The following is a 57671-nucleotide window of genomic DNA, read 5'->3' on the forward strand; positions in this document are numbered from 1 at the left end:
CTCTCTCTCAAATGTAACGCTGTGGATGACGGAAGAGAGATAGACGTTTGAGATATTCAAGCCAATGATTATTTGGTAGAATAGAATTAAAATGTTTGGCTTGAGGCGGTGAAAGCAGTGTCTGTTCAATGGGGAATTGAACTTCTGAAAAGTATCGGTCTGTTTTTTTTGCACCCGATGTTCTGGTTTTTTATCATCATAAGTCTCGCATGCGGATATTTGCGGATCAAACGTGAACGCCATACGTTTCATACAAAAATCGCGGATATGTATGACGAGCTTATCTTTACATACATAAAAGGACTTATACCGGGTATTCTTCTCTCCATATTATTTTTTGGACTGGGAATTTCGATTCCATTCGGTCTTCTCGGCATAATCGCGGCCGTGACGGCTTTGGCTTCGCTGACGTTCCGTATGAATTGGCTGTCCTCAGCTTATATTGTCAGCGCCGGCATGTTCATTGCGTTTATCCTTCAGTATACCCACACAGTGCCGTTTGCGGATCGGTTTCCGCAGGCATTCGGTGTGAATTGGGCGTCGGCGGCCGTGTTTATGGGCCTTTTGATTATCACGGAGGGAGCGGCTGCCTGCCGTTCAGCGCATCTGAAAACATCTCCGGCGCTTGTCGTCAGCAGCAGAGGCCTGCCCATCGGCCGACAATTGGCGAATCGCGCATGGCTGCTTCCGCTTTTCTTATTGGTGCCGGGCAGCGGGCTTGAGTCCCACCTTTCTTGGTGGCCTGTCTTTACCGTGCCGGGCGGCTCTTTCCATTTGATCTGGATTCCTTATATCGCCGGCTTCGGACAGCGTGTGCAGGGGTCACTTCCGGAAGTCAGCATAAGGATAACGGCGAAACGTGTCATGATTCTCGGGGTTATCGTGACCGCATTCGGGGCAGCTGCCCTTTGGTGGACTCCGCTTGCCGGAGCTGCCGCTTGTATTGCGGTGCTCGGACGCCTGTTTTTATCATTGAGACAGCGGCTGAACGATAACGCGGCTCCGTTTTATTTCTCTAAGCGGGATCAGGGCTTAATGGTGCTCGGCATCATTCCGAATACACCCGCGGACGATCTTGAGCTGAAGATTGGTGAGATTATTACGAAAGTAAACGGCATCCCCGTGAAGCATGTATCGGATTTTTATGAAGCACTTCAAAAGAACCGCGCATTTGTAAAAATGGAGATCATCGGCCTGAATGGTGAAATCCGGTTTGATCAGCGCGCGTCCTATGAAGGCGAACATCATGAATTAGGTATTTTATTCGTGCAGGATGAACACGAGCACGAAGAAATGACAGCATTATAAAAGAGCCCGGTGCCGCTAACAACACGGCGGCCGGGCTTTTTTTACGGCCGGATTACGATGTCAGCCGGATACAATACTGAGGTAATGGTGCCGACGACGGTATCGGATGCCGTGTCGATGATGGAAATCAGATTGCTGAAAAAATTCGTGACGAAGATACGTGTTCCGTCAGCTGCCGGTTTGGCGCTGAACGGATACAGACCGACCGGAATAACCGCGGTGATCGTGTTTGCAGCTGTATCCAGCACAGATACGGTGCTGCTGCTCGAATTTAAAATATACACTTTCGCCCCGTCAGGCGTTACCGTGACACCGAGCGGATTCAGCTCCGAATTGACGGTATCAATGATCGTGTTTGTACCGGTATCAATGATGGCGAGATTGTTGCTGTTAAGGTTTGTCATATAAGCCTTGCTTCCGTCTGGCGAAAAGACGGCATCTGAAGGGGAGCTGTACGGCATAATAATGGTTGCCGCCACTGTATTGTCTGACGTGCGGATGATTGAAACGGTGTTTGTATTGGTATTCAGCACATAGACAAGCTGTCCGTTCGGCGATACGGCGATGCCTGTCGGCAGAAGGCCGACGGGGATGACTGAGGTGACGGTATTGGTTTGTGTGCTGATCACATATACATTGCTGCTTTGCTGGTTGGTGACGTATATAAAGTTTCCGTTTGGCGAAGCGGCGATTTTATAAGGAGACGCGCCTGCCGGGATTCTCCCGACCTCGCTATTTGTCTCGGTTGAGAGAACGGATACGCTGTTTTCTCCCGAATTACAGACGTACAGAAATCTGCCGTCAGGCGTTATCGTGATGCCCAGCGGTGCTGCTCCCACCGGAATGACACTTGAAACCGTGCCGGTCATTTTATTGATGACGCCGACATGGTTGCTTAAATAGTTGGTCACATACGCAAAAGCTGCCGGGTTCACAGTAAGATCCGCGGAAGCCGGCAGAAGCGAACCGATGATCAGCACCGTATTCTCTGCAGAAAAGGTATACGTGCCTGGCGCCGGGAGTGTTTTGTTTTTCAGCACAAGCGTGAACTGGGCAAGTCCGAGAAGATCAAGCGTCAATGGCAAAGTGACTTTTCTGCCGCCTTCTGATAGTTGTGAAGAAGTTAAGTTATTGTTGTTGAGGGTGTCATTCGTTGTCGCGGTAAACCCTTCAGGCAGACGGAATACGACTCCGCCTAACGAAAGCACGGAATTCGGCGAATAGGTAAGAACGAGATCTGACGCTGTTCCTTCTATGCTGTTTTGAACGGCCGTGATCGTAAGAGACGGTGCCAGCGGGCGAATTTGATCTGGATTCTCAGCCATTTACATTCCCCTTTTCTCTTTTAAATAAAAAGAATCTCATAGAGCAAAACCGCATTGCGATACTCTATGCATCGGGGGAGTGCGGTGACACTTTGAGAGAGAAAATGAAGAAGGAAAACTAGAAAAGGTTCCGGAAAGCAGATGCTTACGGAACCTTTTTCGTTATGCCGAATGGCTTTTTTTCGTCTGAACGGTTTCCCCGGACTTAATTCCAAGCGATACGAACAAGCCGATCACAGAAACTCCGATCAATATGATAAACAGAATATGAAACCCGGAGATTAAACCGATCAGTGCTGAAGAAATAATGCTTCCGAAATAACGGAAGGTGGAGAAAATCCCGGATGCGATGCCGGACATGCCCGGTTCTACCGTCGCAAGAGAAGATACCTGCATGCTCGTCAGCCCCGCACCTGACGCGATGCCTCCTACAATAAGCGATGCCATAAGAAACGGAACGGAATGGGAATAAACCAAAAGCAAAAATAAGAGATTGGCTACGGCCATCAGCCCGAAGGACAGAAAAATCATTCTTCGCGCGCCCCATTTCTGATGCAGCTGAGCTCCGCCCCAGTTGCTGGCGGACATGAAAACAGAAAAGACTGACAGCGCCATGCCGCTGTGCGACGTGTTCATGCTGAAGTGGCCGGTCATAAAGAGCGGCATAATCAATAAAACGGCGTACATCATTAAATTGCTTAACAGAACCGACAGATTGGCGCTCGTAAAGGTCGTGTTTTTAAATAGATCAAAATCAATAATCGGATGTTTCGTGCGAAGCTCCCGCCTGAAAAATAGCGGAACAAATACGAGAATGAGCAGCGCGTACACCCAATAGCCCAAAGAGCTTTCATTTTTCGTCAGAAGAATAATAGATACAATGCTTCCGGCAAGCAAAACGGACCCGATGATATCAAGCGGTGCGTCAGACGTTTCTTCTTTATATTTAGGAAACATCATTAATGCCGTCACGAGTGCGATCGCAAGAAACGGAATGTTGACCCAAAAGATCGAATGCCAGCTGAAGCTCTCAATTAATAGAGAGCCGATAAACGGACCGAGAGCCGCGCCCAGCCCGGCGCCGAGGCCGAAAAAGCCGAATACTTTCGGAAGCCGTTTTTCAGACACGACATGGCGGATGATGGCGATGCTGTTTGGCGTAAGCAAAGCGCCGCCGGCAGCCTGAAGCGCCCGGAAGAAAATCAATAAGAAAAGACTTGGCGAGAGGGCGCACCCCAATGATGCGATGAGAAAAAGGCCGACGCCCCATAAATACATTTTTTTGTTTCCGTACATATCACCGAGTTTGCCGGCAATGGGCTGTGTCACGGCCATCACGATTAAGTACACGGTCACTACCCATGTGATGCTGGCAATTGATTCGCTGAATGAGCGGGAAATGGATGAAAGGGCGACTGCGATCATCGTAGAATTGATGGGAACGAGTATGGCTCCCAGCAAAAGCGAAACGATCAGCGCCCATTCTTTCTTTGAACCCATCCTTCATCCTCCTTGGAGCCGGAAAGTGACCGGCCGGTAATGCCTTTCATGAAAATCTCAGTGCTGTGTTTCAGCATCGTTTCCTCAGAGAGAGTAATGACTCTTTTCCCCAGCTGCAGCCGGTGTATAAAATAACCGAAAATCATCGTCATAAAGACGTCTGCATTAGCTTCTTCGCTGCCGGGGCTTATCATATTTTTCTTTGTCAGCTCCTTAAAGTAAACGATTAAATGCTTTTTCACGGATTGCGGATATACGACAATATCCTGCAGGACGTCTTCGAATAGTTCCGGTTCGCGCAGGCAGATGCGGAATACTTCTTTTTTTTGTTCCAATTGCTGCAGAAGGGTCGTGGCGAAATGAAGAAGATCCTCATACAGATCGCCTTCCGCCTTGGTGATCATGCTTTCCGGAACCGGCGTCTGCTGTTCAATCATGGCTTTCATTAATCCTTGTTTGTTTTTAAAATTACGGAAAATCGTTGCTTCGCTTACTTTTGCTTTTTCTGCGATTTCCTTTGTTGTCGCTGCGCGGTATCCTTTTTGGATGATCAGATTCATCGCGGCGTCAATAATTCTCTTGTTCGTCGTTCTCAACATGTTTCACCTCGCGTAAATACTGGCAGGACAAGTATACACCCGCCCTGCCCGTCAATAAAGAGGGAAACCTAGCATGAAGCGCGTTTGACAATCGTAATCTTGCCGTTTGTCCCGTCTACCGTGACGATATCTCCGTCGTTGAGCCTGTCAGTCGCGGCACGTGTGCCGAGAACGGCCGGGAGCCCGTATTCTCTCGCGATGATCGCCGCATGTGACAGGATGCCGCCCGTGTCCGTAATGACGGCCTTTGCATCTTGGAACAGACTGGTCCACAGCGGTGTCGTCATTTTGCAGACAAGCACGTCTCCTGTTGAAAAACGGGAAAATTCACTTGCGTCACGAATGACTTTCACCGGTCCGCTTGCGATTCCGCTTGACGCTGCAAGTCCGTAAATTTGATGTTCAGTGTTTTTTTCATCTTCTGTGATGGAGCCGGTAATCTGTTCAGCCGTTTTCAGCTGTTCCGAAGTCGGAGTCCCGAGATAAGCGGGGGCTTCAAGCAATTGATATTGCTGGAAGAGCTGTTTTCGTTCAGCGGCTTTTTCCTGCATCGGAACCGGCGACGCCAGCGCTTTCTCGACTTCATCGCTGTATAAGTACCACATATCCTCCCGATCATCGATTACGCCTTGTTTTTGAAGCAGCTCGCCGATTTTCAGAAGGCAAAGGCGCGCTTTGGCGTCCAGCATCGCATCAATATAAAAATGGTGATCATCTTTGATGACGGATGAAGACAATGTCCACTGATAATAGCGGTCAAACGTCTCCCGGAAGCCGTCATCTTCAATTCTATCCATAAAGTCGGCGTAGAGCTGTTTTCGTTTTTCTATCGTTTTATGAAACTCACTGTCAAAATCGTATCCGTTCCGGACATAGTTCTGAATGTTGGCCAAAGCGAAATAAGGGTTTTCCGCCCAAGTTTGTTCAATGAGATCATGACTTTTCACGGATCTCCAGCCGTATTCCTGTAAAAATTCGCCGACTTGTTCGAGAAAGCGTTTTCCCTCATTTGATTGCAGAAGCGTCTGATGCAGCTCATCGGCATGAGAAACCGTAAAGACGCGCCGCAGTTCAGGGCTGTCTTTTACTTGTCCGGAAAGCAGCCAGAGCTGTCTGTCGGTCTCCAATGACTTATTCATGACGCCGGCCAGCATTTCATACAGAAGGGAGGTGTTTTCTTTCTCAACCTGTCCGTACATAGATTCCAGTATCATGTTTAACGCAACCTGCGGAAAGACAATATTGAAATGTTCTTCGTATCCTTTTAAATAGAAGTCTTGCAGGTTTCGGAACGCATCAAGAGCAGTCTCCGGTGTATGGTCTGTATGCGCCAGTTCGTCCAGCTTTTGATAAAAAGGCAGAAAGGTTTCCTGAATAATATCATACATGCGGTCAGCCAAGACGGGGAAAAGCGCTTCTAACTGTTCTGCGGGCAGCTTGTCGTCCGTCTTATGCTGTCTGGAAAAAACATGGCCCTGATGAAGTTTGACACGCTCAATCTCGATGCCCATCACAGGGAAGGCCTTCGTGCTCTCTTTGAGGCCGTATTCCAAAGCCGGCACAATGAGTGAAGCGAATAACGGGCTGACGGGACCTTCTATATTGGCCTCCATATTGAGCCAAAAATCTTTCTGATCCCGGGGCGTCATGATAAATTCCCGTTCTTCGTCTGCCGCTTTCTGATCCTGCGCGATCGTTGTAATCGGTCTGGTCTGAAGCAGATACAGCTTATTTTCGGCAAATCCGAATTCGAGATCCACGGGATAACCGTACAGTTCCTCCGTCTTTATTGTCAGCATGGCAAGCTCTTTGACGCTCTCGTCATCAAGGCAGAAGCGGCTTCTCATGTCAGCGGACGTCTCTTTTTCCGTCACGCCTTCGTCTTTAGAGACGATATACATTTCTTTTAAGCCGATTTCTTTCTCAATCTGAAATGTGTCTTTATTGACGATAAATGTGTCGGGTGTCACGCTGCCGGAGACGATTGCTTCTCCGAGGCCGTAGCTCGCGCTGATCATCAGTTCTCCGTCATCATGTGTGACGGGGTTGCGGCTGAAAATAACCCCTGAAACCTCGGAATTGATCAGACCTTGCACGACAACGCCCATTAACGGTTCTGCGGTGTCATTGTTCATTTTCTCTTTATAACCGCTGACCCGCGCCGAGAAGAAGGAAGCCCAGCACTCTTTCACTTTTCCGAGAAACTCTTCTTCTGTTTTGATATTTAAATAGGTTTCGTACTGGCCCGCGAAAGAAGCGCCTTCAAGATCTTCGGACGCGGAGGAGGAACGTACGGCGACAGAGGCGTATGATTCTCTCAATTCATAAAACGACGCTGTCAGTTCCTCCCGAAGCTCTTTTGAAAACGTGCCGTTCATAATGGCGCGCTCCAGCTGTTCCTGATCTGCTTGAAGCCCGTTGTCTTCCATAAAACGTGTCAGGGCATTCGTCTGAATGATGAAACCGCCGGGAACGGGCAGCCCGTTTTTCGTCAGTTTAATCAGGTTCATTCCTTTTGCTCCTGCAGAGCGGCTCGATTCTTCCGCTTTTTGAAATCGCACTGAATACATGCGGTATGACCCCCTTTTTTCTTCATCCAAGAAAATGATAGTAAACACTATCATTACATTGTAAAGAGGGAGGAAGAAACTGTCAAAGATACAAAGACCTAAACCTTCTCATCCTTTCGGCTGAAGAAAGGTAGTTCGATTCATCTGGTTAATGGTTCAATGGATTTATATTCACATTTTTTTTGACAGATGATTGAAGACTGCTGAAAAAGGGTATTGTGATAGCAGGGGAACGATTGTCCGATTCTTCATTTTTTACTATAATCAGATGAGATGAAGAATTCCCGAGGAGGGTTTTTGTGATTACAAAAGCCGTTTTTGCATTATGTTTCCCTTTTATGCTGGTCGTCCTTTTTACGCGCGTCACGTTTAACCACTATGTGGCGATCGCTCTCACAGCCGCACTGCTTTTCGCATCCTATTTAAAGGGTTACACCGAAACGTATTTTATCGTTGGATTGGATGTCGTATCGCTGGTGGCCGGAGGGCTGTACATGGCCAAAAAAGAAGCAGACAAAAAGAAAGACAATGCCTGACATGGTGAATATGAAATAGAATGCCTGCTTTTACGCCATAAAAGCAGGTTTTTTATACAAAAATTAACTTGGTAAAAATAAACCATCGAACTTTAGTTCGTATTTTTAGTGATTTTGCCCGTCATTGTGTTACTATATCAATAGGAAGATTTCGTAAAGAAACGGAGGCTTTTTTGTGAAAGATCGTTTTGAGTTAGTCTCGAAATATCAGCCCCAGGGAGATCAGCCGCAAGCGATTGAGAAGCTTGTCAAAGGCATACAGGAAGGCAGAAAACACCAGACTCTCCTGGGTGCGACAGGGACGGGCAAAACCTTTACCGTGTCCAATCTGATTAAAGAAGTGAATAAACCGACACTGGTCATTGCCCATAACAAAACCCTTGCCGGACAGCTGTACAGCGAGTTCAAGGAATTTTTTCCGAACAACGCTGTCGAGTATTTTGTCAGCTACTATGATTATTATCAGCCGGAGGCGTACGTGCCTCAAACGGATACTTTTATAGAGAAAGACGCAAGCATTAATGATGAAATTGATAAACTGAGACACTCCGCGACATCCTCTCTGTTTGAACGGAGAGATGTCATCATTATCGCGAGTGTGTCATGCATATACGGCCTCGGTTCGCCTGAAGAATACCGGGAAATGGTCGTGTCGCTCAGACCGGAAATGGAGATTGAGCGGAACGAGCTGCTGAGAAAGCTTGTGGATATCCAGTATGCCCGCAATGATATCGACTTTCAGCGCGGGACGTTCCGCGTGCGCGGAGACGTTGTGGAAATCTTTCCGGCTTCCCGTGACGAACATTGTATCAGAGTGGAATTTTTCGGAGACGAAATTGAGCGGATCAGGGAGGTCGACGCTTTGACCGGAGAAATTCTCGGCGACCGTGACCATGTCGCGATTTTCCCGGCTTCCCACTTCGTCACCCGGGCGGAAAAGATGGAAAAAGCGATTCTGAATATTGAACAGGAGCTTGAGGAGCGCTTGAAAGTGATGCACGAAAACGGCAAGCTCCTTGAAGCGCAGCGGCTTGAGCAGCGGACGAGGTATGATCTTGAAATGATGCGGGAAATGGGTTTTTGCTCAGGGATCGAGAACTATTCAAGACATTTGACGCTCCGTCCGCCGGGCTCTACGCCGTATACGCTGCTTGATTATTTTCCGGACGATTTTATGATTGTCGTTGATGAATCACATGTGACGATTCCGCAGGTGCGCGGCATGTTCAACGGTGACCAGGCGAGAAAACAGGTGCTTGTCGATCACGGGTTCCGCCTCCCGTCAGCGCTTGACAACCGTCCGCTCCGATTCGAGGAATTTGAAAAGCATATGCACAATATCGTGTACGTGTCGGCGACTCCGGGACCGTATGAAATTGAGCATACGCCGGAAATGATCGAGCAGATCATCAGACCGACGGGACTCCTCGATCCCCTCATTGACGTCCGTCCGATCGAAGGACAGATTGATGATTTGATCGGCGAGATTCAGGCGAGGATTGAACGGAATGAACGCGTTCTCGTGACGACTTTAACGAAAAAAATGTCAGAGGATCTGACCGATTATCTCAAGGAAATCGGCATCAAGGTCAATTATCTGCATTCCGAGATTAAGACGCTTGAACGGATTGAAATCATCCGTGACCTCCGCCTCGGAAAACATGATGTGTTAATCGGCATCAACCTGCTGAGGGAAGGGCTTGATATTCCGGAAGTATCACTTGTCGCCATTCTCGATGCGGATAAAGAAGGCTTCCTCCGTTCTGAACGTTCGCTGATTCAGACGATCGGACGGGCGGCACGAAACGCGGAAGGCCGCGTCATCATGTATGCCGATAAAATCACGAATTCGATGGAGATCGCAATTAATGAAACGAAGCGCCGACGGGAACAGCAGGAGCGCTTTAACGAAATTCACGGCATTACGCCGCAAACGATCAATAAGGAAATCCGCGATGTGATCCGCGCGACGCAAGCCGCTGAGGATAAAGAAGAATATAAAACAAAAGCCGCGCCTAAACTGGCGAAGATGACGAAGAAAGAACGCCAGAAAGTCGTTGAGCAAATGGAGCACGAAATGAAAGAAGCGGCCAGAGCGCTTGATTTCGAGCGGGCGGCAGAGCTTCGTGATTTACTGTTAGAGCTTAAAGCGGAAGGATGATGAACACATGGCAATTGACCGGATCGAGGTGAAAGGCGCAAGGGCGCACAATTTAAAAAACATTGATGTAACGATTCCCCGGGATCAGCTCGTCGTCGTGACGGGGCTGTCCGGATCGGGAAAATCATCCCTTGCCTTTGACACCATTTACGCGGAAGGACAGAGGCGGTATGTTGAATCGCTTTCTGCCTATGCGCGCCAATTTTTAGGGCAGATGGATAAGCCGGACGTTGATGCGATCGAAGGGCTTTCTCCGGCGATCAGCATTGATCAGAAAACGACGAGCCGCAATCCGCGGTCAACCGTCGGAACAGTAACGGAGATTTATGATTATCTCCGGCTCTTATACGCGAGAGTCGGGAAGCCGCACTGCCCGGAGCACGGCATTGAAATTACGTCGCAAACGATCGAACAGATGGTTGACCGGATTCTTGAATATCCGGAGCGGACGAAGCTTCAAGTGCTTGCGCCGATCATCTCAGGCAGAAAAGGCGCCCATGTCAAAGTGCTTGACCAAATCAGAAAGCAAGGTTACGTAAGGGTGCGGATTGACGGAGAAATGGCCGAGCTTTCCGACGATATTGAACTTGAAAAAAACAAAAAGCATTCCATTGAAGTGGTCATTGACCGGATTGTCGTCAAGGAAGGGGTTGCCGCCCGGCTTTCCGACTCACTGGAAACCGCGCTCCGCTTAGGGGAAGGCCGTGTCATGATAGATGTCATCGGTCAGGAAGAGCTGATGTTCAGCGAGCATCACGCCTGTCCGCTGTGCGGTTTTTCTATCGGGGAGCTTGAACCCCGGCTGTTTTCGTTTAACAGCCCGTTCGGTGCCTGCCCGACTTGTGACGGTCTCGGTTTGAAGCTGGAAGTGGACCCTGAGCTTGTCATTCCCAATCCTGAACTGTCATTAAAGGAACACGCCATCGCGCCGTGGACGCCGATCAGTTCACAATATTATCCGCAGCTGCTTCAGGCGGTCTGCCGCCATTACGGCATTGATATGGAGACTCCGGTCAAAGACCTGCCGAAGCATCAGCTTGATAAAGTGCTGTACGGCAGCGGCAATGAACGGATCTACTTTAAATACGAGAATGATTTCGGACAAGTGCGCGAAAATGAAATTGAATTTGAAGGTGTGCTGCGCAATATTGAGAGACGGTATAAAGAGACAAGCTCCGATTATATCCGTGAACAGATGGAGCAGTACATGTCACAGAAGCCGTGCCCGACGTGCAAAGGCTACCGGCTGAAGAAAGAAGCGCTTGCCGTTTTGGTCAACGGGCGCCACATCGGCACCATTACCGAGCTTTCCGTCGGCGATGCGCTGGAATTTTTCAAAAACCTGACGCTGTCTGAGAAAGATATGCAGATTGCCGATTTAATTTTAAGAGAGATTGTGGAGCGTCTCAGCTTTTTAGATAAAGTCGGTCTTGATTACCTGACGCTGAGCAGGGCGGCGGGAACGCTGTCAGGCGGAGAAGCCCAGCGTATCAGGCTTGCGACGCAGATCGGCTCCCGTTTGTCAGGCGTCCTGTACATTCTTGATGAGCCGTCCATCGGCCTTCACCAGCGTGACAATGACCGTCTGATCAGCGCGCTGAAAAACATGAGGGATCTCGGCAATACACTGATTGTCGTGGAGCATGATGAAGATACGATGATGGCTGCCGATTACTTGATAGATATCGGCCCGGGCGCCGGCATTCACGGCGGCCGCGTCATATCGGCGGGGACGCCTGAAGAAGTGATGAATGATGCGGATTCTCTGACCGGACGTTATTTGTCAGGGGCTCAATTCATCCCGATGCCTCCGGAGAGAAGAAAGCCTGACGGCCGGTTCATTGAAATCAAAGGTGCTTCAGAAAACAACCTGAAAAAAGCGAACGCCAAATTCCCGCTCGGCACTTTTACGGCGGTGACAGGTGTGTCCGGTTCCGGAAAAAGCACGCTTGTGAATGAAATTCTGCATAAGGCGCTTGCGCAAAAGCTTCATAAAGCCAAAGCGAAACCGGGAAGCCATAAAGAAATCAAAGGCCTTGACCATCTTGATAAGGTGATCGACATCGACCAGGCACCGATCGGCCGGACACCGAGATCAAATCCGGCAACTTACACGGGTGTGTTTGATGATATCCGCGATGTATTCGCGCAGACAAATGAAGCAAAGGTGCGCGGCTATAAAAAAGGCCGGTTCAGTTTTAATGTAAAAGGCGGGCGCTGTGAGGCCTGCCGCGGCGACGGCATCATCAAAATTGAGATGCACTTCCTTCCTGACGTGTACGTTCCGTGTGAAGTATGCCACGGCAAACGTTACAACCGGGAGACGCTGGAGGTCACATACAAAGGAAAAAGCATTTCCGACGTTCTGGATATGACGGTGGAAGATGCTCTGTCTTTCTTTGAAAATATCCCGAAAATCAAACGCAAGCTTCAAACGCTTGCTGATGTCGGACTCGGGTATGTGACGCTCGGCCAGCCGGCGACGACGCTGTCAGGCGGAGAAGCGCAGCGCGTCAAGCTCGCTTCCGAGCTGCATAAGCGTTCCACCGGCCGGACGCTGTATATTCTGGACGAACCGACGACAGGCCTCCACGTTGATGATATCGCAAGGCTTTTGGTTGTGCTTCAAAGACTCGTCGATAACGGTGATACCGTTTTGGTCATTGAACACAATCTCGATATCATTAAAACGGCGGACTACATCGTCGATCTGGGACCTGAAGGCGGAGCGGGCGGCGGCATGATCGTAGCCTCCGGGACGCCCGAAGAAGTTGTCGAAGTGAAAGAATCATATACGGGCCGCTATCTGAAACCGGTAATGGAACGCGATAAAAAACGGATGAAAACATTGCTGGCCGAAAAAGAAACGGCAGCCACGTAATAGATCAATAAAAACAGCCCAAAACTCATCGGTTTTGGGCTGTTGTTGTTACAGGCTTTTTTTCTGTTGGGGAAGCTGTCTGCTTAAATGCATTAAGTCCTGCAGAATATGGGTGCTGCTGCTGTCCAGCAGCACTTTTATATATTGGATATCATGGGAAATGGGAAGAGGGGCTGCTTTGATCTGTTCCAATTCAGCCAGCATTTCGCTGTTCATTCTTTTCTGTTCGCGAATTAAATTTCGAAGACTCTCTTCCGTTACTTGGGCGTTTTCGGGATCTTTCTCCATTTGTATGTCCTCCTTGCATACGGTCAGGCTTTGTTACATATTGTAATCGGTTCGGGGAAAAGATTCTATAGTGAAATCTCTGAAACCAAAAATTACGTATAACGAAGCATGTCCTTAGCATGAAAATGAAACTCGCTCATTCGTCATACGTATGTATAAGGAAGGGTTTTTTACATCACGGCACAGGGAGTGTTTTTATTGAACCGAAATCAAGCGATTATCGCATCAATCTGTTATTTCAGCGTGTTTCTCGCGCCGCTCATTCTTCCGATTGTGGCTTATTTTGTCGTCGATGAAAAAGAGACGAAGCGGCATGCCATGCGCGCTCTGATTTCCCATATCATTCCGTTTGCGGGCTTGCTGATTGTGACCGCGGGTGTTGTCGGCGGATTGATTACGGCCCAGGGGGAGAGTATGATGCCCGTTTTTGTTATGATAACAGGAGCAGCTGTTTATTTTCTGATCCTCATCGGAATGGTCATTTGGAATATCGTGCAGGGAATTAAGGTGTTACGCCAGGTGTAAGAAAAGTCGGGGGAGGAGTTTTGTATGAAACAGGAGAAAGAACGGATTTTAAAGCTTGTGGAAGACGGGATGCTGACGGCGCAGGAAGCACTGACGCTCATTGAAAAACTGGATCATGAATATAAAGAAAAAGAAGAGCAGATCACCGCATTATCTGCGGAGGTTCAGGAACCTGCGGAAGATTTCGAAAACGGGGCAAAAGAAAGCCAAAAGCCGTCGCTCGGGGCGAAGCTGTTCGACTGGATTGATTCTGCCGTCAAAAAAGTGAAGGAAGCGGATCTTGATCTGAATTTCGGCCACGCACACGAAGTGCAGCATATTTTTCAATTTAAAGACAGTGAATTCTCGGCCATTGATATGCAGATCGCAAACGGCAGCGTCAATATCGTGCCGTGGGCGGATGAAGATATCAGAGCGGAGTGCCAGGCGAAAGTGTACCGGGCGGACAGTCAGGAGGCGGCGCGCACCGCATTTCTTCAGCACATTGAGTGTGAAGTGAAGGGCAATAAGTTTTTTGTCCGCACGGAAAAGAAAACGATGAAAACCAATGTTACGCTTTATGTTCCCCAGAAAGAGTACGATAAGATAAGAGTGAAGCTGTTTAACGGACCGATCAGAGGGGAACATTTACATGTAAAAGAATTCTCGGCGAAAACGACAAACGGCGTTCTGTCATTCTCTCATTTGACGGCTGAGAAAGCGTCGGCGGAAACGGCTAACGGACAAATCAAGCTGGCCGGACATCAATGCGGCGCGATTGAAGCGGAAACGATCAACGGCTTGATTGATTTGCGCGGATCGAGTGAATCCATTGACGTTCAAAGCTTTAACGGCAATATCATGCTTACCGTGACAGCGCCCCACTGCCGCTCCATCTACACGAAAACGACGACCGGAAACGTGGAGATCGCCCTGCCTGATGATTCGGCGGTGAAAGCGGAGCTCAAAAGCAATCTCGGCTCTCTCAGCCATGAGCTGATTGATGCGGAAATTTTAAAGGAAAAGAATGATACCATTCAAAAAGAACTGATGCTGGCATCAAATCAAGGCCATGATCAGCATCTCTCGATTTTCTCAGAATCGTTAACAGGAGCCATTAAGCTCAAGCATACTCAGAGGTGATGGGATGAAAAGACTTTACCGTTCAGAAAAAAATCGTAAAATCGCCGGCGTCGTCGGCGGTTTGGCGGAGTACATCAATATGGATGCGTCGCTTTTGCGCATTATAACCGTTGTATTAGCGCTTGTCACGAGCGGAATCGTGCCGATTGTATATATTATCTGGTGTTTTGTTGTACCATTAGAAGGAGATTTGAAATAAATGATCAAATGGGCAGTCAGCATTTTAGTAAATGCTTTATTATTAATCGTTATCGCGGGATATTTTGATTCCGTCCATATCAGCAGTATCGGAGCGGCTGTCATCGCCAGTGTGATTCTTTCTGTGTTAAATGTGCTGATCAAACCGATCATCGTCATATTGACATTGCCTGTCACGGTTGTGACCCTCGGCCTCTTTCTGTTTGTCATCAACGCCATTACGTTAATGATGACCGCAGCCTTGATGGGAGACAGCTTTCAGATTGACGGGTTCGGCACCGCCATTTGGGCATCCGTCGTGCTGTCCGTTTTCCACTTGCTGATCCAAAAAGGCATATTGGAGCCGCTTAGAAAAGGATAAAAAACAAGCTGTCCCGAGAGGGCAGCTTTTTTATGTGCGGTTTACATAAGCGGCAGCCTCCTGACGCAACATAATGCATAGGGAGGTAATGAGATGAAACTTGTGATGACGCTCTTTTTTCTGATTGGTTTGCTTTGTGTGAGTCCTTCTGCGGATGCGGCGCGCAAAGAATCGGCAATCCCCGTGAATCAGCAGGAATTCGGACAGCCGCCTCATTACATACCGCTTCTGGAGAACCCTCCCCAAATCGAAGTAAAGGCGGAAATGAAAAGAAACCTGTTCATACAGGCTCATGTACGGAATGCTGACTATCAAGCGTTTTCGGCGTTTCTTTTTTATAAACAAAGCAATGAGCTGGGGTTTAAGATGGTGCCGATGGAGCCCGCGCCAGGCGCAATCCGGCTGTTTACGGCCCAGGTTTCAAAACGGGATATCTGGAATGGAGAATTGGAATATTACCTCGTTTTCACCAACGGCAGACAGCGGGCGGAATCGGAGAAAAAGCGGCTGAAGCTGGACGGCTATCAAGCCGATTTGAATCATATTCCCGAGCTGATGATTACGGAGCTTGCGGTTGATACGAAAAATGAAGACGGCGCTGATGCCTATGAATTTATCGAGGTGTATAACACGACGGACAGGCCCATTCATTTTAAAGACTATCATATCCGCTACCGCTATCCGAAGGAAGGGCCGGAATCAGATATGATATGGAGGCCGAAAGAAGATACCGTCATTCCGTCAGGCGGGACTTACGTGTTTTGGCTGAGACGCGCCGCATCAGAACTGACGATAGATGATTTCAACCGCTATTACGGGACACGTCTGAAGGAAGGAGAACATCTCGCCGTCATCGAAGGGACGGACGGAATGTCCAACGGCCGCCCGCGTACGGTCGTGCTGTCGGCAAATACCGGCAAGGATATCGCCTCAGCGCAATACCGGAAACACGCTTTCCGCCGGCTGACTTCTTTGCTGTACAAATATCCGCTGAACGGAACGGGAGAATTGCTGAAGATCTCCACGAGCGAGCATAAGCCGTCACCGGGCTCCGTTTTTCAGGCGCAGATTCCGCAGCAGAAAAGGGTGATCAAACCCGACAAGGAAAAACCGGTCATCGAAGACCTTACAGACAGAAAGCCCGTCCGGCCCGCTGAAAGCATTGAATTAAAGGCTGACATAAAAGACAAAAACCTTGTCAAAACAGCCGCGTTTTATTACCGGACCAATGAGAAAAAACCATTCAAACGAATTCTGGCCGAAAAAGACCGCAACGACAGCTTATACCATCACATTCTTTATTCCCCGGAACTGCTCGGCCAGGATCAGCTTGAGTATTATATCGCAGCCAGTGATGGAGAAAATGAAGCAAAAACGCCCGTCAAGATGATTGACATTGAACAGACGAGCAAATCACACGGACTCAGAATGAATGTTGAACCAGAAGATACGATATCCGGCACCTATCTGCTCAAAGCGACTTCCGACGTCAGCGCCGATAAGATCAAGCTGTGGATTGACGGCAAGCGGCAGGAGACCCGTCCGGCGCTGGAAAAAGAGGTCTATTTCGCCTTCGATGCCCGGAAAACGAATCTTTATTTTCAAAACACCGTCATGATGGAAAACGAGGTGCTGCACATTTTTGACGATCCGTCTCACCGCTACAGAACGCACTCGGTTCTGCTTCCGGAACGTCTGCTGCAAAAAGGGGGCAAAACACAGAAAGTATCCATCCGTTCGGGCTCAAAGGTTTCTCCGTACGACACGGGAGAGAATCGGGATGATTTTGTCGTGAAACATGCCCGTCTGGTGCTTTCGGACGGAACGGTGATCAAAGACGGGAAGACGGATCAGGCTGAACAGCTGTTTATCGGTGACGGCAGGCGGGCGAATCAGCAGAAGACCTTCTCATTCAGCCTGCCGGATCATTTGTTTACGTCACGGCTGCTGCCGTGGAACACGGCGAAGCTTTCGGAAGGCTATCACCATATTTTTGTCAGTGACGGTGAGGAGCAGCTGAGCCAATCTGTGCGGGTGGACAATTCGGGGCCGAAGATTGTCCCGGGTATTAAAGAAGGCGCGGCGCTGAAAGGTAATGTTGAGCTGAACGCGGACATCCGTGACAATTGGAGCAAAGTGGAAGAGGTGAAAGCGTTTTTGGACGGAGAAAGCATTACGCTCCCGCATCACACGTCATCAGCCGATCTCAAGCCCGGAAAGCACACCCTTACCATCATTGCGGCAGACCTTGCCGGAAATGAAACAACGTCCGTCCGCACCTTCCATATCAAACGGGAGGAGCCGAACCAGCCGGAGCTTGCCGGTCAAAAAATCGGCGCCCGCAAAGCAAAGCTGTCCGTCCGGGTAAAAGACCCGACGAAGGATGACATGAATGTATCATTTTATCGCGGCTTCCGTTATACCGCGCGGAATCCGGGCAGCGTGAAAGTGTATAAACACGCCTCATTAACGGAACCGCCGAAGGGCATAAAAGAAAATGAAATGCCGTTTACCCTGCCGGAAATGAACCGTATCTCGGCAAATGACGGAAAAACCGTTTCGGCGGAAAGTATGGAGCGTTTTCCTTATCACCGGTTCGAAGTCTCCGTTGACCCGTCTATCGACGAAACGGATCTGGCCGAGGCGGTCTGGAAAGGAAGCTCTCTGCCCGGCCGAAAGGTAACCATGTATATTTGGAATTACCGGACAAGCCGCTGGCAGGAGGCGGACAGCGTCCTTGCCAAAGATAAAAAGCCGTTTACATTAAAAGCCGCCGTTTCCGCAGCGGATGTGGTGAAGAACTCAAAAATGAATGTCATCGTGCAGGATCAAATACCGGCGAAAGGCAATTACACGTTTGTCTGGATGTCGGATACACAGTATTACGCACAAGGGCACCCGCACATTTTTGACAAAATGACGGAGTGGATCAAAGAAAATAAGGAAAAGCACAATATTAAATATGTCTTTCATACCGGTGATATTGTCGATGATTCAATGGTGATGAAACAGTGGAAAAACGCCGACCACTCCATGCGGACGCTTGACAAGGCGGGAATTCCGTACGGAGTGCTTGCCGGCAATCACGACGTCGGCCATAAAGACGGCACATACCGAACCTTCGGGGATTTCTTCGGGAGCCGCCGGTTTGAACAGAACATGCATTACGGCGGATCATACAAAAATAACCGCGGGCATTATGATCTGCTGTCGGCAAGCGGGAACGATTTTATTATGATTTATATGGGCTGGGGCATTACGGAACAAGAGATTGACTGGATCAATCAAGTGCTGAAGAGGTATCCGGACCGAACCGCCATCTTATGCTTTCATGAGTACTTGCTTGTGAGCGGAAATCGAAGCCCGATCGGGGAGACGATCTATCGAAAAGTCGTCAAGCCGAATCGCAATGTGGCGATGGTATTAAGCGGTCATTACCATAACGCCATGAAAAAAACCGATGCGCTTGACGATGACGGGGACGGAAAACCGGACCGCCTCGTCCACCAAATTCTGACCGACTACCAGGACGGTCCGGAAGGGGGGCAGGGCTTTATGCGCATTATGCAATTTGATCAGGCCGCCAATCAGGTTCACATGTTCTCCTACTCGCCGTACACGGATGACATCAATTACTATGACACCGATCTGTTCGCTGATAAAGACGAATTCTCAGCAGAAATGGATTTACAGCCGAAGAGGAAAAGGGTAGCGACCGATTATTTTGAATGCAACGTCTATACGAACGAACTGCTCGGTCATAAAAAACACGTAAAAAGCGGAAAAACCGCAAATTGGGTCTGGGACGGCCTGCAGCCTGATTCCGTTTATTACTGGTATACCGTCGTGAAGGACCCGTACAACGGCAAAACAATATCACCGCTGTGGATGTTCAAAACGGGAAATACGCCGTATCACCCGGCTCCGGATCAGTTTGATTTCAGGCATGCCTCAAACCCATAACGAAAACATACAGCTTGCTGATCGGTCAGAAGAAAATCTGACGGTCAGCAGGTTTTTTTCTGTTCGTAAATGGCGGCGCCCTGCTGTGATAAGTGTTTTTGACTTTTTTATGTCCCTTTTCTATACTAAAATCGATTGGTTTTCGTAATATGCAGGAGGAAACATAATGAACAGTAAAACCGGGACAAAAGAAAGAATTATTCAAACCTCTGCATATCTTTTTCAGATTCAGGGATACCATGCGACTGGTTTGAATCAAATTATAAAAGAGAGCGGAGCACCCAGAGGGTCCGTGTATCATCACTTTCCAAACGGAAAAGAAGAACTCGCCATTGCGGCGATCAAATATACGGGAAGATGCGTTGAAAAGCAGATACAGAATAGTATGTCTCAATCCGCGGACCCTGTAGAAGCGATTCAGCACTTTATTCATGTAACGGCTGAACAGTTTAATGACCCTCAGAATATTGAGGGCGTGCCGGTTGGATTGCTGGCAGGTGAGACCGCTCTGATCAATGAAACGTTAAGATGCACATGTGTTGAGGTGTTCAAGAAGTGGACGGATGTGTTTGCGGCAAAATTTCTTGAGCATGGGTTTGAACAAGAGGAAGCGGAGAAGCTTGGGATGACAATCAACTCGATGATTGAAGGCGCAATCATGTTTTCACTGGCTCATAAAAACAAAGAACCGCTGCTGCTGATTTCAAAGCAGGTTCCGTATATTGTCCAAAACAGAGGGTAGCATTTTATTACTCTTTTCTTTATAAAATAGATACCAGAACCCCAGCCTCTTCGTTTTGACAGAGTCATAGAGAACATTCACCGGCTTGATTTGAAAATGGCAGATCAAAAAAACATCTCCAACCCGTAACGGTTGGAGATGTTTCATTTCACCCTGTCCATATAATGCACGAATGTGTAGCGGTCGCCTCTGTAGGCGGATTTGACGTGCTCAAAGGCAGTGCCGTCCTGCAGATAAGTGGTCCGCTTGATATAGAGGACGGGCGCGCCGGGCTGAATACCGAGCAGCTCAGCTTCTTCCTCAGAAGCGGCTCCCGGTTCAAGCTCTTGTTTTGCCCGTGAGATCTGCATCTGATTGTACGCTTCAATATGCTCATACATGGATGATTGAAAATGGGAGGCATCCAATTTTCCCGCCTTGTCAAACGGGATATACGATGCCTCAATCGCCATCGGGATATCATTTGCCAGCCGGACGCGGATGATTTTATGAAGCGTTGCCGGATAGCCGCATCCCAGGATAGAAGATAATTCTTCCGTCGCCTGAATCAGCTGGTATTCGGCAAGTCTGCTCCCCGGCTTCATGCCCCGGCTTCTCATATCTTCGGTGAAGCTTGTCAGCCCTTGAAGCGGCTGTTCCATCTTCAGTTTGCTGACGAACGTTCCCCGGCCTTTCTGTCTGTATAAAAATCCTTCATTCACCAGATTGGAAAGCGCCTGACGCACCGTCATGCGGCTGATGCCGAATTGTTCGGCGTATTCCCGCTCCGACGGAAGCAGCGCATCCGCTTTCAGCTCGCCGTTTTTGATTTGTGTTTTTAATTGTTCCATAATCTGAAAGTAAATTGGAATCGGAGATTGTTTATCAATCTGCATAGGTCAAATCCTTTCAATCGCCGCCCGCAGCCTTTTCATCAATCAAGACCGTCACATCCGGATGCGCGTGCAGGGCGGAGGCGGGGAATGCTTCGCTGACGCGCCCGTCCAGAAGCTGCTTCACCGCTTGGGCCTTGCTTTTTCCGGATGCCATGATCAGAATCCGTTTGCCGGACAAAATCGTCCCGATCCCCATTGTCAGGGCTTTTTCAGGGACTTGATCAATTGACGGAAAGTACCGCGCATTCGCCTGTCTTGTCTCTTCATTCAGCTCAACGACATGGGTTCGGGATTCAAATGGCGTCCCGGGTTCATTAAAGCCGATATGGCCGTTGTGTCCGATGCCTAAAAGCTGTATATCCGCTCCGCCGAGTGTTTGAATCAATCGGTCATAGCGCCCGCATTCGGCATCAAGATCGTCTGCCCGTCCGTCAGGGAGAAAGTGGCGGTCCTTTCGGCTGTCGATATGTGCAAAAAAATGTGTATTCATATAATAATGATAGCTGTTTTTGTCCTCGGGAGAAAGCCCGGCGTATTCATCAAGGTTGATCGTCGTGACATTCCGGAATGACAAGCCTTCTGAGCGGTGCATCCGCACAAGTTCTTTGTATACGCCTTCAGGAGTGCCCCCCGTCGCAAGGCCGAGAACGGCATCCGGCTTTTGTTTCACTGTTTCAGCAATAATCGCTGCGGCTTTTTCACTTAATTCTTCATAATGTCTACATGTGATAACATTCATGTCCAATCAGCCTCCCTTGAGATATATGCGGTGTTTCCGCGGCAAATCGTGGCCAGCACGCCGCACTGTCCGTCCGTCAGAACAACGTCGGCGTCTTTTCCTTCGGCGATGCTTCCTTTACGGTCGAATATGCCGAGGCGGCGGGCCGCATTTGCCGATGTCATATTTGCTATATCCAGCCATGAGCAGTTTGTAAACCTGCGCATGAGCGCCGCGCCTTCATTCATTTTTAAAATGGAACCGGCCAGCGTTCCGTCAGAGAGAAGCGCCGTGTCCCCGCGAACGGTGACTTTTTGTCCGCCGAACTCGTATTCTCCGTCCTTAAGCCCTTTTGCCCGCATGGAGTCTGTAATCATGATCAGGTTTTGGCTTCCTTTCGCCAAATAAGCAAGCTTTACAGCCAAAGGATGGGAATGAATGCCGTCAGTGATCAGCTCCGCCGTGATGCGGCCGCAGGCGAGAGCCGTGCCGATACCCCCCGGCTCACGGTGATGAAAGGAGCTCATGGCGTTAAAGAGGTGCGTCATATGCACCGCCCCGGCATCCGCCGCTTTTTGTAAAAGCTCGGCTCCTGCGTCTGTGTGTCCCATTGACGGGATGATGTTTTGGTCTTTTAAATAACGGATCAGGCTGAAATCAGGATCTTCTTCCGGCGCAAGCGTCACGATTTTGATCAGCCCTCCCGAGAGCCGCTCCCATTTCTGAAAGAGCCCGGCATCAGCAGGAGTAATCCATTGTTTCGGCTGTGCTCCCGCCTTTTTCGGAGAGACAAACGGTCCTTCTAAATGAATGCCGATCAACTCAGCGCCTTTTTGGGCCTGCGGTGAGGAAGACGCCCATTTTTTGGCGTTGATGAGCGCTTTTTCAATGTTTTCGTGCTGCTGTGTGATCGTTGTCGCTAAAAAAGCGGTTGTTCCTTCTTCGGGCAGCCGGGCGGACAGTGTATCAAGAGCTGCAACATCAGCATCCATCGTATCCGCGCCGTATCCGCCGTGAATATGAATATCAATCATTCCGGGAAGCGCATACGAGCCCGCGGGCGCCTTCCATTCCTTCTCATACGTTTCTTGCGGTCTTGTTTTTCCCGCGTAAGAAATGATGCCGTCCTTTATACCGAGAAAACCGTTTCGGATGATTTCTTTTTCTGTTACGATGTCCGCACCGCTGATTAACAAGCTTTCAGCCACTTTAAAACACGCCTTTCTGGTTAGTTGTTAGTTTTATTTTACTCCTTTTCAGACTAGTTATCTAGACCAGTTATGCCGGAATTGTATAAATCTGTTTTGGTTCAGACAGTAAAGTGATAAAATATAACTGTTCAAAGCTCGGAACATCCCAGAACAGGAGGAACATATCTTGGCAAAGGTTCGGACCAAAGACGTAATGGAACAGTTCCATTTAGAATTGATCAGCGGAGAAGAAGGGATTAACCGCCCGATTACGATGAGTGATTTATCACGGCCCGGTATTGAAATCGCCGGTTATTTTACATATTACCCGAGAGAACGGGTGCAGCTTTTAGGAAAAACGGAGCTGTCATTTTTCGATCAGCTTCCCGAGGAAGATAAGAAACAGCGGATGAAATCGCTGTGCACCGATGTGACGCCGGCTATCATACTTTCCAGAGATATGCCGATCCCGCCGGAGCTTGTAGAAGCTTCCGAGCAAAACGGCGTGCCTGTGCTCAGATCCCCTCTGAAAACAACCAGGCTGTCAAGCAGGCTGACGAATTTTCTTGAAAGCCGTCTCGCGCCGACAACGGCCATTCACGGCGTGCTTGTGGATATATACGGCGTCGGCGTGCTCATTACGGGAAAAAGCGGCGTCGGTAAAAGTGAAACGGCGCTGGAGCTTGTCAAACGAGGTCATCGTCTTGTCGCGGATGACTGCGTTGAAATCCGGCAGGAGGATCAGGATACCCTTGTCGGGAACGCGCCTGATCTGATTGAGCATCTGCTCGAAATCAGGGGGCTCGGCATTATAAATGTCATGACGCTGTTCGGGGCGGGCGCCGTCAGAAGCAATAAAAGAATTACTATCGTCATGGACCTTGAGCTTTGGGAGCAAGGAAAGCAATACGACCGTCTCGGACTTGAAGAAGAAAAAATGAAAATCATTGATACGGAAATTACAAAACTGACCATTCCCGTCCGCCCGGGGCGGAATCTCGCCGTTATTATCGAAGTTGCGGCGATGAACTTCAGATTGAAGCGGATGGGCTTAAATGCTGCCGAACAATTCACGAATAAGCTGGCGGATGTCATTGAGGACGGCGAACAAGACGAATAGGAGTTGGCAATAATATGAATGAAGCTGGAACACCGATCAATCCGATTGCCTTGCAGCTCGGGCCTTTATCCGTGCACTGGTACGGCATCATTATCGGCGCGGGCGCGTTAATAGGGCTTTGGATGGCCATGAGGGAGAGTGAAAAGCGGGGGCTGAAAAAGGACATTTTTATTGATCTTGTTCTTTTCGCCATCCCGATCGCAATCATTTGCGCAAGGGCATATTATGTGCTTTTCGAGTGGAGCTATTACTCGGAACACCCCGGGGTAATCATTAAAACTTGGAAAGGCGGCATTGCGATTCACGGCGGATTAATCGGCGCGATCGCAACGGGAATTGTCTTTTCAAAAGTAAGAGGCATCTCATTCTGGAAGCTGGCGGATATTGCCGCGCCGAGTATTCTGCTCGGACAGGCCATCGGACGCTGGGGGAACTTTATCAACCAGGAGGCTCACGGTGAAGCGGTCAGCCGGTCATTTTTGGAAAGTCTGCATCTTCCGGATTTCATCATTAATCAGATGTACATAGACGGACAATATTATCACCCGACGTTTTTGTATGAATCGCTGTGGAGTTTTGCGGGCGTCGTGATTCTGCTTCTGCTCCGCCGCGTGAACCTGCGCAGGGGCAATCTGTTTTTGACGTATGTGATCTGGTATTCAATCGGCAGATACTTTATTGAGGGAATGCGGACGGACAGCCTGATGCTTACGAGCCAGCTTCGGATCGCGCAGGTCATTTCCATTGTGCTGATTGTACTTGCGATTATTTTAATGATTTTCAGACGCATGAAGGGGTATGCCGATAAGCGGTATGCTGACATGGACTGACGACTGAAATCGGAAAGGACATAAGATGACTGATAAACGTGTAACCGCCATTTTATTCGATCTCGACGGCACGCTGATTGACACGAATGAACTGATTATCGCTTCTTACCTTCATACGCTTGATCATTATTGCCCGGGGCAGTTCAAAAGGGAAGATGTACTTCCGTTTATCGGCCCGCCTCTGTACGAAACGTTTTCAGGCATTAATGCTGAAAAGTGCGATGAGATGATCAGCATGTACAGAGCATTCAACCATGAAAAGCACGATGAGCTCGTCAAGGAGTACGAAACGGTTTATGAAACGCTTGATGAATTGAAAAAAGCGGGCTATCAGCTCGGTATTGTCACCACAAAGCTGAGGGATACAGTCAATATGGGATTGAAGCTGACAGGCATCGGGGCGTTTTTCGATACTGTCGTCACGCTTGATGATGTAAAGCACCCGAAGCCTGACCCCGAGCCTGTGCGGCTTGCGCTCAGCCGGCTTGGGTGCGATCCGTCGGAAGCCATCATGGTCGGTGACAATTATCACGATGTCATGGCGGGAAAAAACGCCGGCACGAAAACAGCCGGCGTCGCGTGGACGATTAAAGGCGCACAGGCGCTTTCCGCCTATGAACCCGATTATATGCTCGAGAAAATGAGTGATTTATTGCACATCACCGGAGTGAAGTAACCCGTGAGAAAAACAGACCGCCATCCGGTTTCAGGTGCAAATTCATTGTGGCATGTTTATCAGACGGTTCCCTTTCTGAAGGTGATGAAAAATTTCATCATCATTCAGATCGCAAGGTATACGCCGTTTTTAAGCGTGAAAAACTGGCTGTACCGAACCTTTTTGAAAATGAATGTCGGAAAACAGACGTCATTCGCGCTGATGGTGATGCCGGATATCATGTTTCCCGAAAAAATCACTGTCGGAAAAAACAGCATTATCGGCTATAATACGACGATTTTGGCTCATGAATATTTAATACATGAGTACCGGACCGGTTTTGTCACAATCGGTGACGAGGTGATGATCGGAGCAAACACAACCATTCTGCCCGGCGTCACCATCGGGGGCGGAGCCGTTGTATCAGCCGGCACGCTGGTGCACAAAGATGTCCCCGCCGGGGCGTTTGTCGGAGGAAACCCGATGAAGCTGATCTATACGCACGAAGAAATGAAAAAACGAATGGAAAACCCCGCAGATTAACGTCAGCGGGGTTTTTTTTATGACTTGATCACAATGGCCTGGCTGCCCATCTGCTTCCAGGCTTTTTCAAAGTCAGACCGGTCTGTTTTTCTGTTTTTATAGCCGTAAGGATCATTAACGTATACATAATCGTGATCATAACCGGTTACGGCTACGCTATGCATGCTGAACGTAATGTCGATCTTTCCGTTCGGCGTATCCCAAGTCTGCATATGATCAACCGGCTTAAAGGATGTGGTGGTAATCACCCAGACCGGCCGCCCTTTTTCAAGCTGGCGGTACACTGAAGAAATGTCTTTTCCCGTAAGATCGTATACTTTGTTTCCCGCATATTCTTTGGCAAGTTTATCAATCGGCTCATGATAAACGCCTAAACCCGGGCCGTTTTCCATATCTCCGGCAAATCCTTCATTCGGATCTCCCTTCAGCCCGCTGCTGTATGTGAGCGGAACTTTATTGATTTTATCCGCCAATGTATTTTTTGACACATGATATCCGGCATTGTTCAAAATCATGGCAAGGCTGGTCACCTCACAGCCATTGTACAGTCTGGGAGAATCCATCTGTCTGTACAGAACGACATTCAGCGGTGACGCGCTCCCTTTTAACGGTGTTTTCTCATCAGGCTCGTCGGACTGCTGATTGAAAAAATTTAAATGAATATCGTTTGTATAGATGTTATATCCCAGATAGACAAGGATGGCTGTCAGAATCAGCACACATAATGTTCCAAGCGTCTTCATTATCAATTATTCTCCCTTGTTTCTGATGAAGCTGTTCTATGTATTATAGCACTTCTGCTCAATATGATTCGATTGTTCCGATATGTTTACAGGTTTGTTCATTCTTTAGCCATGTTTATGGAAAAGAATAGGCGGACATTGGGCGTTGCAATCTATTCTTTTATCTGCTAACATATTATCATATTAGCGAACTAAAGGATTCGGAATTTTCCTTCAGACAAAGCGGAGGTGTAAAAGGCAAATGTTTATGTTTGAGAAACCGCATGGCATGAGAGATACGCTGCCCGGTTTATACGAAGCAAAGAAAAAAGTCCGTTCCACACTGACGGATTTAATTGATAAATGGGGTTATCAGTTTATGGAGACGCCGACCCTTGAATTCTATGAAACAGTAGGCGTCCAGTCAGCCATTGAAGAACAGCAGCTGTTTAAGCTTCTCGATCAGGACGGAAAAACGCTTGTGCTTCGGCCCGACATGACCGGACCGATTGCCAGGGTGGCTGCATCTAAGCTGCACAAACACAATCATCCGCTCAGAGCGGGGTACGCGGCAAGCGTCTATCGCGCTCAGGAGCGGGAAGGCGGACGTCCGGCCGAATTCGAACAGGTCGGCGCGGAGCTGATCGGCGACGGATCAACAAGCGCGGACGCCGAGGTGATTGCGCTGGCGGCCGGCGCTTTGAAAAACGCGGGATTGCACCGGTTTAAAATCGCGATCGGCCATGCCGGACTCGCTGATGAGCTGTTTGTCGAGGTTTTGGGCAATGCCGAGCGGGCGGATGTTCTGCGGCGCTTTCTCTTTGAAAAGAATTACGTGGGATACAGGGAACATGTCAAATCGCTTCCGCTTTCTTCAATAGACAAAAGCCGGCTGCTCGCACTTTTGGAATTGCGAGGCGGGAAAGAGATTTGCGCGAAGGCGGAGGAGATCATCGGAATCTCCGGACAAAGCTTAATTCAGGAGCTGGAAGACCTGTGGGACATTCTTGAGGATTACGGATGTGCCGAGCATATTCGCCTTGATCTGAATATGGTAAGCCATATGAGTTATTACACGGGAATTCTATTCGAAGTGTACGCGGCAAATGTCGGTTTCGTCATCGGAAGCGGCGGACGCTATAACAATCTCCTCGGCCATTTCGGCAGTCCCGCTCCCGCCACGGGCTTCGGGCTCCGTATCGACAGGCTGATTGAAGCGCTCGGCATTCAGGAAGAAACAAGTGAAGCGGACGCCGTGATTTTCAGCAAGGAGCAGCGGGCCCAGGCTATTTTATTCGCGGAGGAAGAAAGGGCGAGAGGCAGAAAAGTCGTCCTGCAGGATCTGGCGGGCATTGAAAATATCGATCATATGACAAAATCATTCGCAAACGTCACATACTTTATCGGTGCCAGAAAGGAAGAGAGGAATGGGTAAGATACTCACAATGGCAATGCCAAAAGGACGGATATTCGAAGAAGCGGCCGGGTTGCTGCGGCAGGCCGGATACAGGCTGCCCGAGGAGTTTGAAGAATCGAGAAAACTGATCATTGACGTTCCTGAAGAAAATCTCCGCTTTATTCTGGCAAAGCCGATGGATGTTACGACTTATGTCGAGCATGGCGTCGCTGATGCCGGTATTGCCGGAAAGGATGTCATGCTTGAGGAAGAGCGTGACGTGTATGAGGTGCTCGATCTGAAAATCAGCAAATGCCATCTCGCCGTTGCGGGGCTTCCCGGGGCGGATTGGAACGGAGTCGCACCGAGGATTGCGACGAAATATCCGAATGTTGCGTCGAGTTATTTCAGAGAGCAGGGCGAGCAGGTGGAAATCATTAAGCTGAACGGCTCCATTGAGCTGGCGCCTTTAATCGGGCTTGCTGACAGAATCGTAGATATCGTATCAACCGGGCGGACATTAAAGGAAAACGGTCTCGTTGAATCAGAACATATTTGTGACATCACATCGCGTTTTATCGTCAATCCGGTCAGCTACCGCATGAAGGATGATGTAATCGACGAAATGGCGGCCAGGCTGGCACGGGTTGTGGAAGGAGAAACGGCAAAATGAACATAACCGCAGTAAAAAGAAGCGAGCGGTTTTCACTGAAGCGTTCCATCGACAGCGGAACCGAAGAGCAGCGGAAAACCGTCAGGGGGATTATTGAAGACGTCAGACAAAACGGTGACAAAGCCGTTTTGGCCTATACAAAAACATTTGATGGCATCAGCCTGAACCAAATGGCCGTGAGCGCAGAGGAAATCACCGAGGCATACCGTCTGCTTGATGATCAGCTGCTGGAAGTGATCAGACAGGCGATTGCCAATATTAAAGAATATCACGAGCGCCAGCTGCAATCCTCTTGGTTTTACCATCGCAAAGACGGCTCGATGCTCGGACAGAAAATAACGGCGCTCGATTCCGCGGGCGTATACGTGCCGGGCGGGACGGCCGCTTATCCGTCTTCCGTTTTAATGAATGTCATCCCCGCGCTCGCTGCGGGAGTGGAACGGATCGTTCTCGTCAGTCCTCCGGGAAAAGACGGCCGCCTTTCGCCGGGCGTTCTGGCGGCGGCCTCTGAGCTCGGCATAAAAGAAATTTACAAAGCGGGAGGCGCGCAGGCGATTGCCGCGCTCGCTTACGGAACGGAAACGATACAGCCTGTTGATAAGATCACGGGCCCCGGAAATATATTTGTAGCACTCGCGAAGCGCGAAGTCTTCGGCGTTGTGGATATTGACATGATTGCCGGGCCAAGTGAAATCGTGGTCCTGGCAGACGATACGGCGGTGCCCAAAGAAGTCGCCGCTGACCTGCTTTCACAGGCCGAACACGATATGCTCAGTTCAAGCGTGCTTGTCACCGATTCACAGAAGCTTGCCGAAGCGGTATCAGATGAGGTGAATAAACAGCTTCAGACCCTGCCGCGCAAAGAAATAGCCGAAGCGTCGATCAGGGATCACGGCCGCATTTATATTACGGAATCGATGGAAGATGCGGTGGACACGGTGAATGAGCTGGCGCCCGAGCATTTAGAAATCATGACGCATTCGCCGGAGGCTTTGCTTGGAAGCATCAGACACGCGGGGGCGATTTTCTTAGGACGATACAGCGCTGAACCGGTCGGCGATTATTTTGCCGGACCGAATCACGTTTTGCCGACAAACGGAACGGCGCGGTTTTCAAGCCCGCTGAATGTAACAGATTTTCAAAAGAAATCGAGCATCATCTCTTACAGCCGGAAGGCATTTGAAACGCACGCGGACAGCATTTCCGCCTTCGCGAGACTGGAAGGGCTGGAAGCGCACGCAAGATCGATTGAAGCGAGAAACGGAGGAATGACCGATGAGAAAAGCGGAACGCGCCAGAACAACAAATGAGACGGATATAAGGCTGGCTTTCGAAATAGACGGAGAAGGAAAAGCCGACATCAGCACGGATGTGCCGTTTATGACTCATATGCTTGATTTGTTCACAAAGCACGGGCAATTCAATTTAACGGTTGACGCAAAAGGCGATACGGAGATAGATGATCACCATACGACTGAAGATATCGGCATCTGTTTAGGGCAGGCTTTTTTGGAGGCGCTCGGTGATAAAAAAGGGATCAAACGGTACGGATCAGCGCTTGTGCCCATGGACGAAGCGCTCGCCCAAGTCGCCGTAGACCTGAGCAACCGGCCGCACCTTGAGATGCGCGCTGCATTTCCGCAAGCGAAAGTCGGAACGTTTGATACCGAGCTGGTACATGAATTCCTATGGAAACTGGCGCTCGAAGCGAGAATGAATCTGCACGTCATCGTTCATTACGGCACGAATACCCATCATATGATAGAAGCCGTATTTAAGGCGCTTGGCAGAGCGCTTGATGAAGCGTCATCCATTGATCCGCGCGTCAAGGGTGTGCCGTCTACGAAAGGAATGCTGTAAATGATCGGTGTAATTGATTACGGTATGGGCAATTTATTCAGCGTGTCGAAAGCGCTGGAACGCGTCGGCGTCCCGTATGTCGTATCAGACCGGCCGGAAGAGCTTGAAAAAGCGGATGCTTTTATTCTTCCAGGTGTCGGATCATTCAGTGACGCCATGGACAATTTACGCAGCACGAAGCTTGATCAATTCATACACCGTATGGTTGACGAGGGTAAGCTGCTCCTCGGCATCTGCCTCGGCATGCAGCTCATTTTCGAAGAAAGCACCGAAAACGGCTCTGCAAAAGGACTTGGTTTATTAGCCGGAAAAGCTGTGAGACTCAAAGACAGAGATGCCGAAGGAAACAAGCTGAAGGTGCCGCATATGGGCTGGAACCGGCTGACGTTTCACCAAACGTCTCCTTTGCTTTCGGAAGCGGAAGAAGGCTTCGTTTACTTTGTCCATTCCTATTATATAGACGGGATGGAAGACGGCGATCTTCTGGCAAGCGCTGAGTACGGCGTTCGTGTTCCGGCTGTCGTCGGGAAACGCAATATCTTCGGTGCACAGTTTCACCCAGAAAAAAGCGGTACAGCCGGAATGGCGATCTTAACACAATTTACAAAAATGGCAGCGGAACAGAAGGTGAAGAAATGAACGCTTTTACATTATATCCGGCAATCGATATGAGAAACGGCAAATGCGTCCGCCTCATCCAAGGCGATTACGGCAAGGAAACGATATACGGTGACTCTCCTTTAGACATGGCGGCGCAATTTGCACAAGAAGGCGCCGAATGGATTCATCTCGTGGACCTTGACGGCGCGAAAGCAGGCAGGAAAGTAAACGACAGGCATGTTCTTGACATTGCGCGGCAGCTTGATGTCAAAGTCGAGATCGGCGGCGGTATCCGTTCTGAAGCGGATGTGTACGGTTATTTATCACAAGGCGTTGATCGCGTCATTCTCGGCAGCTCGGCCGTTTCCGATCCGGCATTTGTGAAGAGCATGCTGAAACAATACGGCGGCAAAATCGCGATCGGCCTTGATGCAAGAAACGGATATGTCTCGACGGAAGGCTGGCTGGAAACATCCTCGGTAAGGGCGGCCGATCTGGGCCGTGAATTGGCGGCCGAAGGAGCGGAAACCTTCATTTTCACGGATATTGCAACTGACGGCATGCTGTCAGGACCGAACATCGAAAGTACCGTTCAGCTCGCAAAAGCAACGGGAAAAGACGTCATCGCTTCAGGCGGAGTCAGCTCAGTCGCCGACCTCAAAGCACTGGCCCGCTTCAAAGACGCCGGCGTATCGGGAGCGATTATCGGAAAAGCGCTGTATACAAAACAATTTTCATTGGCTGAAGCGCTCAGAAGGGTGAAGGACGCATGATCACGAAACGAATCATTCCGTGTCTCGATGTGAAAGAAGGACGCGTCGTCAAGGGCATTCAATTTCTCGGGCTGAAAGATGCGGGCGATCCTGTCGAGCTGGCCGAAGCCTACGACAGGGAGGGCGCTGACGAACTTGTTTTTCTCGACATTTCCGCCTCTCACGAAGGCCGCAAGACGATGACAGACGTCGTAGAACAAGTTGCGGCAAAACTGGCGATTCCGTTTACGGTCGGCGGCGGAATCAATCAATTAAGCGATATGAAACGAATGCTTCGCGCCGGCGCTGACAAGGTATCCGTTAATACAGCGGCCGTTCTCCGTCCCGAGCTGATTACGGAAGGAGCTGAGTTTTTCGGCTCGCAATGCATCGTAGCGGCGATTGATGCAAAGTATGACGAAGATTCGGATTGCTATAAAGTGTACACGCACGGCGGCAGACAGAAAACCGAGCGGGAAGTCACGGCCTGGGCAAAAGAAGCCGTCAGCCGGGGAGCGGGTGAAATCCTGCTGACAAGCATGGACGCAGACGGTGAGAAAACAGGCTTTAATCATACGCTCACACAGCTTGTCTCACGTGCCGTCCCGGTGCCCGTCATTGCGTCAGGGGGAGCCGGCAGCGCGCGCCATATGCTTGAAGCCTTCACAGTCGGTGAAGCGGACGCCGCGCTTGCAGCTTCTATTTTCCATTACAAAGAGACATCTATAAAAGAAGTGAAAGATTATATGAAGAAACACGGGGTGAATGTGAGATGAAACAGGCAGATGAACTGCGGTTTGACGAGGCCGGACTGATACCCGCCATCATACAGGATGCGGCAAGCAAAGAAGTGCTGACACTGGCTTATATGAACCGAGAATCCTATGAAAAAACGATAGAAACGAAAGAAACCTGGTTTTACAGCCGTTCACGCGGGGAGCTGTGGCATAAAGGAGCGACATCGGGGAATACCCAAAAGGTGAAAGCCATCCGTTATGATTGCGATCAAGATGCCCTTGTCGTGCTTGCGGAGCCCTCAGGACCCGCATGCCATAAGGGAAGCTACAGCTGTTTTTCCACGGAAAAAGCAGACGCGCAGGATCGTTTCGGCATCTTAAATGAACTGGAAAGCGTGATCGCCAAACGGCAGGCGGAGATGCCTGACGGAGCCTACACAACGTACCTGTTTCGGGAAGGCGTCGATAAAATCCTCAAAAAAGTCGGCGAGGAAGCCGCAGAGGTTATTATCGCCGCAAAAAACCGCGACCATGAAGAATTAAAATGGGAAGCGGCAGATTTGCTGTATCATTTGCTCGTTCTTCTGCGTGAGCAGTCGCTTCCTCTGGATGACGTGCTTGATGTCCTTGCGAAACGCCATTCAGAATCTGAGTAAAACAAACCTCACGGAGAGTCCGTGAGGTCTTTATTCTGTCAAACTTAAACATTCAATAAAATATTCCTTATTTCCGCAACCGGAGGCAGATGAATTTGATAATATTGACTAATAGAGTTTATTTTGGTTTTTATCAAAAATATACGTTTTGTTCATATTCCGTTCATGCACATCCGTTATAGTATAAACAGTGATATAGGAGGAAAACATATGCCGAATAAACAACCAAAACCTAAAGGGAAATTCAGCTCATTCTTTTCATTAGTCAAAAAAACAAAACCATCATACGGTATGCTGGCCTTCGCGCTGTCTCTCAGTATTGTGACAACGCTCGTCAGCCTGCTGATTCCGCTGTTGACAAAGCAGCTCGTTGACGGCTTTTCCATGTCGTCGCTGTCAGGCGTGCAAATCGGAATCATCGCAGCCGTGTTTATCGTACAGGCCGCATTAAGCGCCTACGCCACCTACGCCCTGAACTACAGCGGCCAGAAAATCATCTCGGGACTGCGTGATTTGTTGTGGCAGAAATTAATTAAACTGCCCGTCTCTTATTTTGACAAAAACGCCACGGGAGAAACGATCAGCCGTGTCACCAATGACACAATGGTGGTAAAAGAGCTGATCACAAACAATATCAGCGGATTTATTACCGGAATCATTTCCGTTATCGGGTCACTGACGATCTTATTTTTCATGAACTGGAAGCTCACATTGCTCGTGCTGATCGTCGTGCCGCTGGCTGCGGTGATTTTAGTGCCGATCGGCCGGAAAATGTTTAAAATTTCTCGGGAAACACAGGATGAAACGGCGAGATTCACCGGATTATTAAACCACATCCTCCCGGAAATCAGGCTTGTAAAAGCGTCAAACGCTGAAGAAGCGGAATACGGACGCGGAAAAGCAGGCATCATGGCGCTCTTTAAACTCGGGCTGCGTGAAGCGAAGGTGCAGTCGCTCGTAGGCCCGCTTATTACACTTGTATTAATGGCGGCGCTGGTCGCTGTCATCGGGTACGGCGGGATGCAGGTGTCATCCGGTGAATTGACAGCCGGCGCACTCGTTGCCTTTATCCTGTATTTGTTTCAAATCATTATGCCGATGGGCCAGATCACTTCATTTTTCACACAGCTTCAAAAATCCGTCGGCGCAACGGAACGGATGATTCATATTCTTGCAGAAAAAGAAGAAGATATCCAAACCGGAAAAGCCATTGAAAACGCAGATCAGCCGATTAAGCTCGAACAAGTCTCATTCGGCTACAAAACAGATCAAACCATCTTAAAAGACATTACGGCTACGATTGAGGCCGGCAAAGTCACCGCGATCGTCGGACCGAGCGGCGGCGGAAAAACAACGTTATTTAAGCTGCTTGAACGATTCTACAATCCGACTGCGGGCAGCATCCTGCTCGGAAATGAACCGATTGATGCATATTCCCTTGAGTCATGGCGGGAGCATATCGGCTACGTGTCGCAAGAAAGCCCGTTAATGTCAGGCACCATCCGCGACAATATCTGCTACGGATTAAAACGCGAGGTGACTGATGAGGAACTGAGGCAAGCGGCTGACATGGCCTACGCCCTGCAATTTATTGAAGACTTACCGAAGAAATTTGAAACAGAGGTCGGTGAGCGGGGAATTATGCTGTCAGGCGGACAGCGGCAGCGCATCGCCATTGCCAGAGCGCTCCTTCGCAACCCGAGCATTCTGATGCTTGATGAAGCGACATCAAGTCTGGACAGCCAATCTGAAAAATGGGTGCAGCAGGCGCTGGAAGTTCTAATGGAAGGCCGCACCACGATTGTGATCGCCCATCGTTTATCCACGGTTGTGGATGCAGATCAGCTTCTCTTTGTCGAACAGGGTGAAATCACCGGACGGGGCACACACCATGAATTAATGGCATCCCATTCGCTATACCGCGATTTTGCGGAGCAGCAGCTGAAGCTGAATGCCGACTTAGAAAACAAAGCTGTGTAAAGCAAGACTTTATGAATAGAAAGCAGCTGAAAAAGCTGCTTTTTATTTTGCAACCGGAATCCTATTCATTGGAAGCGGGGGTGAATTATGAAAAAACGCACAAAGATTTTTTATTGTCACGCGGCCTTACTGCTCGTATTCATGACTGCCGGGTGTACGGACGGTAACGATGAAGAGCCGAGCCATTCTTCAAGTCCGGCCGGAGAAAGCAGCGGCATCAACAAGGCTGAAACAGCATCAGCGGCAGAAAAAAAAGAACCCGTAATCAAAGATTCACATCACATCTCTGCGGACAAAAGCGAACCGAACAACATGTCGGCAGATTATTCTCCTCTGCAAATTGAATATGCCCGCATCTGGCTGCAGCTTGGGGAAAATCAGCAGATAGATGAATTGAACGTTCGCCGCATTCCGGCCGGAGCACTCGTCAACCCTGACGATCATACGAGCGCCCGCTATCCCGAAGATGTTACGCAGTTAGCAGGCTCCCGGTTAGTCGATGGGTCAGTCACTTACAGCAGCAATGGTGACGGCACCATTCAGGTATACAATGTTCCTTTGCGCTGGGAGTCTCGTGAAGATATTGATCAAGGCGTAATGAAAGAAGTGACGGAGGAAATGATCCGCCATACAAAAAAAGTGTCTGTCGATACAGGAGACAATGAAAAAATAAGACGGTTAATAGACATCATGTCGATTCATTAAAAGAAGACAGGCAAAAAAGCAGAAGGAGGGATTTTCATGGCTGTCATATTGGTTGCGGATGACGACCGCCATATCCGTGAGCTTGTCCGCCTCATGATGGAGCAGAGCGGCTTTGACGTCGCAGAAGCGGAAGACGGGGAAGCGGCGGTGAAGCTGATCGAATCAGCACCTATTGATCTCATCATACTGGATGTGATGATGCCGAAAATGGACGGGTTTGAAGTCAGTGAAGCCGTCCGCAGCTTTACGGACATTCCGATTTTGATGCTGACGGCAAAAGGCGAAACGCTGGACAAAGTGCAAGGTTTTACTTCCGGAGCGGATGATTATCTCGTCAAACCGTTTGAGCCGCTTGAGCTGGAAGCAAGGGTCAAAGCATTGCTGAAACGGTACCGGATCACCGCTGAAAAACTGCTGACCATCGGAAATGTCACATTAGATAAGCAGTCCCGCACCGTAACGCGCGGCGGCGGAGCGGGATTGACGCTGCCCCGGCGTGAATTTGAGCTTTTATTTAAGCTCGCCGGTTATCCGAATAAGACGTTTTCAAGAGAACAATTAATAGAAGATATTTGGGGCTTTGATTATGAAGGTGACGAGCGGACGGTTGATGTGCATGTTAAAAGGCTGAGGGAACGGTTTCCGGAAAAGGACTATCCGTTTGCCATCCATACGGTGCGGGGGCTCGGGTATCGGTTTGTGGTGACAGAATGAAACGGATCTTCAGAACGGCTGGAAAAATCATCATCCTTCTCACCGTCACCGCATTCTTATGGCTGGCGGCTCACCTGATCGTTCAGGGATTCGGTCTCATATGGCCGATTTTGCTTGTGCCGTACGCCGAGCAGATTCTGACGCTTTGGCTTGTTTTCGGCCTGCTGTTTGTAACGATGTTTATTTTTTCAAAGTCAGCACGTGAAAGACATCATGCGATCTGGGATTCGCTGACCGCCACGATCAAGCAAATGTCGAGCGGCAACTTCACAGCGGCCGCTTCCCGGAAAATGGAGAAGATTGAACGGGACCACCCCGTGACGAAATTGGCTGATGAACTGTCGACACTCGCCGCGGAACTGAGTGAAATGGAAAAGCTGAAACAAGAATTTATTTCGAACGTTTCCCATGAAATCCAAACCCCGCTTACTTCATTAAAGGGCTACGCGCATCTTCTGAAAAAACCGGATTTATCATATGAGGAGCGGGGGCGCTACTTACACATCATCGAGACAGAAACAGAACGATTATCAAAAATCAGTGAAAATCTGCTGAAGCTCACTGCGCTTGAACGCCAAACCGAACCGATACAAAAAAAACCGTTCCGCATTGACAAACAGCTGCGGCGCACCATATTGACCTGTGAGCCTGAATGGTCTGCCAAACAGATTGAGTTTCTCATTGATTTACAGGAGTCGTATGTGTACGGAGATGAAGCGCTGCTCAGCCAAGTATGGATGAATCTGATTCACAATGCCGTAAAATTTACCGGTGAAGGCGGCCGCATTTCCGTTAAAATTGTTGATCTGCTGGGAGCGGCGGCTGTCGAAATCGCCGACGACGGAATCGGAATGGAGCCTGAACAGGCGGAGCGTGTATTTGAACGGTTTTATAAAGCGGACAAGGCGAGAAATGCAGGGGGAAGCGGGCTCGGCCTGTCCATCGCCCAAAAAATCGCAGAGCTGCACGGCGGTTCGATAGAGGTTGAGAGCAAGCGCGGCGAAGGAACCCTTTTCCGCGTCATTCTTCCAGCCGAGCCTCGTGAAAAAAACAGCTAAAATCTGGTCGAACCAGCCAGTAAAAAACGAAGCCGATCCTGTCTTTTGAACTATTGAGGCGAAACCGTTTTATGGTATACTACTGACGGTAATACGTATAAAACGGAGGATATTTGTGGGAAAACACACTTCTGAACAGAAAAAGCACGCGCAAATTGTCCAGCTGCTTCAGGATGGACAATATTTTTTTCATAAAGGCTTAAAAGCATATAAAGAGCGGAATTTAAAACGGGCCAGCAAACTGATTCAGCGGGCCGTCCACCTCGAGCCGAATGATTCCGAAATGCTGTCCCGGCTGGCCGTCATTTATTCTGAAATGGGCCACTACCAGCAGTCAAATGAGCTGTTCGACTTTATTTTGGTGAACCTGAAAGAAGAAATGCCCGAGTGTCATTATTTTAAAGCGAATAATTTCGCGCATTTGGGGCTCTTTCAGGAAGCATACAAAGAAGCGGCGGCTTATTCAGATGCCGATCCGGACGGGGAATTCAGCGAAGAGATTGAAAATCTGATGGAGCTTTTGGATTTCGGCGAAGCGGGTGAAAACGAATCGCTCTATGACCAGGATGAGCTGCTGATCAGGCAGGACCGGGCAAAAATGCTTCTTGAGAGCGGCCAGCTTCATGAAGCGGTTGTCATGCTTGAAGAGATTACGGCCGATTACCCCGAGCTTTGGTCTGCATACAACAACCTGGCGCTCGCTTACTTTTACTCAGGCAATGTTACAAAAGCGAAACAGACGGTATTCGAAGTGCTTGAGAAAAATGAAGGCAATCTCCATGCCCTGTGCAACCTCCTTGTATTCTGCTATTACGAGAGGGAAGATGAAAAAGTCGGAGAATTGAGCGGAAAACTCGCCAACGTGTATCCGATTTTATTCGAACAGCGCTATAAGCTGGGGGCGACGCTTGCGCTTGTCGGCAGACATGATCTCGGTTATAAATGGCTCCGTTCTCTTTACAAAAGCGGGTTCGAAGGCGACGAAACGTTTTATTACTGGCTTGCCGCCTCAGCCTACGGGACAGGCCGCACAGAATTTGCAGAAACCATTTGGAAAAAGGCCGAAGCCGAATTTCCCGAATCAGACCGGCCCGCGCCTTGGGCGGAGCGGCAGGAACCGCTGCCTGCTTCACTTGAACAGCGGCTTGCCGCCTATTATATCAGCAGCGCTGAAGGAGAGCGGAACCAGCTTGAAAAAGTTCTGACGGTAAAACGCGCCGTTTCACCGTTTGAACAAGATTTCGTCAGACTGCTGCTTTCCGGTGAAAAAGGCGCTTCAGGCGTCTCCGGTGACGCGCTGTTCACGTATCGGACGGTCAAGCTTCTGGAGAAAGCGGAAGCCGACAGTTTAAAAACTGACGTCATGAGCTGCTGGGTTTTTCACGTCATTCAGCACATCCGCGCCGCCGCTGCCGTACAGAATGAGCGGGCATGGGCCGCAGCCATCGCATACGTATGGAAAGAAGCTAACGGCGAAAAAACGACGAAAAAAGAAACGGCCGCCGTTTACGGTATAACCCCGGCAACCCTTTCGAAATACATCAGACAAATAGATGATATATTAGAATAAAACCGATTCTTTCTATATAAAGAGTCGGTTCTTTTTTTTATCATAAAGGGGCAAAACAGAACTTTACCGCCGAAAAAAGAGGTATTCATACGTATTTTTTTGCTTTTTGAATCGAAATCAGGCTGTAATCACCGTTTATTTTGCAAAATATGAGATTTGCAATCACATTGAAATATAACTGTAATAAAAATTGTCGAAACATGATGGTATAATGAGTCTCGTACATAAGAGATTAGTTTATTTTACATGTGCTGTATAATCTATACCAATTAACCAGATTCAAAGAATCGTACATAAAAATCATCAGCCTCACGGGCATGTGAGGGAGCGTAACTTTGATGTTCATAATAGAATTCCAAATGAGAACAGGTTTAAAGTAAAAGGGAGGAAAGAAAAAGTGAAAAAGAGTTTATTAACACTTGGTTTGGCTTCCGTCATCGGGACAAGCAGTTTTTTAATCCCGTTTACAAAAACTGCATCGGCGGAAACATTAGACAGCAAAAAAGCGAAAATTGAAAGCAAGCAATCTGAGGTGGCTTCAAGCCTTGAAGCAAAAGAAAGAGAATTGTCTAAGCTTCAGGATAAGCAGGCTAAGATTGAAAAAGAACTGAAAGACATTAACGCTAAAGCGTTGGATACAAGCAATAAAATCGAAGATAAAAAAGCTGAAAACGAAAAAACGAAAAAGCAGATCGCTGATTTGAAAAAAGAAATCAAAGAAACAGAAGCGCGTATTGAAAAACGCAATGAAATCCTGAAAAAACGCGTTCGCTCTTTACAGGAAAACGGCGGTTCTCAAGGATACATAGATGTACTTTTAGGAGCGACAAGCTTCGGAGACTTCATTTCCCGTGCGACTGCAGTATCTTCTATCGTTGATGCGGATAAAGACCTGATCAAACAGCAGGAGCAGGATAAAGCGAAACTCGAAGACGCAGAGGCTGAACTTAACGTGAAGCTGAAAAAAGTTCAAGATGATCTTGCGAAACTCGAGTCTATGCAAAAAGACCTGAACAAACAGCTTGATCAGAAAGACAAGCTTTTCGACGAAGCGAAAAACGGTCAGAAAAAAGCGGCTTCCGCTATCTCTGATCTGAAAAAAGAAGCGTCACAGCTTGCAAACCAAAAAGCTGACACTGAAAAAGAACAGAAGCGCATTAAAGCTGAGCAGGCTGCAGCGGCTGCCCTGATCAAAAAACAGGAAGAAGCGCAAAAAGCTTCTGAAGACCAAAACCAAAAAGATGACAGCCAGCCGGCACCGGCGGTTAAAACTGTGAAAAAAGCGGCTGTTTCAACATCATCTGATTCATCTGACAGCTCAAGCAAACCGAAGAGCACTTCAGGCGGATCATCTCATAACAGCGGCGGTTCAGATGATTCTGACGGCGGATCTGTTATTTCAAATTCAGGCGGTATTGAAGGCGCGATCAGCGTAGGATCAAGCCTTGTGGGTCAATCTCCGTATAAATTCGGCGGCGGACGCACTCAATCCGATATTGACAACCGTATTTTTGACTGCTCTTCATTCGTACGCTGGGCTTATGCTAACGCAGGCGTTAATCTCGGACCTGCAAGCGGCACAAACACAGATACATTAATCGGAAGAGGTAAAGCAGTAAGCGCGTCTGACATGAAACGCGGAGACTTAGTTTTCTTCAACACGTATAAAACAAACGGCCACGTCGGCATCTACTTAGGTAACGGAACGTTCCTGAACGATAATACATCACACGGTGTATCCATTGATTCTATGAGCAACCCTTACTGGAAGAAAGCATTCAACGGCAATGTAAGACGTGTCGTGCAATAATGAATAAGACAAGGGCCTTCTATCCCGGAAGGCTCTTTCTTTATTTGTATACCCGCTCAGGAGCTGCCTAATCACGGTTTCTCAGAAAAATGAGCAAAAAAATAGCGAATTGCCCTCAGATTTAATAGGATATGGGTAAGGAATACGATTGATGGGGATTCTTAGTCATATAGGGTGCGCCCCATTTCGAAAAGGAGTGAATCATGGTGTCAGAAGAAAAAATTTATGATGTGATCATTATCGGCGCGGGTCCGGCGGGGATGACCGCTGCTGTTTACACATCACGAGCGAACTTATCCACATTAATGATCGAAAGAGGAATTCCGGGCGGCCAGATGGCCAACACGGAGGATGTTGAAAACTATCCGGGTTTTGAAAGCATTCTCGGCCCTGAACTTTCTAATAAAATGTTTGAACATGCGAAAAAATTCGGTGCGGAATATGCGTACGGTGATATTAAAGAAATTGTTGACGGTAAAGAATATAAAACGGTCAAAGCCGGTTCAAAAGAATATAAAGCGCGCGCCATCGTCATTTCTGCCGGAGCGGAATACAAAAAGATCGGTGTCCCCGGCGAAAAAGAACTGGGCGGCCGCGGCGTATCGTACTGCGCGGTTTGTGACGGCGCGTTCTTTAAAAATAAAGAGCTTGTCGTTGTCGGCGGCGGAGACTCCGCCGTTGAAGAAGGCGTCTATCTGACACGCTTCGCTTCAAAAGTCACCATCGTTCACAGACGTGACAAATTGCGGGCGCAAAGCATTCTTCAGGCGCGTGCCTTTGACAATGAGAAAATTGACTTCAAATGGAACAAAACCGTAAAAGAAATCCATGAGGAAAACGGAAAAGTCGGCAGACTTACTCTTGTGGATACCGTGACGGGAGAAGAGGAAGAATTCAAAGCTGACGGCGTCTTTATTTATATCGGTATGCTTCCGCTTTCTAAACCGTTCGAAAACTTGGGCATCACAAATGAAGAAGGCTACATTGAAACAAATGCCCAAATGGAGACAAAAGTTCCAGGCATTTTCGCCGCGGGAGATATCCGTGAAAAAACGCTCCGCCAGATCGTAACGGCGACAGGCGACGGAAGTATTGCGGCTCAAAGCGTTCAGCATTATGTGGAAGAGCTTGAGGAAACGCTCAAAACCGTTAAATAATCACTGTAATGTTCAGTTTTTGAATCGTTACTGTGTTTTAATTACGCTGTAACACGGGTGAAATACTGATGTTTTAAGATGAAGGTAGTAATTGACCCCCTTTTTAATGAATACACTTTGGCACGGATTCCAGTATCCGTGCCCTTTTTTTGCGATTTTTTGTTTTCTGTCAAATAAAAGAAAAGGATGTCGGTGTCTCTGCATTGTGAGAGACATGCCGAAACGGTATAATGAAGAGACGATGATTTGTTGAGAAGGTTAGGTGACGTACTTGTGCAAAGAGTGACAAATTGTGTGCTGCAGACAGATGATCAGGTTCTCCTTCTCCAAAAGCCGAGACGGGGCTGGTGGGTCGCGCCCGGCGGGAAGATGGAAAGCGGCGAATCCGTCAGAGATTCCGTTATCAGAGAGTACAGAGAAGAGACGGGCATTTATATACTAAATCCGCAGTTAAAAGGCGTGTTTACCTTTATTATTAAGGAACAGGAACAAATCGTGTCAGAGTGGATGATGTTTACTTTCGTCGCCGACTCCTACACGGGGCGGAATGTCGCTGAATCAGAGGAAGGCGTTCTGAAGTGGCATGACGTAAAAGATATCCACAGCCTTCCGATGGCCCCCGGAGACGGGCATATCCTTGATTTTATGATCAAGGGCCAAGGGCTTTTGCACGGCACCTTTACGTATACGCCGGACTTCGAGCTGCTCAGCTATCGTTTAGATCCGCAGCTTATCAAATAAAAGAAAGACCGCAGGGGGGAGAAAGATGAGTATGAATGAAAACCATGATATTCAGCTCGTCATCATTACGGGAATGTCTGGAGCGGGGAAAACCGTCGCCATTCAAAGCTTTGAGGATCTCGGCTATTTTTGCGTCGACAATCTGCCGCCTTCCTTGCTGCCGAAATTTTTGGAGCTGATGAAAGAATCAAGTTCAAAAATGAGCAAGGTCGCGCTTGTCATGGATCTGCGGGGACGTGAATTTTTTGACAGGCTGATTGAGGCACTGGATGAAATGGCGGAAAATCCGTGGATTACACCGCGCATTCTCTTTTTAGACGCTAAGGATTCCATCCTTGTGACGAGATACAAAGAAACGAGGCGTTCTCACCCGCTGGCCGCTACCGGGCTTCCTCTCGAAGGAATCGCGCTGGAACGCCAGCTGCTTGAAGAATTGAAAGGGCGCTCTCAGCTGATCTATGACACATCGGATATGAAACCGCGTGATCTGCGTGAAAAAATCGTGGCGCATTTCGCCACGAACCAAGGTGAAACATTTACAGTGAACGTAATGTCATTCGGGTTCAAATACGGGCTTCCGATAGATGCCGACCTCGTGTTTGATGTAAGGTTTCTGCCGAATCCGTTCTACATTGAAAGCATGAGGCCGCTTACGGGGAAAGATGAGGAAGTGTCATCCTATGTGATGAAGTGGAACGAAACACAAAAGTTTATTGAAAAGCTTGTTGATCTGCTCGGCTTTATGCTTCCGTCTTATAAGCGGGAAGGTAAAAGCCAGCTTGTCATCGCGATCGGCTGTACGGGCGGCCAGCACCGCTCCGTCACGCTCGCTGAGTATTTGGCTGACTATTTTAAAAAAGATTTCTATACTCATGTCACTCACCGGGACATTGAAAAGAGAAGCCGGAAATGAATAAGAAGCCGAAAATCGCAATCTTCGGCGGCGGAACAGGTCTGTCCGTGCTGCTTCGGGGGTTAAAGCATAAGCCCGTTGATATTACGGCGATTGTGACAGTTGCTGATGACGGCGGAAGTTCAGGCCGTCTGCGGGATGAACTTCAAATTCCGCCGCCGGGTGACATCCGTAACGTACTGGCCGCTTTGTCAGATGTTGAGCCGCTCGTTGAAAATCTGTTTCAGCACCGTTTCAATAAGGGAGGCGACTTAACCGGACATTCGCTCGGCAATTTGATTTTGGCAGCGATGACAAATATAACCGGTGATTTCTTTCACGCTGTCACCGAAATGAGCAAGGTGCTGAATGTCCGCGGCAGAGTGCTGCCTGCTGCCAACACCAGTGTCGTTCTTCACGCTGAAATGGAGGACGGGCAGGTCGTCTCCGGAGAATCGACAATCCCTTCTTACGGCCAGCGGATTAAACGGGTGTTTCTTACGCCTGAAAAAATTGATCCGCTGCCGGAAACGATTGACGTCATCCGTCAGGCCGATTTAATCATTATCGGTCCGGGAAGCCTGTACACAAGCATTCTTCCGAATCTGCTCGTGCCGAAAATCGGAGAGGAAGTCGTCAAGGCCGCGGCCAAAAAAGTATATATATGCAACGTCATGACACAGCCCGGCGAGACGCTTCAATACAGCGCGGCCGACCATGTCAAGGCGCTGAACGATCATATGGAGCAGCCGTTTATCGACACGATCTTAATCAACAATGAGGAGATCCCTGACGAAATCAAAAGCAAATATGCGAAAGAGCTGGCCCGGCCCGTCGACTTCAATGTTGAAAAGCTGAAATCCATGGGGCTTGAGGTCATCAGGGATCAGATTATCACGTATAAAAATGGCGTAATCCGTCACGATACACATAAAGTGGCTTCTCTTCTTGTCGATTTATTAAGGGACTAGAGGCCTTTTGAAATGAGGTGGCTAATATGTCATTTGCATCGGAAACAAAAAAAGAACTGACGAATCTGGAAGTGAAGGACTGCTGCGCCAAGGCGGAGCTGTCCGCGCTGATTCGGATGAACGGTTCCCTGTCATTTTCAAACCGCCATCTCGTGCTTGACGTTCAAACCGAAAATGCGGCGATTGCCCGCCGCATTTATACATTGCTGAAGAAACAATATGATGTATCGGTCGAACTGTTAGTCAGAAAAAAAATGCGGCTGAAAAAAAACAATGTTTATATTGTGCGCTTTTCTGAAAATGCAAAGCTGATTTTAGAGGAATTGAAAATCCTCGGGGAGAACTTTATATTTGAACGGAATATTTCTGAGGAACTGGTGGCGAAACGGTGCTGCAAACGATCTTATATGAGAGGGGCGTTTTTGGCGGGGGGATCTGTGAATAATCCCGAAACCTCGTCGTACCACTTGGAAATCTTCTCGCTTTATAAGGAACATAACGATTCATTATGCGCGCTGCTGAATGAATTTCATCTGAACAGCAAAACGCTTGAACGGAAAAAAGGCTATATTACGTATTTAAAAGAGGCGGAAAAAATCACTGAATTTCTGAATGTCATCGGCGCTCACAATTCATTGCTGCGCTTTGAAGATGTGCGGATTGTCAGAGATATGAGAAACTCAGTGAACCGCCTCGTCAATTGTGAAACAGCAAACTTAAACAAAACCATCGGGGCTTCTCTCAGACAGGTGGAAAATATTAAATACATTGATGAACGGATCGGTCTTGAAGCGCTGCCGGAAAAGCTTCGCGAAATTGCGGAGCTGCGGATTGATTATCAGGAGGTCACGCTGAAAGAACTGGGGGAAATGGTTGCAAGCGGGAAAATCAGCAAATCCGGCATCAATCACAGGTTGAGAAAGCTCGATGAAATCGCAGAACAGCTGCGTACAGGACAAAGCATCACTTTGAAATAACCGTACAGAAAAGGGGAGATCTTATGGTTCAGGGGAAAGTGGAAGTGCGTTTAAAGACAGGATTGCAGGCGCGCCCCGCTGCATTGTTTGTACAGGAGGCAAATCGTTTTGCATCAGATGTGTTTCTTGAAAAAAACGGCAAGAAAGTGAATGCCAAAAGCATTATGGGATTAATGAGTCTGGCAGTCAGCTCGGGGACGGAAGTCACTCTGATCGCTGAAGGCGACGATGAAAAGGAAGCGCTGGAAAAGTTGTCCGCTTATGTGCAGGAAGAAGTGTAAACACTTTGTAAGGGGGACGGAACGATGAATGAGTTTCTGAAAGATTGTTATCAAACGATAGGCTGGGAAAAGGATTCCCTCGATTTCAGCAACCTGCCGGAGTTTTTAAAGGCGCTCGCGTATCGGTTTCCGTTTGAAAATCGCGCGGTTTTGTCCAAAAAAGAATATGACGTCACGAAAGAAGGACTGTGGCGGCACATGGTGAAGGAACCTCACGGCGGCCTTTGTTATGACTTGAACGGACTGCTTTATTTCATCCTGAAAGATGCCGGATTGGATGTCAAATTGATCCGCGGAACGGTCTGGAAAAACGGCTGGGCGCTGCCCGGCACACATGCGGCCGTACTTCTTTCCGCCGGAGGGAATGAGTACATCGCTGATGCAGGCTTCGGCCTCAATCTCGCCATGCAGCCTGTGCCGATGTCGGGAGACGAGACGGTATCAGCGGCCGGAGCGTTCCGCGTGAGGATAGAAGATACGGAATTCGGGGCATACGTGCTTGAAATGAACAAAGGGGACGGCTGGCAGACAGGTTACGCATTTTCGCTTGAAGAAATCGATGAAAAGGACCTCAAGTCTATGAAACAAACAATCTTTGAACATGAACGTTCTCCTTTCAACAAACGCCTGCTTGCTTCTAAGCGGACACCGGAAGGGCACATGGTTCTGTCTGAACGCAATATAACAATAAAAAAACACGATGGCACGGCGGAAAACAGCAGAATAGACCGATCAGAGTTCGAAGAAAAATTTACTGCTCATTTTATATGAAGCTCGCAGGTTCTCTGTAAAAAAACGGCCTCCGCAGGGAAGCCGTTTTTTGTATGTGTTTATCTCATTTTTGTAAAGGTTTGATAGTGGTCTGTCGTCTTATAAATCAGCCAGTCGCTTGAGTAAAGAATCCGGTCTGAATTTCTGAAGCCTGATGTATAGTTAATATCCGCTTCACGCCACGTCCGTCCGCTTTTGGCCGGGAGTTTGCCTTCCCTGTTTGAGAAGATGTCCCCGCCGATGCTTTTCCCCGGGGCGACGTCCGCCAGATTCCCCTTTGATGCCACCCAGCCGAGGGCCTGTGCTTCTGATTTTGTAATGTAATTATCAGGAAGCTTATGATAGGTCTGAAGATAATCCGCAACCCCGTCAAACGTGTTGATAACCTGTGCTTCAGTGTGCGCCTTGTGAGAAGATGTATCCGTCTTGGCAGCCGTTGAAAACAGCATCCCCGCCGCGGAGAACAGCACCAGCAAACAAACGGAAATCCACGATAATCGTTTTTTCAAAGCAATACCTCCCATTTTTATCATGTGAAGCTGATTCCTTTTCATTGTATCAGCATCGAGAGAAAGGAATAGAAAGAATTTAAAAATAGTACTTTTGATCTAGTGAAAAATAAACCCCGGCTGAAACGGCCGGGATTTTTCATCTCATTGAAATTCCTTCGTGAGGTTTTTCGGTGTTTTTCCGTATACGGCGTCAATCATGTTTTGTGCGGCTTGCTTGAACATATTCAAGCGGATTTTTGCCGTTGCTGACCCGATATGAGGAAGCAATGTGACGTTTTCCAGCTGCAGGAGCGGATTGTCTTCGGCGATCGGCTCTTTTTCAAACACATCTAAACCGGCGCCTTTTATCCAGCCCTCCTGCAATGCGCGGATGAGCGCTTTCTCATCAACCGTCTTTCCCCGGGAAATATTGACGAAACATGCCGTATCTTTCATCAATTTAAATTCCCGCTCTCCCATCATATGATACGTTTCGTCAGTAAGCGGCGTAATTAAAAGCACAAAGTCTGATGTTTTCAGCAGTGTATCTAAGTCGGCATATGTAACCCCGAGTTCCTTCTCAGCATCCGGTTTTCTGCTGCGGTTATAATACAGCACGTCCATATCGAAGCCGAATTTTGCCCGTTTGGCAGCTTGTTCACCGATTCTGCCCATGCCGATAATTCCTAATGTCTGATGGTGGACATCCATACCGAAAAGAGATTCCTCCTCAATGGTTCCCCATTTGCCGGCGCGGACGAATCGATCCAATTCGGCAACCCGTCTGGCGGAAGACAGAATTAATGAAAAAGCCAGATCAGCGACAGTGTCATCTAAGGTGTACGGTGTATGCGTGCCGACAACCCCGCGTCTTTTCATTTCTTCAATATTAAAATTATCATAGCCGACTGAATTATTGCTGACGACCTTCAGCTTCGGCGCGTGATCCAGCAAATCACTGTCAATCGCCGTTCCGGATGTCAGCAGCCCTTCAGCATCTTTCATTTTTTCGTACAGTTCCTCTTTTGGAATGGTATCTTCTTTCCAGATGTCATAGCGGCAATGCTCGCCTATCATTTGTTCGACTTCGGGCGGTATCGGTTTCGCGATGAATACATAGGGTTTCAACGGGCTTCTCCTCCTTTGTCTTTCTTCTCTATTTTATTATATAAGAGAAGCGGTAACGTGAGAAATATTCAAACGCATTACGATAAATTTCTGGTTCTTTTGAACTTAAAATGAAAGAAAAAGAAATGTACATGCTTGATTTCTCCAAACAGTAACAGAATCCGCCTATATTTCTGAAGGCAAAATGAGCGGAACCGCTGTTTTTAAAAGCTTTATAGGTTGGTGTAAAGATAAATTTTATTATTTTTGAAAGATATAAATGAATATAATCTGAATTTACAGTCAAATTATCGTGTCTTTTTTTGAAAGCGCTTTTGAGGCCTTTTTCTGTGCTATAATTCCTTACTGTAAGCTGGGTAAGAAGGCTTGCAATACAATCGGATGGGAGATGAATAGAAAAATGGTTTCTTTATCAAGCATTTTGGAGCACAACCAGCAGTTTGTCCAAGAAAGGAAATATGAACCTTACCAAACGACAAAATTCCCGAAAAAAAAGCTTGTCATCGTATCCTGTATGGATACAAGGCTGACGGAGCTTCTGCCGCAGGCGATGGGACTCAGAAACGGCGATGCCAAAATCATAAAAAACGCGGGAGCCATTGTTTCTCACCCATTTGGAAGTGTCATGCGGAGCATTTTGGTTGCCGTTTATGAACTGCAGGCAGAGGAAGTCTGCATCATAGGTCACCGCGAGTGCGGAATGTCGGGATTAAATGCGGCTTCCATATTAAATAAAGCAAAAGAGCGCGGCGTGGAGGACAAATGTCTGAGCCTTCTGCAGCATGCGGGAGTCGATTTGGAAACATGGCTGACCGGTTTTCACAGCGTCGAAGAAAGCGTGGCCCACAGCGTGAATATGGTCAGGCATCATCCGCTCTTGCCTGAAGAGGTGCCGGTGCACGGGCTGGTGATCGATCCGGGAACGGGGACGCTGGATGTAGTCGTTGACGGTTATGAAACAGTCAAAGGAGGATGCAGCTGACGATGCAATTTACCGGCAGATACCAGGGGTACAATTTGCAGAAATTTCAGAAAGACCTAATCGCGGGAATTGTGGTCGGAATTGTAGCGATTCCACTGGGAATGGCCTTTGCCATCGCCTCGGGGGTCGGTCCGGAATACGGGCTTTACACCGTTATTGTGGCCGGAATTCTGATTTCGCTGTTGGGCGGCTCTAAATATCAGATCGGCGGGCCTACAGGGGCGTTTGTTCCCATTTTATTTGCCATTGTGATGCAGTATGGTTTTGAGAATTTACTTGTAGCCGGTTTTATGGCAGGCGTCATGCTCGTTCTGTTTGGCGTATTTAAGCTCGGAAAGATTATGAAATTCGTGCCGAAGCCGGTGATCGTCGGATTTACGGCCGGGATCGCGGTGCTGATTTTCTCGGAGCAGATTGCCCATTTTCTCGGTCTGCGCGATATCCAAAAGCATGAAAGCTTTATCCTCAACATTGCGGAAATAGGCAAGAAGATCGGAACCTTTAATTTGTACAGTATCCTCATCGCGGGAATTGCTTTGGCCATTTTGCTGTTATCAGCCAGGCTGATGCCGAAGATTCCCGGCGCGCTTGTGGCGCTGCTTGTCTCTACAGCCGCGGCGGTCGTGTTTTTTCCTGACAAAATGGCGACAATCGGTTCTGCTTACGGGGAAATTCCGCGGCAGCTTCCGGCTTTCCAGCTTCCGGATTTCTCAATTGATAACATGATAATGATGTTTCCGTCGGCTCTGATCATTGCGCTTCTCGGCGGACTTGAATCCATATTATCGGCGATGGTCGCGGACAATATGAAAGGATCACGGCATGACAGCAATAGGGAGCTTGTCGGGCAGGGCATCGCCAATATGGCAGCGCCGCTTTTCGGCGGCATACCGGCAACGGGAGCGATTGCGCGGACCGCAACAAATATTAAAAACGGCGCAGTTTCTCCGATTTCCGGTGTTGTCCACGGAGTCACCGTCCTCCTCGTCCTGCTCGTCTTCGCCCCGCTTGCCGTTCACGTACCGCTGGCAAGCATGGCGCCGGTATTGATGGTAGTGGCTTGGAACATGAGTGAGCGGAGGGAAGTCGCCAATATGATGCGGCTGAAAAACACTGATTCATTCGTACTGGCGGCAACCTTTTTGCTGACGGTTCTGTTTGATTTAATCATCGGCGTTTCTGCCGGTCTCGTGCTCGCTTTTGTTTTCTTTATCAGAAAGATGAGCGAATCAACAAGCATTAAAACACCGCATGCCGCTGTCAAATCGGTTAAAAATGATTCGTCCGTCAGCACATATTCCATTGAAGGGCCGCTGTTTTTCGGTTCAATTGATTCACTGGAATCATCGCTGCTGGAGAGGCTTCAGGAAAAGCCGAAGACGCTTATTCTGCTGATGAATAATGTGCATTACATGGATACCTCCGCAGAAGCGGTGCTGGGGAATGTGATGAACCGGATCAAACGGCATAACGGGAGATTGATGATCGTCGGATTGCAATCACAGCCGAGAGAGCTGATCCGGAAGACGGGGCTGTTTCATAAAATCGGGAAACAGCATTTCTTTGAGCATCAGGACGAGATAACGGGATAAATTCAGATACGGCCTGTCCATGAAAAAGCGGACAGGCCGTGTTTTTATTCGGTTTCAAAGCGCTTGATCAGTTTTTCCTGATGGGCTTTCATCGCATCTTCTAACGTGATTCCGTACTTATCGGCAAGGATAGCCAGATTTCCGAGGACGTCACCCATTTCTTCAATCAGCTCCTGTCTGCGTTCAGCCTGGGTTGCGTCCTTTTCATCCGGCCGGTCTCTGCCGATTTCATATGCTCTTACCGCCCGGGCGAGCTCACCCGCCTCTTCCATTAAAAAGCCGATTCTGATAAATGGCCCGTACGCCGTCCATCCTCGTTTTTCGTAAAAATCTTTCGTCCATTGTTCTGCTTCAGCCATCTGCATGTGAAACACTCCTTATGTCCTGTATGATTCTTATTGATATTATCATATAGAGATGGGACAATATATAGTGTATTTTGATTTATTGATGTACATATATAGATGCGGAGATGAAAAAATGAAAACCATTTGTGTATTTGCGGGGTCAAACCCGGGGGTAAATGAAGAGTACAAACGCAAAGCGGCCGAACTGGGTGAATATATGGCGGAGCAGGGAATCGGCCTTGTTTACGGCGGTTCACGGGTCGGTCTGATGGGAACCGTTGCTGATGCGTTAATGGCAGGCGGCGGAAAAGCTGTCGGCGTCATGCCGAGCGGGCTTTTCAGCGGAGAGATTGTTCATCAGAATCTGACGGAGCTGATTGAAGTCAGCGGCATGCATGAGCGGAAAGCGAAAATGAGTGAACTTGCCGACGGGTACATTGCCATGCCCGGCGGTTTCGGAACATATGAAGAGTTATTTGAAGTGCTGTGCTGGGCGCAAATCGGCATTCATCAAAAACCGATCGGACTGTACAATGTGAACGGGTATTTTGAGCCGATGATGAAGATGGTCAAGTACAGCATCCAGGAAGGATTTTCGAATGAGTCTCATTTAAAGCTGATACACAGTTCCTCCCGGCCGGATGAGCTGATTGAGCAGATGAATCGGTATACATACCCGATTTTAGATAAGAAATGGCGGGAATTGTAAAGGAAGAGGTCTGAAATATGTTTCGGCATCTGAAGGAAAATTGTTCGGCGGTTGCATCTAATTTATTCTGACGGAAAGTTCTTTTCTCTTTCTCGTGCGTACCACGCCTTTCTTCGTAATAAGAGATATGGCTGAGAATAAGATGCGAATGAGAATGCTGTTGGGGGTGAAAGAAGAACATCCATTTCCTCAGAGGAGATGGATGTTTTGCGGTTTGCAGACTGTATGCGTTTACAACTTTTGTTGTACGAATGTTTCTTCCGATATGAAATCATCCTGCTGCATCTTTTGTTTTTTTGAACCGATTCCAAATATACCGACTGTCAGTGCACAAAGAAACCAGCAGCCTGTAAAGAATAAGAAAACACTTAAAAATCCGTAGCCTGAATACAGGAAACTGACGACAAAGGGACCGGCTACATTTGCAAGACGTCCTACGCCGTAAGTGAGGCCATTTCCAGATGCCCTGGCTTCAACCGGATATAATTCCGGCGTATAAGCATATGCGATCGAACTGAAAGTACGCTCAAACATATGCATGAGAAATCCGCATACGATAATGACCATCGGCAAAGGATTGATGCCGTAAAAGAATCCAAGCGCCATAATAATTAACGATAAAACAGAAATGGCCCACTTTCGATCCACACGGTCAGAGATTTGCGACGCAATGAGAGCGCCCAGCGGGGCACCGATCGTTCCCAGAGTGACGTATACGATAGACTCATCCATTGATACGCCTTCTTTCACCAGAAGGGTGGGAACCCACGTGCCAAAGCCTTGAATGGCAATCGTGGAAGCTGCCCACATCGTCATTAAAACAAAAGTTCTTCCTGCCAAAGGCTTTTGAAACAGCGTCCGATATGGAACGGATTTTACAGCGGTTTGGCTGCTTTGCAGAGCCGGAGCTGGTTCAGGCAGTTCACCCTTTTCTTTTTCTGCTTTTGCCTCCAGTTCAAGCAGAATGCGGTGTGCTTGTTCGCTTTTTCCTTTCGTGTCCAGCCATTTCGGTGATTCTTCCAGTTTTCTGGCGATCAGCGGAAAAAAAATACCGACCGCGCCGAATAGAAAGATAAACCGCCAGCCGTAAGAGGCGGACGGCACGACCAATTTAGCCACCCAGCCGGCCGCAGGAATTCCGCATATGCCGATTGTAATACAGATTGCCTGGTATTTTCCCTTAGTTGCGGATGGGAAAAATTCGCTGATATACGTACTTGCCACAATCGTTGTGGCGCCGATACCTAAACTCGTAAGAAATCTAAAAACACCGAGTATTTCTGGGTTCCAAGCCAGAGAAGAGAGGAGGGAGAAGGAAGAGAAAAAGGTGACAACCAGAATTAAACCTTTTTTCCTTCCGAAACGGTCTGAAAACCATCCTCCGGCAGAGGCGCCGATAAACATCCCGAAATAGGAGACAGACGTAATAAAAGCGATGGTATGAGTGGATATGTTCCATTCCTTTAAAAGTGAAGGCGCCGCATACGAAAACGTATTTAAATCGATAAAATCAAAAAAGTAAGCGAATGAAAGGATAACGAGCACTGCTTGATGGGCCCTTGAAAAAGGCAGTCTGTTTAATCGATTAGACGCATTTACATTGATCATCTCGTATTCCTCCGTTTATCTTTGACTTGTCTGAAGACGGTATTAACCAATGTGATTCAGCGTATTCATGTTGTAACTTTGTTTAGTAAACACATAGCCTTCAGAGATTTTTCTTGCTGTGCGTACTACTTTAATCGTTGTTCCGTCCGGATCAACATCTGCCTCGGTTTTTAAAATACCGCTTGGATGCCCCAATCGGATCGTTCTGCCGGAGAATGAAAATTCAGATAATATTGTGTCTTGCAATAGCATGCCGGCAGTCGTACATACCGCCCCTGTAATGGCTAAAGCTTGATGCGGTTTTTGCATGGACATCATACGAATGACAAGATCCATCTCTTCTGCATGTCTCTTTATCCCTTTTGTATCGATATAATCCGCTGGAGATGAGATTAATGTCAGTTTTGGTACGGCCGGTGATTTTGCAGCAGCCTCATGTCTCGGAGCGAATCTGCATTTCTCGGCTGCAATCGATCGGATCATTTCGAGCTTTTCCAATATATCCGGGGTATATTCATCCGGAAGTTCTAAGCCGGTAAGCCCCATGTCCTTTGCTTTTACAAAGACAAGCGGATTGGCGTAATCAATAATCGATACCGAGATATTTCCATACGGTGTATCGAGAACATCAATAGGCTGACCAGTGGGAAACAGCTTACCGGTCACCGCTCCTTCAGCCTGGTGAAATGAAAGATAAATAGGAGAAGCTGTACCTGGAACCCCCGGAATCGAGCAGTCTCCCTGATAATGAAATGTTCCGTTTTTGACTTCAACTTCTGCTGCGATCACTTTTTGAGTGTTTGTGTTTAAAATTCTGACTGTTGTCACCGGCTCTTCAGCTTGAACGAGCCCTTTCTCAATAGCATAAGGGCCTACGGCAGAAGAGATATTTCCGCAATTGCCTTTGAAGTCGGTAAATTTGTCAGTCAGACTGACCTGCGCAAATGTATACTCAACATCTGCGTCCTTTCTGGCGGATTTCTTAATAATGGCTGCCTTGCTTGTGAGAGAATGGCCGCCGCCGAGACCGTCAATTTGTCTCTCGTCAGGGCTCCCCATAATGTCTAAAAGAAAATCGCTCCATAGGTTTGTATCGTCTGGCATGTCTTTTTGAAGAATAAAAACGCCTTTGCTGGTGCCGCCTCTCATAACGGTTACAGGAACTTTTTCCATGCTGTCTCATCCTTACATCATTTTGTGTGGATAAAAAGGTACCGGTCCCTTTGGAAGATATCGTATGATAAATAAGGATTATAAGTAAAACATATAATTTTTATAAAGTTGAATAAAAAACTTTTATAATATGAGAAAATTTTATAGCAGAAAAATATTTTGGGGGATTTCATATGGATGAAAAGGATTGGATTGTGCTCATTACATTATTCGAAGAAAAAAATATGACGAAGGCGGCAGAGCGATTATATATGACACAGCCGGCGTTAAGTTATCGGCTCAAAAACCTGGAAGCACAATTCGGAGTGCGCCTTTTTTATAAAAGAAAAAAAGGGATGGAGTTCACTTCAGAAGGTGAACATCTGGTTGATTATTCGAAAGAGATGCTGCAGGAGTTCAGAAGAGTGAAGGATGATATGCTCAATATGAGCCATGAAGTCAGCGGGGTTCTCAGATTAGGAGTCTCAAGCAATTTTGCTCAGTATAAGCTCCCGGCGATTCTAAAACGGTTTTCTGATCAGTATCCGTCTGTTCAATTCCACGTCAATACGGGATGGAGTGCGAAGGTGATGGATCTGCTTCATCATTCGGGGGTACACCTTGGGATTATGAGGGGAAATTATGATTGGCAAGGGGAAAAACAACTGCTGAATGAAGAGAGGCTGTACCTTATTTCAAAAACTGAAATCAACAGTGAGGACCTTCCAAAATTGCCGATGATTTATTATCAAACTGATGCTTCTTTGAAAAGTTTGATTCAAAAATGGTGGAATAACCAATTTACTGAACCGCCTTTCATTGCAATGGAGGTAGACAGGCAGGAAACCTGTAAAGAGATGGTGAAAAACGGCCTCGGTTATTCTGTTGTGCCGGAAATCTGTCTTCAGCCTTCTGATGAATTATACACATTGGCGCTGTCTTATAAAAATAACGAGCCTGTGATACGCGATACTTGGCTCATGTATGATTCTTCAGCGTTAGAATTATCTGTCGTCAAAGCATTCATTACTTTTTTGAATGGGAATAAAGCATAAAAAAACCTGCAAGAGACATCATCTCTTGCAGGTTTCTGAGGCATTACTTCTGGTCTTCCGTATTGCGTGTCAGCACTTTATCGATTAAGCCGTATTCTAAGGCTTCATCAGCTGATTTGAAGTTGTCGCGGTCTGTATCGCGCTCAATGACTTCAAGCGGCTGGCCGGTACGTTCAGCAAGCACTTTGTTTAATTTGTCGCGAAGCAAGAGAATGCGTTTTGCCGCAATTTCAATTTCTGTCGCCTGTCCTTGCGCTCCGCCAAGCGGCTGGTGAATCATAACTTCACTGTTAGGAAGCGCGTAACGTTTGCCTTTTTCTCCGGCTGCAAGTAAAAATGCTCCCATAGAAGCGGCCATACCGATGCAGATCGTGGATACTTTCGGTTTAATGAACTGCATTGTATCATAGATTGCCATACCGGCAGTGATTGATCCGCCAGGGCTGTTAATGTAAATGGAAATATCTTTTTCAGGGTCTTCCGCTTCAAGGAATAAAAGCTGTGACACGATGGAGTTCGCAACGTTGTCATCAATCGCAGATCCAAGCATGATAATACGGTCCTTCAAAAGACGGGAGTAAATGTCATAAGCTCTTTCTCCGCGGTTCGTTTGTTCAATGACTGTAGGTATTAAATTCATAATGCTCCTCCTTCACCTTTTAGGTAAGTATGTATTTACATGATACATTTTTGGTCAATAAAGGTCAAACAAAACGCTGACCAAAATGCCAACCTTTTCTTCTAACACCATTTTTCCCATAAAACAAAAAGTTCAAACAGCAAAGTGGAAATGAGGATGATCAGCGCCGGAGCCTTGAGAAAATGATATGGCCGGAGCGCTCAAAATAGACCGCAGTTCCGTCGGTACATACGGCTGAACGGTCTGACTACGTTGACCGTCCTTCCAAAAGCCGTACCGGCAAACACGTTTCCAGCGGCAAATCATCAAATTCGCCTTCAATTTCTTTTGCTAAAATCTCGATGGCTGTTTTGGAAATCAATTCGATCGGCTGCTGGATGGTTGTCAAGTCCGGCAGAACCGATTGAACGGTTTCAGTGCCGTCATAACCGATCACTTTTAATTGATTCGGGATGTCTTTCCCCCGTTTTTTAGCCTCGTTCATCACGGCAGCCGCCATGATATCATCGCTGGCAAAAATTCCGTCGGTGTCAGGCTGTTCATCGAATAATGTTGAAATAATATCATGGTAATGCTGATAAAAGGGTACTTCATATGTAATAGGCTTCCGTCCGTGTTCATGCATGACGTCTTCGTATGCTTTTCTTCTGAGGTTTGCCGGTGTTTCGAGTTCAATCGGGCCGTTGAGATGGACGATGTGCCGGCACCCTTTTTCAATCAGCAGTTCAGCCGCCTTTTTTCCGCCGTCATAGTTGTCTGAGCCGACGACGGGAATCGTGTCCGATAAGTAATGATCAATGGCGACAATCGGCAGATTCTGCTTGTGATAATTGAGAATTCCCCGGTTATAAGTCACGGCGATCACGCCGTCCACTTGGTTTCTTATCAGCATCTCCAAATATTTTTCTTCCTTATCCTTTCGATGTAAACTGTT

The 57671-nt window shown here is 48.1% G+C and carries 56 protein-coding genes (2 of these 56 only partly in view); 40 read left to right on the forward strand and 16 right to left on the reverse strand.

Features of this window, described 5'->3' with window-relative positions:
• A protein-coding gene (gene swrA, locus ACWJJX_RS07855; protein WP_014305920.1) for a swarming motility protein SwrAA crosses the window boundary here: on the forward strand, nucleotides 1-43 show its end. Its footprint begins 311 nt before the window's first position; only the last 43 of its 354 coding nucleotides appear in the window; its start codon lies beyond the left edge, outside the window; it ends in the stop codon at nucleotides 41-43.
• A 74-nt stretch (nucleotides 44-117) separates the two neighbouring features.
• Entirely contained in the window at nucleotides 118-1308 is a 1191-nt protein-coding gene (locus ACWJJX_RS07860; protein ID WP_039063710.1) for a S1C family serine protease, read from the forward strand.
• Nucleotides 1309-1349: 41 nt separating this feature from the next.
• Here ACWJJX_RS07860 and ACWJJX_RS07865 read toward each other — a convergent pair whose 3' ends face one another.
• From ACWJJX_RS07865 to ACWJJX_RS07880, 4 genes are all read right to left on the reverse strand, one after another.
• Complete coding sequence (locus ACWJJX_RS07865) at nucleotides 1350-2633, reverse strand: BslA/BslB family hydrophobin (protein ID WP_079898227.1); 1284 nt, start codon at nucleotides 2631-2633, stop codon at nucleotides 1350-1352.
• A gap of 162 nt (nucleotides 2634-2795) precedes the next feature.
• A complete protein-coding gene (locus ACWJJX_RS07870) occupies nucleotides 2796-4133 on the reverse strand; it encodes an MFS transporter (protein WP_063636489.1) in 1338 nt (445 codons plus the stop codon).
• Nucleotides 4106-4729 carry a TetR/AcrR family transcriptional regulator gene (locus ACWJJX_RS07875; RefSeq protein ID WP_201489087.1) on the reverse strand — a complete coding sequence of 208 codons (624 nt, stop codon included), beginning with the start codon at nucleotides 4727-4729 and terminating at the stop codon, nucleotides 4106-4108. The genes ACWJJX_RS07870 and ACWJJX_RS07875 overlap by 28 nt, the downstream gene beginning before the upstream one ends.
• 71 nt (nucleotides 4730-4800) lie before the next feature.
• Nucleotides 4801-7302 (reverse strand): PEP/pyruvate-binding domain-containing protein, encoded by a 2502-nt coding sequence (locus tag ACWJJX_RS07880; RefSeq protein ID WP_454022873.1) that lies wholly within the window; start codon nucleotides 7300-7302, stop codon nucleotides 4801-4803.
• Between the two features lie 299 nt (nucleotides 7303-7601).
• Here ACWJJX_RS07880 and ACWJJX_RS07885 point away from each other — a divergent pair, with 299 nt between their 5' ends.
• From ACWJJX_RS07885 to uvrA, 3 genes are all read left to right on the forward strand, one after another.
• On the forward strand, nucleotides 7602-7838 hold the full coding sequence (locus ACWJJX_RS07885; protein WP_003151438.1) for a CsbA family protein: 237 nt from the start codon (nucleotides 7602-7604) through the stop codon (nucleotides 7836-7838).
• Between the two features lie 175 nt (nucleotides 7839-8013).
• Nucleotides 8014-9999, forward strand: coding sequence for an excinuclease ABC subunit UvrB (uvrB, locus tag ACWJJX_RS07890; protein ID WP_003151439.1), 1986 nt, complete (start codon nucleotides 8014-8016; stop codon nucleotides 9997-9999).
• Between the two features lie 7 nt (nucleotides 10000-10006).
• A complete protein-coding gene (gene uvrA / locus ACWJJX_RS07895; protein ID WP_165409315.1) occupies nucleotides 10007-12880 on the forward strand; it encodes an excinuclease ABC subunit UvrA in 2874 nt (957 codons plus the stop codon).
• 48 nt (nucleotides 12881-12928) lie between these two features.
• Here the strand turns inward: uvrA and ACWJJX_RS07900 are convergent, their stop codons facing one another.
• Nucleotides 12929-13168 carry a hypothetical protein gene (locus ACWJJX_RS07900; protein WP_003151443.1) on the reverse strand — a complete coding sequence of 80 codons (240 nt, stop codon included), beginning with the start codon at nucleotides 13166-13168 and terminating at the stop codon, nucleotides 12929-12931.
• 198 nt (nucleotides 13169-13366) lie between these two features.
• On the opposite strand from ACWJJX_RS07900, the gene ACWJJX_RS07905 reads away from it, so the two are divergent.
• The 6 genes from ACWJJX_RS07905 to ACWJJX_RS07930 all read left to right on the forward strand — a co-directional run bounded on the left by ACWJJX_RS07905 (nucleotide 13367) and on the right by ACWJJX_RS07930 (nucleotide 20079).
• The gene (locus ACWJJX_RS07905; RefSeq protein ID WP_454022874.1) at nucleotides 13367-13693 is read left to right on the forward strand and encodes a hypothetical protein; all 327 of its coding nucleotides are present in this window, start codon (nucleotides 13367-13369) and stop codon (nucleotides 13691-13693) included.
• Nucleotides 13694-13717: 24 nt separating this feature from the next.
• Nucleotides 13718-14815 (forward strand): DUF4097 family beta strand repeat-containing protein, encoded by a 1098-nt coding sequence (locus ACWJJX_RS07910; protein WP_454022875.1) that lies wholly within the window; start codon nucleotides 13718-13720, stop codon nucleotides 14813-14815.
• A 4-nt stretch (nucleotides 14816-14819) separates the two neighbouring features.
• Nucleotides 14820-15014: a PspC domain-containing protein gene (locus tag ACWJJX_RS07915; RefSeq protein WP_003151448.1), complete on the forward strand. Its 195-nt coding sequence runs from the start codon at nucleotides 14820-14822 to the stop codon at nucleotides 15012-15014.
• On the forward strand, nucleotides 15015-15374 hold the full coding sequence (locus ACWJJX_RS07920; RefSeq protein WP_014418984.1) for a phage holin family protein: 360 nt from the start codon (nucleotides 15015-15017) through the stop codon (nucleotides 15372-15374). It abuts the gene before it with no gap.
• Nucleotides 15375-15467: 93 nt separating this feature from the next.
• On the forward strand, nucleotides 15468-19337 hold the full coding sequence (locus ACWJJX_RS07925; RefSeq protein ID WP_454022876.1) for a metallophosphoesterase: 3870 nt from the start codon (nucleotides 15468-15470) through the stop codon (nucleotides 19335-19337).
• Nucleotides 19338-19503: 166 nt separating this feature from the next.
• Nucleotides 19504-20079, forward strand: a complete 576-nt coding sequence (locus ACWJJX_RS07930; protein ID WP_014305913.1) for a TetR/AcrR family transcriptional regulator — start codon at nucleotides 19504-19506, stop codon at nucleotides 20077-20079.
• Nucleotides 20080-20222: 143 nt separating this feature from the next.
• On the opposite strand, the gene ACWJJX_RS07935 is transcribed toward ACWJJX_RS07930, so the two are convergent.
• Genes ACWJJX_RS07935 through nagA form a run of 3 tightly spaced genes read right to left on the reverse strand, consistent with a single transcriptional unit; the run spans nucleotide 20223 to nucleotide 22880 of the window.
• Complete coding sequence (locus tag ACWJJX_RS07935) at nucleotides 20223-20954, reverse strand: GntR family transcriptional regulator (protein WP_278071347.1); 732 nt, start codon at nucleotides 20952-20954, stop codon at nucleotides 20223-20225.
• Nucleotides 20955-20967: 13 nt separating this feature from the next.
• Nucleotides 20968-21693 carry a glucosamine-6-phosphate deaminase gene (gene nagB / locus ACWJJX_RS07940; protein ID WP_003151453.1) on the reverse strand — a complete coding sequence of 242 codons (726 nt, stop codon included), beginning with the start codon at nucleotides 21691-21693 and terminating at the stop codon, nucleotides 20968-20970.
• A complete protein-coding gene (gene nagA / locus ACWJJX_RS07945) occupies nucleotides 21690-22880 on the reverse strand; it encodes an N-acetylglucosamine-6-phosphate deacetylase (protein ID WP_278071346.1) in 1191 nt (396 codons plus the stop codon). Before nagA ends, nagB begins: the two co-directional genes overlap by 4 nt.
• 169 nt (nucleotides 22881-23049) lie before the next feature.
• Between nagA and hprK the strand changes: the two genes are divergently transcribed.
• Genes hprK through ACWJJX_RS07965 form a run of 4 tightly spaced genes read left to right on the forward strand, consistent with a single transcriptional unit; the run spans nucleotide 23050 to nucleotide 26010 of the window.
• Entirely contained in the window at nucleotides 23050-23982 is a 933-nt protein-coding gene (gene hprK / locus ACWJJX_RS07950; RefSeq protein WP_003151456.1) for an HPr(Ser) kinase/phosphatase, read from the forward strand.
• Between the two features lie 14 nt (nucleotides 23983-23996).
• Nucleotides 23997-24812 (forward strand): prolipoprotein diacylglyceryl transferase, encoded by an 816-nt coding sequence (gene lgt / locus ACWJJX_RS07955; protein ID WP_278071345.1) that lies wholly within the window; start codon nucleotides 23997-23999, stop codon nucleotides 24810-24812.
• A 25-nt stretch (nucleotides 24813-24837) separates the two neighbouring features.
• Nucleotides 24838-25488 carry a pyrophosphatase PpaX gene (gene ppaX, locus ACWJJX_RS07960; protein ID WP_278071344.1) on the forward strand — a complete coding sequence of 217 codons (651 nt, stop codon included), beginning with the start codon at nucleotides 24838-24840 and terminating at the stop codon, nucleotides 25486-25488.
• Between the two features lie 3 nt (nucleotides 25489-25491).
• A complete protein-coding gene (locus tag ACWJJX_RS07965) occupies nucleotides 25492-26010 on the forward strand; it encodes an acyltransferase (RefSeq protein ID WP_454022877.1) in 519 nt (172 codons plus the stop codon).
• Nucleotides 26011-26027: 17 nt separating this feature from the next.
• On the opposite strand, the gene ACWJJX_RS07970 is transcribed toward ACWJJX_RS07965, so the two are convergent.
• Nucleotides 26028-26753, reverse strand: coding sequence for a C39 family peptidase (locus ACWJJX_RS07970; RefSeq protein WP_003151460.1), 726 nt, complete (start codon nucleotides 26751-26753; stop codon nucleotides 26028-26030).
• Nucleotides 26754-26994: 241 nt separating this feature from the next.
• Between ACWJJX_RS07970 and ACWJJX_RS07975 the strand changes: the two genes are divergently transcribed.
• From ACWJJX_RS07975 to ACWJJX_RS08075, 21 genes are all read left to right on the forward strand, one after another.
• On the forward strand, nucleotides 26995-28167 hold the full coding sequence (locus tag ACWJJX_RS07975; protein WP_003151461.1) for an ATP phosphoribosyltransferase regulatory subunit: 1173 nt from the start codon (nucleotides 26995-26997) through the stop codon (nucleotides 28165-28167).
• Entirely contained in the window at nucleotides 28160-28801 is a 642-nt protein-coding gene (gene hisG / locus ACWJJX_RS07980; RefSeq protein WP_014305907.1) for an ATP phosphoribosyltransferase, read from the forward strand. The genes ACWJJX_RS07975 and hisG overlap by 8 nt, the downstream gene beginning before the upstream one ends.
• Nucleotides 28798-30111, forward strand: a complete 1314-nt coding sequence (hisD, locus tag ACWJJX_RS07985) for a histidinol dehydrogenase (RefSeq protein ID WP_014305906.1) — start codon at nucleotides 28798-28800, stop codon at nucleotides 30109-30111. Before hisG ends, hisD begins: the two co-directional genes overlap by 4 nt.
• Nucleotides 30077-30661, forward strand: a complete 585-nt coding sequence (hisB, locus tag ACWJJX_RS07990; RefSeq protein ID WP_003151464.1) for an imidazoleglycerol-phosphate dehydratase HisB — start codon at nucleotides 30077-30079, stop codon at nucleotides 30659-30661. The genes hisD and hisB overlap by 35 nt, the downstream gene beginning before the upstream one ends.
• Nucleotides 30662-31300, forward strand: coding sequence for an imidazole glycerol phosphate synthase subunit HisH (hisH, locus tag ACWJJX_RS07995; RefSeq protein WP_024085845.1), 639 nt, complete (start codon nucleotides 30662-30664; stop codon nucleotides 31298-31300).
• Complete coding sequence (gene hisA / locus ACWJJX_RS08000; RefSeq protein ID WP_003151468.1) at nucleotides 31297-32034, forward strand: 1-(5-phosphoribosyl)-5-[(5-phosphoribosylamino)methylideneamino]imidazole-4-carboxamide isomerase; 738 nt, start codon at nucleotides 31297-31299, stop codon at nucleotides 32032-32034. The genes hisH and hisA overlap by 4 nt, the downstream gene beginning before the upstream one ends.
• A complete protein-coding gene (gene hisF / locus ACWJJX_RS08005) occupies nucleotides 32031-32789 on the forward strand; it encodes an imidazole glycerol phosphate synthase subunit HisF (protein WP_014305904.1) in 759 nt (252 codons plus the stop codon). The genes hisA and hisF overlap by 4 nt, the downstream gene beginning before the upstream one ends.
• Nucleotides 32786-33406 carry a bifunctional phosphoribosyl-AMP cyclohydrolase/phosphoribosyl-ATP diphosphatase HisIE gene (gene hisIE, locus ACWJJX_RS08010; RefSeq protein WP_454022878.1) on the forward strand — a complete coding sequence of 207 codons (621 nt, stop codon included), beginning with the start codon at nucleotides 32786-32788 and terminating at the stop codon, nucleotides 33404-33406. The genes hisF and hisIE overlap by 4 nt, the downstream gene beginning before the upstream one ends.
• 210 nt (nucleotides 33407-33616) lie before the next feature.
• Nucleotides 33617-35386, forward strand: coding sequence for an ABC transporter ATP-binding protein (locus ACWJJX_RS08015; protein WP_007407428.1), 1770 nt, complete (start codon nucleotides 33617-33619; stop codon nucleotides 35384-35386).
• 87 nt (nucleotides 35387-35473) lie between these two features.
• Entirely contained in the window at nucleotides 35474-36091 is a 618-nt protein-coding gene (locus ACWJJX_RS08020; protein WP_454022879.1) for a hypothetical protein, read from the forward strand.
• Between the two features lie 36 nt (nucleotides 36092-36127).
• Complete coding sequence (locus tag ACWJJX_RS08025) at nucleotides 36128-36805, forward strand: response regulator transcription factor (RefSeq protein WP_176283550.1); 678 nt, start codon at nucleotides 36128-36130, stop codon at nucleotides 36803-36805.
• The gene (locus tag ACWJJX_RS08030; RefSeq protein ID WP_454022880.1) at nucleotides 36802-37863 is read left to right on the forward strand and encodes a sensor histidine kinase; all 1062 of its coding nucleotides are present in this window, start codon (nucleotides 36802-36804) and stop codon (nucleotides 37861-37863) included. Before ACWJJX_RS08025 ends, ACWJJX_RS08030 begins: the two co-directional genes overlap by 4 nt.
• Nucleotides 37864-37978: 115 nt before the next feature.
• Nucleotides 37979-39433 (forward strand): tetratricopeptide repeat protein, encoded by a 1455-nt coding sequence (locus tag ACWJJX_RS08035; protein WP_060674008.1) that lies wholly within the window; start codon nucleotides 37979-37981, stop codon nucleotides 39431-39433.
• A 397-nt stretch (nucleotides 39434-39830) separates the two neighbouring features.
• A complete protein-coding gene (locus ACWJJX_RS08040) occupies nucleotides 39831-41243 on the forward strand; it encodes a C40 family peptidase (protein WP_003151485.1) in 1413 nt (470 codons plus the stop codon).
• Between the two features lie 206 nt (nucleotides 41244-41449).
• The gene (gene trxB / locus ACWJJX_RS08045) at nucleotides 41450-42400 is read left to right on the forward strand and encodes a thioredoxin-disulfide reductase (protein ID WP_007407423.1); all 951 of its coding nucleotides are present in this window, start codon (nucleotides 41450-41452) and stop codon (nucleotides 42398-42400) included.
• A 273-nt stretch (nucleotides 42401-42673) separates the two neighbouring features.
• A complete protein-coding gene (locus ACWJJX_RS08050; RefSeq protein ID WP_003151491.1) occupies nucleotides 42674-43141 on the forward strand; it encodes an 8-oxo-dGTP diphosphatase in 468 nt (155 codons plus the stop codon).
• A gap of 25 nt (nucleotides 43142-43166) precedes the next feature.
• Nucleotides 43167-44054 (forward strand): RNase adapter RapZ, encoded by an 888-nt coding sequence (gene rapZ, locus ACWJJX_RS08055; RefSeq protein ID WP_012118535.1) that lies wholly within the window; start codon nucleotides 43167-43169, stop codon nucleotides 44052-44054.
• Entirely contained in the window at nucleotides 44051-45004 is a 954-nt protein-coding gene (locus ACWJJX_RS08060; protein ID WP_003151493.1) for a gluconeogenesis factor YvcK family protein, read from the forward strand. Before rapZ ends, ACWJJX_RS08060 begins: the two co-directional genes overlap by 4 nt.
• Nucleotides 45005-45030: 26 nt before the next feature.
• Nucleotides 45031-45981 carry a DNA-binding protein WhiA gene (gene whiA / locus ACWJJX_RS08065; protein ID WP_454022881.1) on the forward strand — a complete coding sequence of 317 codons (951 nt, stop codon included), beginning with the start codon at nucleotides 45031-45033 and terminating at the stop codon, nucleotides 45979-45981.
• Nucleotides 45982-46004: 23 nt separating this feature from the next.
• Complete coding sequence (locus ACWJJX_RS08070; RefSeq protein ID WP_025853523.1) at nucleotides 46005-46262, forward strand: HPr family phosphocarrier protein; 258 nt, start codon at nucleotides 46005-46007, stop codon at nucleotides 46260-46262.
• 24 nt (nucleotides 46263-46286) lie between these two features.
• Nucleotides 46287-47033: an arylamine N-acetyltransferase family protein gene (locus ACWJJX_RS08075; RefSeq protein WP_070082432.1), complete on the forward strand. Its 747-nt coding sequence runs from the start codon at nucleotides 46287-46289 to the stop codon at nucleotides 47031-47033.
• A 59-nt stretch (nucleotides 47034-47092) separates the two neighbouring features.
• Here ACWJJX_RS08075 and ACWJJX_RS08080 read toward each other — a convergent pair whose 3' ends face one another.
• Nucleotides 47093-47482, reverse strand: coding sequence for a ribonuclease (locus ACWJJX_RS08080; protein ID WP_223151841.1), 390 nt, complete (start codon nucleotides 47480-47482; stop codon nucleotides 47093-47095).
• 204 nt (nucleotides 47483-47686) lie between these two features.
• Nucleotides 47687-48652 (reverse strand): 2-hydroxyacid dehydrogenase, encoded by a 966-nt coding sequence (locus tag ACWJJX_RS08085; RefSeq protein ID WP_070082431.1) that lies wholly within the window; start codon nucleotides 48650-48652, stop codon nucleotides 47687-47689.
• A 400-nt stretch (nucleotides 48653-49052) separates the two neighbouring features.
• Between ACWJJX_RS08085 and ACWJJX_RS08090 the strand changes: the two genes are divergently transcribed.
• Together ACWJJX_RS08090 and ACWJJX_RS08095 are read left to right on the forward strand one after the other, a co-directional pair.
• Nucleotides 49053-49634, forward strand: a complete 582-nt coding sequence (locus tag ACWJJX_RS08090; RefSeq protein WP_003151503.1) for a beta-class carbonic anhydrase — start codon at nucleotides 49053-49055, stop codon at nucleotides 49632-49634.
• Nucleotides 49635-49636: 2 nt separating this feature from the next.
• The gene (locus ACWJJX_RS08095; protein WP_025853522.1) at nucleotides 49637-51226 is read left to right on the forward strand and encodes a SulP family inorganic anion transporter; all 1590 of its coding nucleotides are present in this window, start codon (nucleotides 49637-49639) and stop codon (nucleotides 51224-51226) included.
• Nucleotides 51227-51270: 44 nt separating this feature from the next.
• Here ACWJJX_RS08095 and ACWJJX_RS08100 read toward each other — a convergent pair whose 3' ends face one another.
• A complete protein-coding gene (locus ACWJJX_RS08100; RefSeq protein ID WP_003151506.1) occupies nucleotides 51271-51591 on the reverse strand; it encodes a MazG nucleotide pyrophosphohydrolase domain-containing protein in 321 nt (106 codons plus the stop codon).
• A gap of 115 nt (nucleotides 51592-51706) precedes the next feature.
• Between ACWJJX_RS08100 and ACWJJX_RS08105 the strand changes: the two genes are divergently transcribed.
• Entirely contained in the window at nucleotides 51707-52282 is a 576-nt protein-coding gene (locus ACWJJX_RS08105) for an LOG family protein (protein ID WP_015387658.1), read from the forward strand.
• A gap of 231 nt (nucleotides 52283-52513) precedes the next feature.
• On the opposite strand, the gene ACWJJX_RS08110 is transcribed toward ACWJJX_RS08105, so the two are convergent.
• On the reverse strand, nucleotides 52514-53890 hold the full coding sequence (locus ACWJJX_RS08110) for an MFS transporter (protein ID WP_102422872.1): 1377 nt from the start codon (nucleotides 53888-53890) through the stop codon (nucleotides 52514-52516).
• Between the two features lie 42 nt (nucleotides 53891-53932).
• Nucleotides 53933-55063: a 2-methylaconitate cis-trans isomerase PrpF family protein gene (locus tag ACWJJX_RS08115; protein ID WP_102422873.1), complete on the reverse strand. Its 1131-nt coding sequence runs from the start codon at nucleotides 55061-55063 to the stop codon at nucleotides 53933-53935.
• Between the two features lie 173 nt (nucleotides 55064-55236).
• Between ACWJJX_RS08115 and ACWJJX_RS08120 the strand changes: the two genes are divergently transcribed.
• On the forward strand, nucleotides 55237-56097 hold the full coding sequence (locus tag ACWJJX_RS08120) for a LysR family transcriptional regulator (RefSeq protein ID WP_003151510.1): 861 nt from the start codon (nucleotides 55237-55239) through the stop codon (nucleotides 56095-56097).
• A gap of 43 nt (nucleotides 56098-56140) precedes the next feature.
• Here ACWJJX_RS08120 and clpP read toward each other — a convergent pair whose 3' ends face one another.
• Both clpP and ACWJJX_RS08130 read right to left on the reverse strand, forming a co-directional pair.
• Nucleotides 56141-56737, reverse strand: a complete 597-nt coding sequence (gene clpP / locus ACWJJX_RS08125) for an ATP-dependent Clp endopeptidase proteolytic subunit ClpP (protein ID WP_003151513.1) — start codon at nucleotides 56735-56737, stop codon at nucleotides 56141-56143.
• A 247-nt stretch (nucleotides 56738-56984) separates the two neighbouring features.
• Nucleotides 56985-57671, reverse strand: partial view of a LacI family DNA-binding transcriptional regulator gene (locus ACWJJX_RS08130; RefSeq protein ID WP_278071337.1) — the 3' portion only. The gene runs 288 nt beyond the window's last position; the window shows 687 of its 975 coding nt (coding positions 289-975); its start codon lies off the right edge, out of view; the stop codon is at nucleotides 56985-56987.

The sequence above is a fragment of the Bacillus sp. YH3-2-B2 genome, from assembly GCF_053663335.1.

Excerpts from the sequence above, each read along its gene's own strand:
- ACWJJX_RS08015 (WP_007407428.1), top strand. The coding sequence starts at position 33,617 with ATGCCGAATAAACAACCAAAACCTAAAGGGAAATTCAGCTCATTCTTT.
- ACWJJX_RS07930 (WP_014305913.1), top strand. The coding sequence starts at position 19,504 with ATGAACAGTAAAACCGGGACAAAAGAAAGAATTATTCAAACCTCTGCA.
- ACWJJX_RS08115 (WP_102422873.1), bottom strand. The coding sequence starts at position 55,063 with ATGGAAAAAGTTCCTGTAACCGTTATGAGAGGCGGCACCAGCAAAGGC.
- ACWJJX_RS07970 (WP_003151460.1), bottom strand. The coding sequence starts at position 26,753 with ATGAAGACGCTTGGAACATTATGTGTGCTGATTCTGACAGCCATCCTT.
- hisF (WP_014305904.1), top strand. The coding sequence starts at position 32,031 with ATGATCACGAAACGAATCATTCCGTGTCTCGATGTGAAAGAAGGACGC.
- nagB (WP_003151453.1), bottom strand. The coding sequence starts at position 21,693 with ATGAATGTTATCACATGTAGACATTATGAAGAATTAAGTGAAAAAGCC.
- ACWJJX_RS08105 (WP_015387658.1), top strand. The coding sequence starts at position 51,707 with ATGAAAACCATTTGTGTATTTGCGGGGTCAAACCCGGGGGTAAATGAA.
- ACWJJX_RS08095 (WP_025853522.1), top strand. The coding sequence starts at position 49,637 with ATGCAATTTACCGGCAGATACCAGGGGTACAATTTGCAGAAATTTCAG.
- hisA (WP_003151468.1), top strand. The coding sequence starts at position 31,297 with ATGAACGCTTTTACATTATATCCGGCAATCGATATGAGAAACGGCAAA.
- ACWJJX_RS08110 (WP_102422872.1), bottom strand. The coding sequence starts at position 53,890 with ATGATCAATGTAAATGCGTCTAATCGATTAAACAGACTGCCTTTTTCA.
- ACWJJX_RS07920 (WP_014418984.1), top strand. The coding sequence starts at position 15,015 with ATGATCAAATGGGCAGTCAGCATTTTAGTAAATGCTTTATTATTAATC.
- ACWJJX_RS07910 (WP_454022875.1), top strand. The coding sequence starts at position 13,718 with ATGAAACAGGAGAAAGAACGGATTTTAAAGCTTGTGGAAGACGGGATG.
- lgt (WP_278071345.1), top strand. The coding sequence starts at position 23,997 with ATGAATGAAGCTGGAACACCGATCAATCCGATTGCCTTGCAGCTCGGG.
- uvrA (WP_165409315.1), top strand. The coding sequence starts at position 10,007 with ATGGCAATTGACCGGATCGAGGTGAAAGGCGCAAGGGCGCACAATTTA.
- ACWJJX_RS07900 (WP_003151443.1), bottom strand. The coding sequence starts at position 13,168 with ATGGAGAAAGATCCCGAAAACGCCCAAGTAACGGAAGAGAGTCTTCGA.
- clpP (WP_003151513.1), bottom strand. The coding sequence starts at position 56,737 with ATGAATTTAATACCTACAGTCATTGAACAAACGAACCGCGGAGAAAGA.
- ACWJJX_RS08025 (WP_176283550.1), top strand. The coding sequence starts at position 36,128 with ATGGCTGTCATATTGGTTGCGGATGACGACCGCCATATCCGTGAGCTT.
- ppaX (WP_278071344.1), top strand. The coding sequence starts at position 24,838 with ATGACTGATAAACGTGTAACCGCCATTTTATTCGATCTCGACGGCACG.
- ACWJJX_RS07935 (WP_278071347.1), bottom strand. The coding sequence starts at position 20,954 with ATGCAGATTGATAAACAATCTCCGATTCCAATTTACTTTCAGATTATG.
- ACWJJX_RS08080 (WP_223151841.1), bottom strand. The coding sequence starts at position 47,482 with ATGCTGTTTTCAACGGCTGCCAAGACGGATACATCTTCTCACAAGGCG.
- ACWJJX_RS08075 (WP_070082432.1), top strand. The coding sequence starts at position 46,287 with ATGAATGAGTTTCTGAAAGATTGTTATCAAACGATAGGCTGGGAAAAG.
- ACWJJX_RS08030 (WP_454022880.1), top strand. The coding sequence starts at position 36,802 with ATGAAACGGATCTTCAGAACGGCTGGAAAAATCATCATCCTTCTCACC.
- whiA (WP_454022881.1), top strand. The coding sequence starts at position 45,031 with ATGTCATTTGCATCGGAAACAAAAAAAGAACTGACGAATCTGGAAGTG.
- hisB (WP_003151464.1), top strand. The coding sequence starts at position 30,077 with ATGAGAAAAGCGGAACGCGCCAGAACAACAAATGAGACGGATATAAGG.
- ACWJJX_RS07915 (WP_003151448.1), top strand. The coding sequence starts at position 14,820 with ATGAAAAGACTTTACCGTTCAGAAAAAAATCGTAAAATCGCCGGCGTC.
- hisG (WP_014305907.1), top strand. The coding sequence starts at position 28,160 with ATGGGTAAGATACTCACAATGGCAATGCCAAAAGGACGGATATTCGAA.
- rapZ (WP_012118535.1), top strand. The coding sequence starts at position 43,167 with ATGAGTATGAATGAAAACCATGATATTCAGCTCGTCATCATTACGGGA.
- ACWJJX_RS07880 (WP_454022873.1), bottom strand. The coding sequence starts at position 7,302 with ATGTATTCAGTGCGATTTCAAAAAGCGGAAGAATCGAGCCGCTCTGCA.
- hisD (WP_014305906.1), top strand. The coding sequence starts at position 28,798 with ATGAACATAACCGCAGTAAAAAGAAGCGAGCGGTTTTCACTGAAGCGT.
- ACWJJX_RS07925 (WP_454022876.1), top strand. The coding sequence starts at position 15,468 with ATGAAACTTGTGATGACGCTCTTTTTTCTGATTGGTTTGCTTTGTGTG.
- ACWJJX_RS07975 (WP_003151461.1), top strand. The coding sequence starts at position 26,995 with ATGTTTATGTTTGAGAAACCGCATGGCATGAGAGATACGCTGCCCGGT.
- ACWJJX_RS07865 (WP_079898227.1), bottom strand. The coding sequence starts at position 2,633 with ATGGCTGAGAATCCAGATCAAATTCGCCCGCTGGCACCGTCTCTTACG.
- ACWJJX_RS08070 (WP_025853523.1), top strand. The coding sequence starts at position 46,005 with ATGGTTCAGGGGAAAGTGGAAGTGCGTTTAAAGACAGGATTGCAGGCG.
- ACWJJX_RS08100 (WP_003151506.1), bottom strand. The coding sequence starts at position 51,591 with ATGCAGATGGCTGAAGCAGAACAATGGACGAAAGATTTTTACGAAAAA.
- ACWJJX_RS08020 (WP_454022879.1), top strand. The coding sequence starts at position 35,474 with ATGAAAAAACGCACAAAGATTTTTTATTGTCACGCGGCCTTACTGCTC.
- hisH (WP_024085845.1), top strand. The coding sequence starts at position 30,662 with ATGATCGGTGTAATTGATTACGGTATGGGCAATTTATTCAGCGTGTCG.
- ACWJJX_RS08120 (WP_003151510.1), top strand. The coding sequence starts at position 55,237 with ATGGATGAAAAGGATTGGATTGTGCTCATTACATTATTCGAAGAAAAA.
- ACWJJX_RS08090 (WP_003151503.1), top strand. The coding sequence starts at position 49,053 with ATGGTTTCTTTATCAAGCATTTTGGAGCACAACCAGCAGTTTGTCCAA.
- ACWJJX_RS08060 (WP_003151493.1), top strand. The coding sequence starts at position 44,051 with ATGAATAAGAAGCCGAAAATCGCAATCTTCGGCGGCGGAACAGGTCTG.
- ACWJJX_RS07870 (WP_063636489.1), bottom strand. The coding sequence starts at position 4,133 with ATGGGTTCAAAGAAAGAATGGGCGCTGATCGTTTCGCTTTTGCTGGGA.
- hisIE (WP_454022878.1), top strand. The coding sequence starts at position 32,786 with ATGAAACAGGCAGATGAACTGCGGTTTGACGAGGCCGGACTGATACCC.